Source organism: Streptomyces sp. NPDC012825 (assembly GCF_042900925.1).
Lineage (GTDB): Bacteria > Actinomycetota > Actinomycetes > Streptomycetales > Streptomycetaceae > Streptomyces.
In genome coordinates, this window is the sequence record NZ_JBIBBZ010000009.1 from 111305 (window position 1) to 167464 (window position 56160).

General features: G+C 72.5%; 51 protein-coding genes, 1 tRNA gene and 1 pseudogene (1 of these 53 running past the window's edge). 24 read left to right on the forward strand and 29 right to left on the reverse strand.

What is annotated here, in order from left to right; all coding sequences use genetic code 11:
- The 3 genes in view from moaC to galU are tightly spaced (at most 57 nt apart) and all read right to left on the reverse strand, a layout consistent with a single transcriptional unit that may run on beyond the window.
- On the reverse strand, positions 1-123 hold the beginning of the coding sequence (gene moaC, locus ACFY7E_RS20300; protein ID WP_383439863.1) for a cyclic pyranopterin monophosphate synthase MoaC. It extends 363 nt beyond the left edge of the window; only the first 123 of its 486 coding nucleotides appear in the window; its start codon is at positions 121-123; its stop codon lies off the left edge, out of view.
- Positions 124-180: 57 nt separating this feature from the next.
- Positions 181-1545, reverse strand: coding sequence for a gephyrin-like molybdotransferase Glp (gene glp / locus ACFY7E_RS20305; RefSeq protein WP_389486703.1), 1365 nt, complete (start codon positions 1543-1545; stop codon positions 181-183).
- A gap of 3 nt (positions 1546-1548) precedes the next feature.
- The gene (gene galU / locus ACFY7E_RS20310) at positions 1549-2460 is read right to left on the reverse strand and encodes a UTP--glucose-1-phosphate uridylyltransferase GalU (RefSeq protein WP_383439859.1); all 912 of its coding nucleotides are present in this window, start codon (positions 2458-2460) and stop codon (positions 1549-1551) included.
- Between the two features lie 115 nt (positions 2461-2575).
- Between galU and ACFY7E_RS20315 the strand changes: the two genes are divergently transcribed.
- Positions 2576-3187, forward strand: a complete 612-nt coding sequence (locus tag ACFY7E_RS20315) for a 5-formyltetrahydrofolate cyclo-ligase (RefSeq protein WP_389486705.1) — start codon at positions 2576-2578, stop codon at positions 3185-3187.
- Between the two features lie 37 nt (positions 3188-3224).
- On the opposite strand, the gene ACFY7E_RS20320 is transcribed toward ACFY7E_RS20315, so the two are convergent.
- Entirely contained in the window at positions 3225-6020 is a 2796-nt protein-coding gene (locus ACFY7E_RS20320) for a penicillin acylase family protein (protein ID WP_389486707.1), read from the reverse strand.
- A gap of 260 nt (positions 6021-6280) precedes the next feature.
- Between ACFY7E_RS20320 and ACFY7E_RS20325 the strand changes: the two genes are divergently transcribed.
- From ACFY7E_RS20325 to mscL, 5 genes are all read left to right on the forward strand, one after another.
- Entirely contained in the window at positions 6281-7813 is a 1533-nt protein-coding gene (locus ACFY7E_RS20325) for a potassium/proton antiporter (protein WP_389486709.1), read from the forward strand.
- Between the two features lie 425 nt (positions 7814-8238).
- Positions 8239-9465, forward strand: coding sequence for an MFS transporter (locus ACFY7E_RS20330; RefSeq protein WP_389486916.1), 1227 nt, complete (start codon positions 8239-8241; stop codon positions 9463-9465).
- A gap of 68 nt (positions 9466-9533) precedes the next feature.
- Complete coding sequence (locus ACFY7E_RS20335; protein WP_389486711.1) at positions 9534-9881, forward strand: FmdB family zinc ribbon protein; 348 nt, start codon at positions 9534-9536, stop codon at positions 9879-9881.
- A 316-nt stretch (positions 9882-10197) separates the two neighbouring features.
- Positions 10198-10755 carry a hypothetical protein gene (locus ACFY7E_RS20340; RefSeq protein WP_389486713.1) on the forward strand — a complete coding sequence of 186 codons (558 nt, stop codon included), beginning with the start codon at positions 10198-10200 and terminating at the stop codon, positions 10753-10755.
- A gap of 72 nt (positions 10756-10827) precedes the next feature.
- Positions 10828-11424 (forward strand): large conductance mechanosensitive channel protein MscL, encoded by a 597-nt coding sequence (gene mscL, locus ACFY7E_RS20345; protein WP_389486715.1) that lies wholly within the window; start codon positions 10828-10830, stop codon positions 11422-11424.
- A gap of 19 nt (positions 11425-11443) precedes the next feature.
- Here mscL and ACFY7E_RS20350 read toward each other — a convergent pair whose 3' ends face one another.
- From ACFY7E_RS20350 to ACFY7E_RS20375, 6 genes are all read right to left on the reverse strand, one after another.
- A complete protein-coding gene (locus ACFY7E_RS20350) occupies positions 11444-11665 on the reverse strand; it encodes a hypothetical protein (protein ID WP_389486717.1) in 222 nt (73 codons plus the stop codon).
- 147 nt (positions 11666-11812) lie between these two features.
- Positions 11813-12217 carry a hypothetical protein gene (locus tag ACFY7E_RS20355; RefSeq protein WP_389486719.1) on the reverse strand — a complete coding sequence of 135 codons (405 nt, stop codon included), beginning with the start codon at positions 12215-12217 and terminating at the stop codon, positions 11813-11815.
- The gene (locus ACFY7E_RS20360) at positions 12214-12927 is read right to left on the reverse strand and encodes a ubiquinol-cytochrome c reductase iron-sulfur subunit (RefSeq protein WP_389486721.1); all 714 of its coding nucleotides are present in this window, start codon (positions 12925-12927) and stop codon (positions 12214-12216) included. Before ACFY7E_RS20360 ends, ACFY7E_RS20355 begins: the two co-directional genes overlap by 4 nt.
- Positions 12924-13523: a 4Fe-4S dicluster domain-containing protein gene (locus tag ACFY7E_RS20365; protein WP_383318633.1), complete on the reverse strand. Its 600-nt coding sequence runs from the start codon at positions 13521-13523 to the stop codon at positions 12924-12926. The genes ACFY7E_RS20360 and ACFY7E_RS20365 overlap by 4 nt, the downstream gene beginning before the upstream one ends.
- 7 nt (positions 13524-13530) lie before the next feature.
- Positions 13531-15879, reverse strand: a complete 2349-nt coding sequence (locus tag ACFY7E_RS20370) for a molybdopterin oxidoreductase family protein (RefSeq protein ID WP_389486723.1) — start codon at positions 15877-15879, stop codon at positions 13531-13533.
- Complete coding sequence (locus ACFY7E_RS20375) at positions 15876-17015, reverse strand: MFS transporter (RefSeq protein WP_389486724.1); 1140 nt, start codon at positions 17013-17015, stop codon at positions 15876-15878. The genes ACFY7E_RS20370 and ACFY7E_RS20375 overlap by 4 nt, the downstream gene beginning before the upstream one ends.
- Before the next feature lie 338 nt (positions 17016-17353).
- Between ACFY7E_RS20375 and ACFY7E_RS20380 the strand changes: the two genes are divergently transcribed.
- The 3 genes from ACFY7E_RS20380 (at position 17354) to ACFY7E_RS20390 (ending at position 20654) form a co-directional block, all read left to right on the forward strand.
- Positions 17354-18529 carry a low temperature requirement protein A gene (locus tag ACFY7E_RS20380; RefSeq protein ID WP_389486726.1) on the forward strand — a complete coding sequence of 392 codons (1176 nt, stop codon included), beginning with the start codon at positions 17354-17356 and terminating at the stop codon, positions 18527-18529.
- Positions 18530-18562: 33 nt separating this feature from the next.
- Positions 18563-19720, forward strand: a complete 1158-nt coding sequence (locus tag ACFY7E_RS20385) for a P1 family peptidase (protein ID WP_389486728.1) — start codon at positions 18563-18565, stop codon at positions 19718-19720.
- A 139-nt stretch (positions 19721-19859) separates the two neighbouring features.
- Positions 19860-20654 carry a DUF6227 family protein gene (locus tag ACFY7E_RS20390; RefSeq protein ID WP_389486730.1) on the forward strand — a complete coding sequence of 265 codons (795 nt, stop codon included), beginning with the start codon at positions 19860-19862 and terminating at the stop codon, positions 20652-20654.
- Positions 20655-20739: 85 nt separating this feature from the next.
- Here ACFY7E_RS20390 and ACFY7E_RS20395 read toward each other — a convergent pair whose 3' ends face one another.
- Positions 20740-22326, reverse strand: a complete 1587-nt coding sequence (locus tag ACFY7E_RS20395) for an MFS transporter (protein WP_389486732.1) — start codon at positions 22324-22326, stop codon at positions 20740-20742.
- A 63-nt stretch (positions 22327-22389) separates the two neighbouring features.
- Between ACFY7E_RS20395 and ACFY7E_RS20400 the strand changes: the two genes are divergently transcribed.
- Positions 22390-23349 (forward strand): helix-turn-helix transcriptional regulator, encoded by a 960-nt coding sequence (locus ACFY7E_RS20400; protein WP_389486734.1) that lies wholly within the window; start codon positions 22390-22392, stop codon positions 23347-23349.
- 62 nt (positions 23350-23411) lie between these two features.
- Here ACFY7E_RS20400 and ACFY7E_RS20405 read toward each other — a convergent pair whose 3' ends face one another.
- Positions 23412-24437, reverse strand: coding sequence for an RNA polymerase sigma factor RpoD/SigA (locus ACFY7E_RS20405; RefSeq protein ID WP_389486736.1), 1026 nt, complete (start codon positions 24435-24437; stop codon positions 23412-23414).
- A 414-nt stretch (positions 24438-24851) separates the two neighbouring features.
- Here ACFY7E_RS20405 and ACFY7E_RS20410 point away from each other — a divergent pair, with 414 nt between their 5' ends.
- Positions 24852-25868, forward strand: coding sequence for a questin oxidase family protein (locus tag ACFY7E_RS20410; RefSeq protein ID WP_389486738.1), 1017 nt, complete (start codon positions 24852-24854; stop codon positions 25866-25868).
- Here the strand turns inward: ACFY7E_RS20410 and ACFY7E_RS20415 are convergent, their stop codons facing one another.
- Positions 25869-26657, reverse strand: a complete 789-nt coding sequence (locus ACFY7E_RS20415; protein WP_389486740.1) for a dioxygenase — start codon at positions 26655-26657, stop codon at positions 25869-25871.
- 106 nt (positions 26658-26763) lie between these two features.
- On the opposite strand from ACFY7E_RS20415, the gene ACFY7E_RS20420 reads away from it, so the two are divergent.
- Positions 26764-27270, forward strand: coding sequence for a MarR family winged helix-turn-helix transcriptional regulator (locus tag ACFY7E_RS20420; RefSeq protein WP_389486742.1), 507 nt, complete (start codon positions 26764-26766; stop codon positions 27268-27270).
- Between the two features lie 132 nt (positions 27271-27402).
- On the opposite strand, the gene ACFY7E_RS20425 is transcribed toward ACFY7E_RS20420, so the two are convergent.
- Both ACFY7E_RS20425 and ACFY7E_RS20430 read right to left on the reverse strand, forming a co-directional pair.
- The gene (locus ACFY7E_RS20425) at positions 27403-28941 is read right to left on the reverse strand and encodes an MFS transporter (protein ID WP_389486744.1); all 1539 of its coding nucleotides are present in this window, start codon (positions 28939-28941) and stop codon (positions 27403-27405) included.
- Between the two features lie 100 nt (positions 28942-29041).
- A complete protein-coding gene (locus ACFY7E_RS20430) occupies positions 29042-29704 on the reverse strand; it encodes a TetR/AcrR family transcriptional regulator (protein WP_389486746.1) in 663 nt (220 codons plus the stop codon).
- Between the two features lie 327 nt (positions 29705-30031).
- On the opposite strand from ACFY7E_RS20430, the gene ACFY7E_RS20435 reads away from it, so the two are divergent.
- Positions 30032-31303: a M6 family metalloprotease domain-containing protein gene (locus tag ACFY7E_RS20435; RefSeq protein WP_389486748.1), complete on the forward strand. Its 1272-nt coding sequence runs from the start codon at positions 30032-30034 to the stop codon at positions 31301-31303.
- Here the strand turns inward: ACFY7E_RS20435 and ACFY7E_RS20440 are convergent.
- A complete protein-coding gene (locus ACFY7E_RS20440) occupies positions 31290-32924 on the reverse strand; it encodes a class I adenylate-forming enzyme family protein (protein ID WP_389486750.1) in 1635 nt (544 codons plus the stop codon). The genes ACFY7E_RS20435 and ACFY7E_RS20440 overlap by 14 nt on opposite strands.
- Positions 32925-33148: 224 nt before the next feature.
- On the opposite strand from ACFY7E_RS20440, the gene ACFY7E_RS20445 reads away from it, so the two are divergent.
- Positions 33149-33224 (forward strand) — tRNA-Arg (locus ACFY7E_RS20445).
- Positions 33225-33715: 491 nt separating this feature from the next.
- Complete coding sequence (locus tag ACFY7E_RS20450; protein ID WP_389486752.1) at positions 33716-34315, forward strand: hypothetical protein; 600 nt, start codon at positions 33716-33718, stop codon at positions 34313-34315.
- A gap of 90 nt (positions 34316-34405) precedes the next feature.
- Here the strand turns inward: ACFY7E_RS20450 and ACFY7E_RS20455 are convergent, their stop codons facing one another.
- From ACFY7E_RS20455 to ACFY7E_RS20465, 3 genes are all read right to left on the reverse strand, one after another.
- Positions 34406-34597, reverse strand: a complete 192-nt coding sequence (locus ACFY7E_RS20455; RefSeq protein ID WP_389486754.1) for a hypothetical protein — start codon at positions 34595-34597, stop codon at positions 34406-34408.
- Entirely contained in the window at positions 34594-35634 is a 1041-nt protein-coding gene (locus ACFY7E_RS20460; RefSeq protein WP_389486756.1) for a hypothetical protein, read from the reverse strand. The genes ACFY7E_RS20455 and ACFY7E_RS20460 overlap by 4 nt, the downstream gene beginning before the upstream one ends.
- 168 nt (positions 35635-35802) lie before the next feature.
- Positions 35803-35967, reverse strand: a complete 165-nt coding sequence (locus ACFY7E_RS20465; protein WP_389486758.1) for a hypothetical protein — start codon at positions 35965-35967, stop codon at positions 35803-35805.
- A 366-nt stretch (positions 35968-36333) separates the two neighbouring features.
- Between ACFY7E_RS20465 and ACFY7E_RS20470 the strand changes: the two are divergent.
- Positions 36334-36819, forward strand: a pseudogene (locus ACFY7E_RS20470) (transposase); the annotation flags it as partial.
- A 22-nt stretch (positions 36820-36841) separates the two neighbouring features.
- On the opposite strand, the gene ACFY7E_RS20475 reads toward ACFY7E_RS20470, so the two are convergent.
- Complete coding sequence (locus ACFY7E_RS20475) at positions 36842-37021, reverse strand: hypothetical protein (protein WP_389486760.1); 180 nt, start codon at positions 37019-37021, stop codon at positions 36842-36844.
- A gap of 203 nt (positions 37022-37224) precedes the next feature.
- Here ACFY7E_RS20475 and ACFY7E_RS20480 point away from each other — a divergent pair, with 203 nt between their 5' ends.
- From ACFY7E_RS20480 to ACFY7E_RS20490, 3 genes are all read left to right on the forward strand, one after another.
- Positions 37225-37899: a hypothetical protein gene (locus ACFY7E_RS20480; RefSeq protein WP_389486762.1), complete on the forward strand. Its 675-nt coding sequence runs from the start codon at positions 37225-37227 to the stop codon at positions 37897-37899.
- A 189-nt stretch (positions 37900-38088) separates the two neighbouring features.
- Entirely contained in the window at positions 38089-38268 is a 180-nt protein-coding gene (locus tag ACFY7E_RS20485) for a hypothetical protein (protein ID WP_389486764.1), read from the forward strand.
- A gap of 157 nt (positions 38269-38425) precedes the next feature.
- The gene (locus ACFY7E_RS20490; protein ID WP_389486766.1) at positions 38426-38839 is read left to right on the forward strand and encodes a hypothetical protein; all 414 of its coding nucleotides are present in this window, start codon (positions 38426-38428) and stop codon (positions 38837-38839) included.
- 127 nt (positions 38840-38966) lie between these two features.
- Here ACFY7E_RS20490 and ACFY7E_RS20495 read toward each other — a convergent pair whose 3' ends face one another.
- The 6 genes from ACFY7E_RS20495 to ACFY7E_RS20520 form a co-directional block, all read right to left on the reverse strand.
- Positions 38967-39467: a DUF1269 domain-containing protein gene (locus ACFY7E_RS20495; RefSeq protein WP_389486768.1), complete on the reverse strand. Its 501-nt coding sequence runs from the start codon at positions 39465-39467 to the stop codon at positions 38967-38969.
- A gap of 34 nt (positions 39468-39501) precedes the next feature.
- The gene (locus ACFY7E_RS20500) at positions 39502-40149 is read right to left on the reverse strand and encodes a hypothetical protein (protein WP_389486770.1); all 648 of its coding nucleotides are present in this window, start codon (positions 40147-40149) and stop codon (positions 39502-39504) included.
- Positions 40150-40164: 15 nt separating this feature from the next.
- A complete protein-coding gene (locus ACFY7E_RS20505) occupies positions 40165-41259 on the reverse strand; it encodes a chemotaxis protein (protein ID WP_389486771.1) in 1095 nt (364 codons plus the stop codon).
- A 156-nt stretch (positions 41260-41415) separates the two neighbouring features.
- The gene (locus ACFY7E_RS20510; protein ID WP_389486772.1) at positions 41416-41943 is read right to left on the reverse strand and encodes a DUF1269 domain-containing protein; all 528 of its coding nucleotides are present in this window, start codon (positions 41941-41943) and stop codon (positions 41416-41418) included.
- A 132-nt stretch (positions 41944-42075) separates the two neighbouring features.
- Positions 42076-44019 (reverse strand): MFS transporter, encoded by a 1944-nt coding sequence (locus tag ACFY7E_RS20515; RefSeq protein ID WP_389486774.1) that lies wholly within the window; start codon positions 44017-44019, stop codon positions 42076-42078.
- A gap of 130 nt (positions 44020-44149) precedes the next feature.
- Entirely contained in the window at positions 44150-46501 is a 2352-nt protein-coding gene (locus ACFY7E_RS20520) for a D-alanyl-D-alanine carboxypeptidase family protein (RefSeq protein WP_389486776.1), read from the reverse strand.
- Positions 46502-46663: 162 nt separating this feature from the next.
- Here ACFY7E_RS20520 and ACFY7E_RS20525 point away from each other — a divergent pair, with 162 nt between their 5' ends.
- The 3 genes from ACFY7E_RS20525 (at position 46664) to ACFY7E_RS20535 (ending at position 48827) form a co-directional block, all read left to right on the forward strand.
- Complete coding sequence (locus tag ACFY7E_RS20525; RefSeq protein WP_389486777.1) at positions 46664-47362, forward strand: GPP34 family phosphoprotein; 699 nt, start codon at positions 46664-46666, stop codon at positions 47360-47362.
- Between the two features lie 213 nt (positions 47363-47575).
- Positions 47576-48436 (forward strand): helix-turn-helix domain-containing protein, encoded by an 861-nt coding sequence (locus ACFY7E_RS20530; RefSeq protein ID WP_389486778.1) that lies wholly within the window; start codon positions 47576-47578, stop codon positions 48434-48436.
- 190 nt (positions 48437-48626) lie between these two features.
- Positions 48627-48827 carry a DUF397 domain-containing protein gene (locus ACFY7E_RS20535; protein ID WP_383438903.1) on the forward strand — a complete coding sequence of 67 codons (201 nt, stop codon included), beginning with the start codon at positions 48627-48629 and terminating at the stop codon, positions 48825-48827.
- Positions 48828-48960: 133 nt separating this feature from the next.
- Here ACFY7E_RS20535 and ACFY7E_RS20540 read toward each other — a convergent pair whose 3' ends face one another.
- On the reverse strand, positions 48961-50079 hold the full coding sequence (locus ACFY7E_RS20540) for an ADP-ribosylglycohydrolase family protein (protein WP_389486779.1): 1119 nt from the start codon (positions 50077-50079) through the stop codon (positions 48961-48963).
- A gap of 144 nt (positions 50080-50223) precedes the next feature.
- Positions 50224-52809 carry a bifunctional FO biosynthesis protein CofGH gene (locus ACFY7E_RS20545; RefSeq protein ID WP_389486780.1) on the reverse strand — a complete coding sequence of 862 codons (2586 nt, stop codon included), beginning with the start codon at positions 52807-52809 and terminating at the stop codon, positions 50224-50226.
- A 166-nt stretch (positions 52810-52975) separates the two neighbouring features.
- On the opposite strand from ACFY7E_RS20545, the gene ACFY7E_RS20550 reads away from it, so the two are divergent.
- A complete protein-coding gene (locus ACFY7E_RS20550) occupies positions 52976-53734 on the forward strand; it encodes a GNAT family N-acetyltransferase (protein ID WP_389486782.1) in 759 nt (252 codons plus the stop codon).
- 111 nt (positions 53735-53845) lie between these two features.
- Complete coding sequence (locus tag ACFY7E_RS20555) at positions 53846-54313, forward strand: carboxymuconolactone decarboxylase family protein (protein WP_389486783.1); 468 nt, start codon at positions 53846-53848, stop codon at positions 54311-54313.
- 263 nt (positions 54314-54576) lie between these two features.
- On the opposite strand, the gene ACFY7E_RS20560 is transcribed toward ACFY7E_RS20555, so the two are convergent.
- Positions 54577-56142: an APC family permease gene (locus ACFY7E_RS20560; protein ID WP_389486785.1), complete on the reverse strand. Its 1566-nt coding sequence runs from the start codon at positions 56140-56142 to the stop codon at positions 54577-54579.
- Positions 56143-56160: the final 18 nt, after the last annotated feature.

Genomic DNA, 56160 nt, shown 5'->3' on the forward strand with positions numbered 1-56160 from the left:
CGGCGAGACGAGGACCCGTCCGCTGGCGCGCGCCGTGCGGGCCGTGACGTCCTTCGCGGAGACGTCGACCATGCGGGCCGCCCCCGCCTCGTCGATGTGGGTGAGACCTTGCTGCGTGCTCATCGCCGTGACACTCCCGGTCGCTGTGTGGGACGACACCGTACCCCCACCCTCGCCCCCTCAGCCGAGGAGGACCACTTCCAGCTCGGCGCCCGGGGCCACGCTCTCCGTCTCCTCCGGGACCACGAGCAGGCAGTCCGCGTGCGCGAGGGCCGCGATCAGGTGGGAGCCGGCACCGCCCACGGGAGTGACGGCGCCGGTCTCCCGGTCGTACACCCCGCGCAGGAACTGGCGGCGGCCCGCCGGGGACCTCAGGGGGGCGTCCGCGTCGAGGACCGCCCGCACCCGGGGGCGGTGCAGGTCCTCCACGCCCATCAGGGCGCGGATCGCGGGGCGGACGAACAGCTCGAAGGAGACGTACGAGGAGACCGGATTGCCCGGCAGGGCGAGCAGCGGGATCCGCTCGGCGCCGATCGCGCCGAAGCCCTGCGGCTTGCCCGGCTGCATGGCCAGCCTGCGGAAGTCGACCTCGCCGTCGGCGGTCAGCGCCTCCTTCACCACGTCGTACGCGCCGACGCTCACCCCGCCCGTGGTCACGATCAGGTCCGCCCGGATGAGCTGGTCCTCGATGGTGGAGCGCAGCGACTCGGCGTCGTCGGCGACGGCCCCCACCCGGTAGGCGAGGGCTCCGGCGTCCCGCGCGGCGGCGGCGAGCGCGAAGCTGTTGGAGTCGTGGATCTGCCCCGGGCCCAGCTGCTCGCCCGGCTGGACCAGCTCGCTGCCGGTGGAGAGGACGACGACCCGGGGGCGGGGCCGCACCCGGACCGTGCCGCGCCCGATCGCGGCGAGCAGCCCGATCTGCGGCGGCCCGAGGACCGTGCCGGCCGCCAGGGCGAGCTCGCCCGCGCGGACGTCGCTGCCCCGCGCGCGCACGTGGGCGCGGGCCTCGGCGGCGCGGTGCACCCGGACCTCGCCGGCCGCGCCCTCGGGGTCGGCGCTCGCGGCGCTCATGCCGGTGGCCGCTCCCCCGCCCGTACCGCCGTCGGTCCACTCGACGGGGACGACGGCCTCGGCGCCGGGCGGCAGCGGGGCGCCGGTCATGATCCGGGCGGCCTGGCCGGGGCCGACCTCGGGCAGGCCGTCCGCGCCGGCCGCGACGTCGCCGATCACCGTGAGGACGGCGGGGAACTCCTCGGTGGCCCCGGCGACGTCGGCGACCCGGACCGCGTACCCGTCCATGGAGCTGTTGTCGAAGGGGGGCAGCGCGACGGGCACCGTCACGTCCTCGACGAGGACGCAGCCCTGGGCGTCGAGGAGTTGCAGCTCGATGGGTTCGAGCGGGCTCACGGACGCGAGGACGTCGGCCAGGTGCTCGTCGACCGTCCACAGGTCGCGGGCCGGGCCCGCGCAGGGGTCGGGCGCGCCCTTCTCCCGGTCCGCGTCGTGGTCGTCGTGGGACGGCGACGGTGCCGTGCTGCTGCTCAAGGCCTACATCTCCTCGCTGACGTATCTCCGGAGCCAGGCCCGGAAGTCCGGTCCCAGATCTTCACGTTCGCACGCGAGTCTGACAATGGCACGCAGGTAGTCCCCGCGGTCGCCGGTGTCATAGCGGCGTCCCTTGAACACGACGCCGTGGACCGGGCCGCCGATCTTCTCGTCCGAGGCGAGCTTCTGCAGGGCGTCGGTGAGCTGGATCTCCCCGCCGCGGCCCGGCTCGGTCTCCCGCAGCGTGCCGAAGACGGCCGGGTCCAGGACGTAGCGGCCGATGATCGCGTAACTGCTGGGCGCCTCGCCCGGTTCGGGCTTCTCGACCAGGTCCGTCACCTTGACGACGTCCCCGTCGGCGGTGGCCTCGACCGCCGCGCAGCCGTACAGGTGGATCTGCGAGGGCTCGACCTCCATCAGGGCGATCACGCTGCCGCCCTCCCGCTCCTGGACCTCCACCATCCGCGCGAGGAGCGGGTCGCGCGGGTCGATCAGGTCGTCGCCGAGGAGCACCGCGAAGGGCTGGTCGCCGACGTGCGGCGCGGCGCACAGGACGGCGTGTCCGAGGCCGCGCGGGGCGCCCTGGCGCACGTAGTGCATGGTGGCCAGGTCGCTGGACTCCTGGACCCGGGAGAGGCGCTCGTCGTCGCCCTTCCGGCTCAGGGTCTCCTCCAGCTCGTAGTTCCGGTCGAAGTGGTCCTCCAGGGGACGCTTGTTCCGGCCGGTGATCATCAGGACGTCGGAGAGGCCGGCCGCGACGGCCTCCTCGACGACGTACTGGATGGCCGGCTTGTCGACGACCGGCAGCATCTCCTTCGGCGTCGCCTTGGTCGCCGGGAGGAAGCGGGTGCCGAGGCCGGCGGCCGGGATGACGGCCTTGCTGATCCGGCCGAGCCTGGGAGGGGACTGAGTCATACGGTGCACCTTAACGGCTCGGAAACCGCGTGGAATGAGAGGAAGATGTGGTTCGGATTAACTTCCTCCGCATAAAGGCAGTTACAAGAGTTTCGCGAATGCACAGGGGGCCCTCATGACGTCGGAGATGTCCGAAAAGACCGTGCTGCGCAGCCGACTTCTGGGCGCACGTGCCGCGCTGACACCCGAATTCCTCGTGGAATCGGCGGAGTCCTTCGCCCGGCAGGGGGCGGAGCTGGCCGAGCTGGCCGGGGCGTCCACCGTCGCCGCGTACGTGTCCGTGGGCCGCGAGCCGGGCACGCGCGCGTTGCTCGACGCGCTCCACGCGCGCGGGGTGCGGGTCCTGCTGCCGGTGCTGCTCCCGGACAACGACCTGGACTGGGCCGCGTACGAGGGCCCGGACCGGCTCGCGCGGGCGGGCCGGGGGCTGCTCGAACCGGTCGGGCCCCGGCTCGGCCCGGAGGCGGTGTGCGCGGCGGACGCCGTGCTGCTGCCGGGACTCGCGGTGGACGCGCGCGGGATGCGGCTCGGGCGGGGCGGCGGCTCGTACGACCGGGTCCTCGCCCGGCTCGTGCGGACCGGCCGTGACCCGGCCCTGGTGGTCCTCCTCTACGCGGACGAGGTGGTCGTGCGGGTCCCGGAGGAACCGCACGACCACCCCGTGCACGCGGTGGTGACCCCGGAGGCCGTGATCCGCTTCCGGGCGGCCCCCGCGCCCACGGCCTGAGGACCGGCGTGCCCCTGCGGTCCGGCGGCCCCCGCGCCTACGGCTTGAGGACCAGCGTGTCCTTCGTCGCCGCGTCGACCGCCGCCCCGCCGTAGGCCCAGTCGTACAGCCCGCCCTTCGCCCACGTGTCCGTCTGGTCGGTGTAGTGCGTGTGGAAGGCGTGGCCGGAGGCGCCGGTCAGGTTGACCCACCGGGACTTGTCCCAGTCGCCGACGTTGGCGACCATCCGCATCGACGGGACCCAGATGACCTCGTAGCCGCCGGCCGCGTTCCAGCCGGTGGCGTCGACGGCCGCCTCGCCGCCGCCCAGGTTCCACGGGCCGCGGTTGAGGAGCTGCTGCACGACGCCGGGGCCGGCGGTGCCGAGGGTCTGGTTCTTCAGGGTCAGCTGGTGCAGCCGGCCCCAGCTCCAGGTGGAGACGTCCTTGCCGAGCTTGGCGGTCAGCTCCCAGCGCGCGTCCTTCATGGCGCGGGCGAGCAGCTGGTCACGGGTCTCGGTGGCCTGGTCGGTGCGGGTGCCGGGGGTGGTCCACCACTCGCTCTTCTCCTGCTTGAGGAGCGGGCGGACGACCTCGTACCAGCGGTCGCCGCCGTCCGGCTGCGCCGAGTCGGGGTCGCGCTGGCCGCACTCGCGGACGAGCTTGTTCTGCTCGTCGACCGGGCCGGTGGCGTCGGCCGGGCGCACGTTGACGCAGTCGCCCTCGGCGCGCACCTCCTTGGGCAGCTTGTCGCCGAAGCCGAGCTTGAGGACGTTGCGCCAGACCGCGTTGAAGTAGGCGGCGGCGGCCGAGTCGGGCTCCTGGGTGTAGTCCCAGCCCTCCAGGAGCTTCTGCGCCTCGCGGACGTGCGGATCGGCGATGTCGATCTTGAGCAGGAGCGGGTTGAGCAGGGTCGCGATCTCGCTGCGGTTGTCCGTCTGCATGGTCTGCATGTCGTCCGGCGAGATCTTGCCGCCGTCCTTGATCTTCGACTCGATGAGGTCGTTGATCCGCTGGCTGCGCGAGCCGTAGCCCCAGTCCTCGGTGAGCAGCTCGGAGTACTTCTCCGGGTCGATCACGGCCTGGTTGGCGGTGACGATGTAGCCGCGCTCCGGGTTCAGCTCGTAGGGCAGCCGCTCGAAGGGGATGTAGCCCTTCCACTTGTACTTCGAGTCCCAGCCGGGCGCCGGGAGGGTTCCGTCGCCGGTGGCGCGCTGCGGGATCCTGCCCGGCGACTGGTAGCCGATGCTGCCCTCGGTGTCGGCGTAGATCAGGTTCTGGGAGGGGACCTCGAAGTCCTTGGCGGCGGCCCGGAAGGAGTCGAAGTCCTTGGCGCGGTCGAGGGCGAAGATCGCGTCCATCGACTTGCCCGGCTGGAGGGCGGTCCACTGGAGGGAGACGCCGTAGCCGGTGCCCCGGTCGGGGGCGGCGTTGCCGACGGGGGCCTTCTGGCCGACCGTCTCCAGCTCGGCGGAGCGGTCGGAGACCAGCGGACCGTGCTCGGTGGAGCGGACGGTGATCTTCCGGTCGGCGCCGCCGGCGACCTTGATGGTCTCCTCGCGGGTGGTGAAGGGCTTGACCTTGCCGTCGACCAGGTAGCCGTCGGGGCCGATCTTCTCCAGGTAGAGGTCGGTGACGTCGGCGCCGAGGTTGGTGAGGCCCCAGGCGATCCTGTCGTTGTGTCCGATGATCACACCGGGCATGCCGGAGAAGGTGTAGCCCGAGACGTCGTAGCGGCAGGTGGCCGAGACCGAGCGGCAGTGCAGGCCCATCTGGTACCAGAGGGACGGCAGCTGCGGCGCGAGGTGCGGGTCGTTGGCGAGCAGCGGCTTGCCGGAGGTCGTGTACTTCCCGGCGACGACCCAGGAGTTCGAGCCGATGCCGTTGCCGTTGGGGCCGAGCAGGGCCGGGACGTTGTCGAGGACCTCGGAGAGGGCGCCGAGCTGGGACGCCATGCCCTGGGCGGAGTCGCCGGATCCGGTGCCCGAGCCGGTGGAGCCCTCGGAGCCGGTGGAACCGCCGGAGCTTCCCGAGCCGTCGGAGCCGGTGCCCGAACCGTCGCCCTCGCCCTCGTCCCCGCCCTTGCCCTCGGGGTCGAACTTCCCGGTGGAGTCGTCCACCTTCCCGCCGTCCAGGATCGGCTGGTGGAGCGCGTACGGGTACTCCGGGTAGAGCTGCTCGATCTGCGCCGGGGTCAGCCGGCTGGTGAGCAGCGAGCGGTCGATCTCGTCCTGCATGTTGCCGCGCAGGTCCCAGGCCATGGCCTTCAGCCAGGCCACCGAGTCGACCGGGGTCCACGGCTCGATCGCGTAGTCGTTGGTGAGGGCCAGGGCCGCGTACTCGACGGAGACGTCACCCGGCTCCCGGTCCTTCAGGTAGGCGTTCACGCCCTCCGCGTACGCCTGGAGGTACTTCTTGGTCTCCGCCGACAGGACCTTGTCGTACTCCTCCTGCGCGACCCGGCGCCAGCCGAGCGTGCGCAGGAAGGAGTCCGTCTCGACCTGGCCCTCGCCGAACATCTCGGAGAGCCGGCCCGCGGTCACGTGCCGGCGGACGTCCATCTCGTAGAACCGGTCCTGCGCCTGGACGTAGCCCTGCGCGCGGAAGAGGTCCGTCTCGTTGTCGGCGTAGATCTGCGGGACCCCCTGGGCGTCCCGCTTCACCTCCACCTGACCCGAGAGGCTGTCGAGGCGGATCTCGCCGGTCGTCTGCGGGAACGAGCCCCGGACGGTGCTGACACCCCAGTAACCGCCGGCCCCGACGCCCGCGACCAGCACGAGGACCAGGAGGACGAGGAGCAGGCGGGCACGCCGCCCTTTCTTCTTGGCGGGGGGCGCGGACGTGTTGGAGGGCATCGCTGTCCTTCGAGGGGCAGGGTGGTCCTGGAGTACGGGAGCCACCTTAGGCGCAGCGTCCGGAGGGCTCGGACGCGGTGTCAGGAAGAGAACCGTACTGGTGAGCGGGTGAGCCACCGGGAAGGCGTCAAGAAAACGTTAAAGATTAGGTAAGGTAACGAAGTGTCGTCCGCTGGAGGAACGATCCAGCCGCATATGAGGGGAAGGACCGGCCACTGACTGTCCACCAGCTCAACGAACTCCTGCTCGTCAGCTCGCTCGTGCTGCTGATCGCCGTGGCGGCCGTACGGATCTCCTCCCGGAGCGGCCTCCCCAGCCTCCTGCTGTACCTGGGGATCGGCGTCGCCATCGGGCAGGACGGCATCGGCAACATCGCCTTCGACAACGCCGAACTGACGCAGGTCATCGGCTACGCGGCCCTCGTCGTGATCCTCGCCGAGGGCGGCCTCGGCACGAAGTGGAAGGAGGTCAGGCCCGCCCTCCCGGCCGCCGCCGTCCTCTCCACCGTCGGCGTCGCGGTCAGCGTCGGGGTCACCGCCGCCGGTGCGCACTACCTCGTCGGCCTGGAATGGCGGCAGGCCCTGATCATCGGCGCCGTCGTCTCCTCCACCGACGCCGCCGCGGTCTTCTCCGTGCTGCGCAAGGTGCCCCTGCCCTCGCGGGTCACCGGCGTCCTGGAGGCCGAGTCCGGCTTCAACGACGCCCCCGTCGTCATCCTCGTCGTCGCCTTCTCGACCGCCGGACCGATCGACCACTGGTACGTGCTCCTCGGCGAGATCGCCCTGGAACTGGCCATCGGCGCGGCCGTCGGCATCGCGGTCGGCTTCCTCGGCGCCTACGGGCTGCGGCACGTCGCCCTGCCCGCCTCCGGCCTCTACCCGATCGCCGTCATGGCCATCGCCGTCGTCGCGTACGCCGCCGGCGCCCTGGCCCACGGCTCCGGCTTCCTCGCCGTCTACCTGGCCTCGATGATCCTCGGCAACGCCAAGCTGCCGCACGCGCCCGCGAACCGCGGCTTCGCCGAGGGGCTCGGCTGGATCGCGCAGATCGGCATGTTCGTCCTGCTCGGCCTGCTCGTCACCCCGCACGACCTCGTCAACGACTTCTGGCCCGCCGTCGTCATCGGCCTGGTCCTGACCATGGTCGCGCGGCCCATGGAGATCCTGGTCAGCCTGTTGCCCTTCCGCATCCCCTGGCAGGAGCAGGCCCTCATGTCCTGGGCCGGCCTGCGCGGAGCCGTCCCCATCATCCTGGCCACCATCCCGATGGTGTCGAAGGTCGAGGGCAGCGAGCGGATCTTCAACATCGTCTTCGTCCTGGTCGTCGTCTACACCCTCATCCAGGGGCCGACGCTGCCCTGGCTGGCGAAGGCGCTCAAGCTGGGCGCCTCCACGGACGCCTCCGACCTCGGCGTCGAGTCCGCCCCCCTGGAGCGGCTGCGCGGCCACCTGCTCTCCGTCGCCATCCCGGACGGCTCCCGGATGCACGGCGTGGAGGTCGCCGAGCTGCGCCTCCCGGCCGGCGCCGCGGTCACCCTCGTCGTACGGGACGAGAAGAGCTTCGTACCGGGGCCCGCGACCGTCCTGCGGCACGGCGACGAACTCCTGGTCGTCGCCACCGACCCGGTGCGGGACGCCACCGAGCGGCGCCTGCGGGCGGTCGGCCAGGGCGGCAAGCTCGCCGGCTGGCTCGGCACGGGAGGCGGCTCGACGGCGCTCGGGCCGCCGACGGGCACGGAGACGCGGTTCCACCGGGCCGGAGCCGGCCACCGGCAGAAGAAGACCGCCGACTGAGACGTGGCGCACACACGATCCCCGTGATCGCAGGAATCGATTGAGGGGAGGGAGCGTTTCCCAGGCGGGAGGATGCTCCTTCCCTGTACCATGAAGGCACACCTGATCGAACCAACTCTGCCTGATGCAGAGCTGGCGCGACCGTATGGCGGCCGTGGCGCCCCTCCGCAGTGGGGCCGGCCCGGTATCTACCGCAGTTCCGCGCATGAGGACAGCTCTCGGCGACACCCGCACCACCGTGCACGGGGGCGCTACCAGGCGGCGGAAAGGCAAGGACCGTGGTGTCCACGGTCAACACGGGCACGGTCGACACGGACGAGATCCGCGCGAACGAGCGTCCCGGCACGGGCGAGCGACCCGAGGGGGGCGGGCGTCCCGGCACGGGCAAGCCGTCCGAGGGGGGCGGGCGTCCCGGTTACGGACAGCTGTTGCGCACTCCCGGCGCGCTGTCCTTCCTGCTCCCCGGGTTCGCCGCCCGGCAGCCCTTCGCGATGCTGACCATCGGCATCGTCCTGCTCGTCCAGCACACCACCGGCTCCTTCGGCAGCGCCGGCGCGGTCGCCGCCGCCACCGGCGTCTCCATGGCGCTCTTCGCGCCGCAGAGCGGCAAGCTCGCCGACCGCTTCGGCCAGCGTGCCGTCCTGGTCCCCGGCGTCCTCGTCCACACCGCGTCCGTCTCGCTGCTCGTGGCCCTCGCCCTGGCCGGCGCCCCGCTCTGGGCGCTGTTCCTGGCGGCCGTGCCCGCCGGCGCCTCCGTGCCGCAGGTCGGGCCGATGGTCCGGGCCCGCTGGGCGGCCAAGCTGGACCGGACGCCGCTGATGCCGACGGCCGCGGCCTTCGAGTCCGTCACCGACGAGTTCACCTTCGTCGTCGGACCCGTCCTCGCCACCGCCCTGTGCACCGGCGTCCACCCGGCCGCCGGTCTGATCGCCGAGGCCGGCCTCACCCTCGTCGGCGGCCTGTTCTTCGCCGCGCAGCGCGCCACCCAGCCCGCGTACGGCCTGACCGCCGCCCACGCCGCCGAGCCCCACCGCTCGGCGCTCTCCGTGCCCGGCGTCCGCGTCCTGATCGTCGCCTTCCTCGGCATCGGCTCCGTCTTCGGCGGCATGCAGGTCTCCCTCACCGCCTTCAGCGAGGAGATCGGCAACCCGGGCGTCAACGGCCTGCTGTACGGGGTCTTCGCCGCCGGCAACATGCTCGCGGGCATCGCCATGGGCGCCGTCGCCTGGAAGACCGGCCCCCTCCGCCGCCTGTTCCTGGGCTACGCGGGCCTCACCGTCGCCGCGTCCCTGCTGTGGTCCGCGCACTCGGTGCTGCTCCTCGGCGCCCTGGGCCTGGTCGTGGGCCTGTGCATCGCCCCCGCCCTGATCACCGGTTACACCCTCGTCGAGGCCCTGATCCCGGCCTCGGCCCGCACGGAGGCCTTCACCTGGCTCACCGGCGCGGTCGCGCTCGGCCAGGCGGCGGCCGTCACGGTCGCCGGCCGCCTCGCCGACGCGCACGGCGCGAGCACCGGATTCCTGGTGCCGATGGCGGGCACGGTCCTGGCCCTGACCACGCTGGTGCTGCTGCGATCGCGGCTGAAGCCCCGCGAGGCGGGCCGGGTCGCGGCGCGTGGTGTCGGTCACCGCGTGCCGGTGACGGTGGACTGAGACGGGGGAATGCGTCACTATGGATCGTCGTTAGCACTCGATGAGTGTGAGTGCCAGGAGGAAGTCAAGTGCCGACCTACCAGTACCAGTGCACCGAGTGCGGCGAAGGCCTCGAGGCGGTGCAGAAGTTCACCGATGACGCGCTGACCGAGTGCCCCAGCTGCAAGGGCCGCCTGAAGAAGGTGTTCTCGGCCGTCGGCATCGTCTTCAAGGGATCCGGCTTCTACCGGAACGACAGCCGCGGCTCGTCGTCCAGCAGCTCGCCGGCGTCGTCCGCGTCGAAGTCCTCGACGTCTTCGTCCTCGTCGGGTTCGTCGGACGCGAAGCCGACCGCCTCGGCCGCGTCGTCGTCCTCTTCGTCGTCTTCTTCCTCCTCCTCGGCGTCCTCGTCGAGCACCGGAAGCTCGGCCGCCTGACCTCTGTTCTTCTCCGAGGGCCCCGTCGCGTGCGACGGGGCCCTCGGGCATGTCCGGAGGCCTCAGGCGTGTCCGGGGGTCTCCGGCGTGTCCGAGTGCTTCGGGCGTGTCCGGGGGCCTCGGACGTGTCCGAGTGCTTCGGGCGTGTCCGGGGGCCTCGGACGTGTCCGGAGCCCTTGAGGGCAGGTCCCCCGGTCGGGTGAGGGAGTTTTCCACAGGCGCCGGGTGATCCCCAGGCCGGAGCGGGACGGGGACGGGACGGGAAGAGTGGGAGCCGCTTCCCTTCCTCCCCTCCCACCAGGACAGGCGGTCTCCCGTGACGACCACGAACGACCCGCTCCTCGCCTCCCTCGCTCCCGTCTCCCCCGCCTCCGTGCCGGCGCCGTGCGCGGTGCCGCCCTTCGAGCCCGTACGGGTACGGGGCGCCCGACCGCGACTGCGCGGGGTGCTGCGCCGGGGGCGGCGGGTGCCGCTGGTGCTCCTGGCGCTGATGGCGGCGGCGCTCGCCGTGGCGGGGGCGGTCTCGGGCGGCGGGCCTTCTCCGGGGGGTACGAAGGCCGCCACCGCTGCTCCCGCACGCCCCGCGCCGGCCGTCCCCCTGGTGTCCGCTCCGGTGCGGATCGCCGACGCCGCGACCGTGCGGCTGCTGCGGCCCGGGGACCGGGTCGACGTGATCGCCGCGCCCCACGGGTCCCCGGGCGGTGGGGGTGAGGCCCGGGTGGTCGCGTCGGGCGCCCGGGTCGCCGAGGTCCCGCGGGCGGACGGGGAGCACCCGGACGCGGGGGCGCTCGTCGTCCTCTCCGTGCCCCGGGCGACGGCCGCGGTCCTGGCGGGTGCCGGTGTCACGTCCCACCTGGCGGTGACGCTGTGTTGATTCGCACGCACAGGCTGTCAAGTAACCGTCCCGTGTGTACGGATTGGACGCCCTCGCGCCGTGCCCGGCGTAATGGCACGGCACGCAGCACGAGTGACGGAGACGAAAGGCACCTCGGTGGCGAAGAAGGAAACCGTGCTGGGAGGCTTCAAGGCCTTCCTGATGCGCGGCAATGTGATCGACCTGGCGGTGGCGGTCGTCATCGGCGCCGCGTTCACGAACATCGTGAACTCGGTGGTCAAGGGCATCATCAACCCGATCGTGGGCGCCTTCGGCACGAAGGACCTGGAGAGCTACTCGTCCTGCATCAAGGGCACCTGCGAAGTGGTGGACGGCGAGGTGCAGGGCATCCAGCTCCAGTGGGGCCTGGTCCTCAGCGCGGTGCTGAGCTTCCTGATCACCGCGGCCGTCGTCTACTTCCTGATGGTCCTGCCGATGGCGAAGATCCTCGCGAAGCGCGCCGCGCACGACAGGGCGAAGGAGGGCGTCCAGGAGACGATGGAGGTCAGCGAGCTGGAGGTGCTCAAGGAGATCCGCGACCACCTGGTCGCCCAGCGCGGCCCCTCGGCGGGGACGGGCACGGGAACGGGTCCTGTTTCGGGTCCCGGATCCGGTCCGGGCTCCGGTCCGGGTTCCGGCGGTGGCACGGGGGCACACCCCACCTCCTGACCGGCGTCGTACGCCGGGTTCAGAGGTGGTGCGGCGGCTTCTCGTCGAGGAAGCGCGCGAGGTCGGCGGCGCTGTCGCCACCGGTAGGAGGCCGCTCGCCCCACCCGCGGTCCGTGTCGTCCGCGGACCGGCGGTCCAGCGGATCGTCGAAGACGATGACCGGCCGGGGCCTGCCTTCGGGGCGGGCGGGCGTGCCGGGTCGCTCCGTGTCTCGCGGGCCGTGGGCGGGGGCGGTGCTCATCCCCTCAGGGTACGCCCGCCGCCCCGCTCCGCGCCTGCCCGTTCCGCGCCCGTCCGCCGCGCGGGCTCCTGATCAGCGGATTCCCGCGCAGTGGACTTACGCACAGTGGACTCACGCGCAGTGGACTCACGCGCGGCGGATTCCCGCTCAGCGGTCCTTCGGGTCGAGCAGCCAGAGGCCGAGCACCACGAGGAACGACAGGACGAGGAAGCCCGCACCCCACCAGGCGGTGCCGGTGTCGCCGGACATCCACTCGTCCACCACGATCGTCAGGCCCCAGAGCTGGCCGACGACGACCGAGAGCGCGAGGACGAGACGGGCGGTCAGCTTCGAGGAGCGCTCGGGCTCCTGCTCCGTGCCGGCGCCCGGTCCCGGCCCGGTGTGCCGGATCCGGGGGTCGCCGTAGCCGCTGGTGGGCCGGACCTGCGGGTAGCGCTCGTGCAGGGGGCGGTTCAGGCGCGGCTGGACACTGCCCGGGGTGTACCCGGGGGGCCGGGGCGGCTCCGCCGGTCCCGGGGCCTCCGGGTCGCGGGGGAAGGCGCTCTCGCTCATGTCCGCTCGCTCCGCTCGCTCCGCTCCGGCACCCGCGCGCCCGTCCCCGTACCCACACCTGCGCCCGTACCCGTACCCCCGCTCTCGGCGGTGGCTCCGGGGCAGCCCAGGCGGGTGGCGAGGTCCGGGCGGTCCGGGCCGAGTTCGCGGCAGAGGCCCTCGCGGGCGCTCTCGCCCGAGCGGGCGGTGCCGACCGCCCAGACGCTGCCGTCGGTCTCCTCGACGAGGAGCACCTTGGGGAGTCCCCGGGGTGGCGGGCCGGCCGTGACCTCTCCCGTGCGCGCGTCGAAGACGCCCTCGTGGCAGGGGCAGTACAGCTCGCCCTCGCTCCCCCGGTCCTTGCGCCAGAGGACGGCGCAGGCGAGGTGGGTGCAGACGGCGGAGTAGCCGGCGAGGGTGCCGTCCTCCAGGCGGACGGCGACCGCGCGGTCGTCGGCGCCGGGGTAGCGGAAGGCGAGGGAGCCGCCGGGCGGGATCCGGTCGGCGATCCTCTTCGGTTCGGGGGCGCCTTCGCTGTCGCCGTGCCGGTGCAGGATGCCGGCGGCGACGCCGATGCCGCCGACGGCGAGGCCGCCGGAGACGGTGGTGACGATCCGCAGGTAGTCGCGCCGGCTGGTGAGGGAGTCGGCGGCGATCCGGTCGTGGAGCGCTTCCTGGGCGGCGTCGGTGCGGGGGCCCGGGGCGGGTGGCTGGGGGTCGGTGACGCTCAACGGACGTCCCTTCCGTTGATCTCCACGACGGGGAGCCCGCCGGGCACCGGCCACTGGACCTTGTCGGCGGGGACGACCATCGCGACCCCGGTGGAGACGGTGGTGGTGCCGAAGGTGAAGGAGTCGGCCACCTGGACGCCGGGGCGTTCGGCCCGCAGTTCGTCGAGGGTGCCGTAGAAGAGGGCGCCGGTGGGGCAGACGGTGGCGCACATGGGGGCGAGGCCGTAGGCGGTGCGGTCGTAGCAGAGGTTGCACTTCAGCTGGAGCTTGGCCTGGAGGTCGATCTTGGGCACGCCGAAGGGGCAGGCGTTGACGCAGTTGGCGCAGCCGATGCAGCGGGTGGTGTCGGCCTGCTGCACGACGCCGTCGGGGGTGACGAGGATCGCGTCGGCGGGGCAGACCTCGGCGCAGGGGGCGACGGGGTCCTCGCAGTGCATGCAGACGGTGGGGAGGGAGGCGACGGAGTGGCCCTCGTCGGGGTAGTCGAGGTGGATCATCGACTTGCCGCGGTGGGAGTCGCATTCACGGCAGGCGGAGACGCAGGCCTGGCAGCCGATGCAGCGGCCGGGGTCGATGAAGATCGTGCGGCCCATCATGTGCGGGTCAGCTCCTCTCGGCGGTGCCGCGGCCCTGGGGGGAGGTGGGGGGCAGCGGGTCGGTGCGGGAGACCTGGGCCTCGGGGTAGGCCGGCCGGCCGGGGGGCGTGGGCGGGGCGGGGACCTCGTCGACGCGTTCGGCGGCCTCGACGCGGGCGGCGCACACCTTGTACTCGGGGATCTTGGAGCGCGGGTCGAGGGCGTCGATCGTGAGGGCGTTGGCCGCGGTGGGGACGGGCCAGTGGTAGGGCACGAAGACGGTGTCGGGGCGGATGGCGTCGGTGACGAGGGCGGGGAAGACCTCGCTGCCGCGGCGGGTGACGACGCGGACGGGGTCGCCGTTGCGGAAGCCGTGGGAGGGGTGGACCTCGACCCAGGGCCGGGGGGTCTGCTCGACGAGTCCGGCGAGGCGGCGGGTCTGGTTGCCGGAGAGGAAGTGGGCGACGGTGCGGCCGGTGGTGAGCGAGAGGGGGAACTCCTCGCTGTACGGGTCCATGGGCGGGTGCCACTCGACGGCCTGGAGGTGGATCATGCCGTCGGGGTGGTAGGAGCGGCCGTCCTCGAAGAGGCGGGGGGTGCCGGGATGGTCGGTGGTGGGGCAGGGCCAGGCGATGCCGCCGGTCTCCTCCAGGCGCTCGTACGTGATGCCGTAGTAGTCGTTGACGGTTCCGGCGGAGGCGACGCGGAGCTCCTCGAAGACGGAGCGGGAGTCGGGGAAGTCGAACTTGTCGCCGGCGCCGAGGCGGCGGGCGAGTTCGCACATGACCCAGGTGTCGGTGCGGACGCCGGCGGGGGGTTCCTGGGCCTTGTTGTGCTTGACGACGCGGGCCTCGGCGTTGGCCATGACGCCCTCGTCCTCGGCCCAGACGGTGACGGGGAGGACGACGTGGGCGTTGGCGGCGGTCTCGGAGAGGAAGAAGTCGAACTGGGCGTGGAACTGGAGGGTGTCGTAGCCGTTCTTGACGGTGGCGTAGTTCGGGAGGGAGACGAAGGGGTTGTTGCAGACGCCGATGAGGCCGCGGATCTCCTCGCGCTGCATCTGCCAGACCATCTCCATCATGGAGGTTCCGGCGGAGGGGAGTTCGGTCTCGTCGATGCCCCAGATCTCGCAGATCTGGCGGCGGTGCTCGGGGTTGGTGATGGAGCGCCCGCCGGGCAGGAGGTCGGACTTCTGGCCGTGCTCGCGGCCGCCCTGGCCGTTGCCCTGGCCGGTGATGGTGCCGTATCCGGCGCCGGGCTTTCCGATGTTGCCGGTGGCGACGCAGAGGTTGATGACGGTGAGGCAGTTCTCGACGCCCTGGGAGTGGTGTTCGATGCCCCGGGCGTGCCAGGCCATGGCCCGGCCGGCGCCGGCGAACATGCGCGCCACCTGGACGATCTGCTCCTCGGGGACGCCGCAGATCCGCGCGGCGCGGGACGGCGGGTAGTCGGCGACGGTCCGCTTCACCTCGTCCCAGCCGGTGGCGTGGGCGGCGAGGTGGGCCTCGTCGGTGAGGCCCTCGGCGACGACGACGTTCAGGACGGCGTTGAAGAAGGCGGCGTCGGTGCCGGGCTTGAGGGCGACGTGGACGTCGGCGGTGCGGGCGATCGCGGTCTCGCGGGGGTCGATCACGATCAGGGTGGCGCCCCGGTCGCGGGCTCCCCACACGTACTGGGTCATGACGGGGAAGCACTCGCCGACGTTGGAGCCGGCGATGAGGAGGCAGTCGGTGAGGAGGATGTCGGAGAAGGGGTTGCCGGCGCGGTCGATGCCGAAGGCGAGCTTGTTGGCCCCGGCGGCGGAGACCATGCAGAGGCGTCCGTTGTAGTCGACGTGCTTGGTCTTGAGGGCGACCCGGGCGAACTTGCCGACGAGGTAGGTCTTCTCGGAGAAGAGGCTGGCGCCGCCGAGGAGGCCGAAGGCGTCGTCGCCGTACTCGGCCTGGATGCGGCGGATCTCGGCGACGGTGTGGTCGAGGGCCTCGTCCCAGCTCACCTCGCGGAACTCCTCGTCGCGGTTGCGGCGCATGAGGGGCGCGGTGAGCCGGTCGGGGTGGTTGACCTGCTGGTAGGCGTTGATGCCCTTGGGGCAGAGCCGCATCCGGTTGATGTCGTGGTTGCGGGGTTCGACGCCGAAGACCCTGCCGTGGTGGTCGACGCGCAGGTACATGCCGCACTGCACGCCGCAGAAGCAGCAGTGGGTGGGGACGAGGGTCTCCGCGTTCTGGTCGGCGTGCCAGCGGTCGGCGGGGATGCCCCCGGCGTCGCGGAAGGCGCGGGAGCCGGGCGGGGCGAGCGAGGGGTCGAGCGACGGGGGCCGCCGGGGCGCGGCACCGGGAAGGGCGCCGGGGGCGGCCGCGGGGTCGGTGGCGCTCACTTGAAGCCCTTCTTCACGTGGTCGAGGTAGGCGGTGCCGCGCAGGACGCGCTTGCAGCGGGGGCAGTACTCGGTCCAGTCGTCGAAGCCGAGGTCGAGGTCGCGCATGGTGCCCCGGAGGTTCTCCACGTACGGGGCGGTGTCGATGGGCTGTCCGCAGCGGCGGCAGGCGAAGACCTCGCCCCCCTCGTCCTCGCGGCGGGAGGTGTACTTGAAGAGCTGCATGCCGACGGCGGCGGGCCGCTGCACGATGTGGAAGAACTTCCCGAAGGGGATGTAGATCAGGGTGAAGACGACGGACACCATGTGGAGGACGGCGAGGAACTGGTAGCCGCCGCCGTGCAGGAAGATCGACGAGAAGGTCAGCAGCAGCCCGGTCACGGAGATGACGATCAGGGCGAGCAGGGGCACCAGGTCGTAGGCGAAGCGCTGGCCGGTGACGGCGCCCCGGTCCTTCATGCGGCGCCAGAGGAAGTAGCCGGCGCCGGGGATGACGAGGACGGCGGCGATGTCGAGACCGTGGAACATGAGCCAGCCGACGATGTTCAGGGAGTCGAAGCCGAGGATCTCGAAGCCCCAGATCCGCATCTCGTAGCCGGGTCCCGAGCCGGTGGAGGAGGTGAAGGTGAACCAGCCCCAGGTGAGCGGGAAGGTGATCGCGGCGGCGAGCAGGCAGCCCCAGAAGACGAGCTGGTGGGCGGCCCAGCGGGCGTGGGAGCGGGCGCCGAGGAACTTCTGGAAGCCGAGGTAGGTGGCGATCATCCTCGGCAGGGCGGTGGGCGCGGCGCGGAAGTTCGCGACGGAGAAGAAGGAGCCCCAGCCCTTGCGGAAGAGTCGGCGGGCGCCGGGGGCGGAGATCCAGACGGTGTAGCGGTAGGCGACGCCGAAGGCGAGGAAGACGGTGGCGACGGCGTAGGGCAGGAGCGCCGAGTCGAAGTCGCGGAGCAGGCGACTGCCGAGGACGATCGCGACGACGAGCAGGGCGGAGACGACCGCGCCGACCAGGGAGGCGCAGCGGCGTACGGCACCGGGGCTCTGCGGCGGGGGGCCGGCCGCGGCCGGGTCGGCGGCGCCGGGGGCGGGGGCGGGCCCGCCCGGCGGAGGGGTCGGCTCGGCGGTCTGCGGTGGCTCGGTCACGCGGCCACGGTAAGGCCGAATGGTCCGTTTCACCCCTTTTGGTGGGGCGGTGCGGTGCGGACGTCGCTCGGACGGCGTTCAGGCGGCGGGGACGGGGGACCGCCGGGGCGGGACGGGGACCGGGAGCTGGGTCACCGGGCCGAGGGCAGGAGGCCGGGTCCCGGATGACCGGACCAGGGACAGGAGGCCAGGCCCCGGGTCGTCGAGCCGGGAACAAGAGGCCAGGCCCCGGGCCACCGGGCCGGGAACAGGACGCCAGGCCCCGGGACCGCCGGGCCCCGGTCGTCGTCACGCGTGGCTCGTGGCCGAAAGGGACCGGTCCCTGGTGTGCTGTGCTCATGACCAGACCCTTCCTGCCGCTCACGTCCCGCTCCCGCAAGGAGTCCCACCGGGCCGCCACGCCCCTGGAGCTCTTCTTCGACCTGTGTTTCGTCGTCGCCGTCGCCCAGGCCGGCGCCGAGCTCGTCCACGCGGTCGCCGAGGGGCACGCCGGCACGGGCATCGCGAACTACGCGATGGTCTTCTTCGCGATCTGGTGGGCCTGGATGAACTTCACCTGGTTCGCCTCCGCGTACGACAACGACGACGTCCTCTACCGGGTCGTCACCCTCGTGCAGATCGCCGGCGTCCTGATCCTCGCCGCCGGCGTCTCGCGGGCCTTCGAGGAGCACGACTTCCTCGTCGTCTACCTCGGCTACGTCGTGATGCGGCTCGCCCTCGTCTTCCAGTGGCTGCGCGCCGCCCGCCACGCGACCGACCCGGCCGAGCGGACGATGTGCCGCCGGTACGCGGGCGGGGTCCTCCTCTGCCAGGTCGGCTGGCTCGGCCTGGTCCTCGCGCCCGAGCCCGCCCGCCCGTGGGTCTTCCTCGTCATGGCGCTGGCCGAACTGGCCGTGCCGCTGTACGCGGAGCGGGCCGTCACCAGCGCCTGGCACGCGCACCACATCGCCGAGCGGTACGGCCTGTTCACCCTCATCGTCCTCGGCGAGACCGTCGCCGCCGCGACCGTCGCCGTGAAGTCCGGCATCGTCGAGAACGACGCCCTGGACGAGCTGCTGCCGATCGCCGCCGGCGGTCTGCTCCTCGTCTTCGCCGCCTGGTGGGTCTACTTCGTCGTGCCCGCCCACGACCGGCTGACCTCCGGCCGCCAGGCCTTCCTGTGGGGGTACGGGCACTACGTGATCCTCATGTCGGCCGCCGCCATCGGGGCGGGCCTGGAGATCGCCGTCGAGCAGGCCGTGGGCGAGGCCCACCTCTCCACGCTCGCCGCCTCCGCCGCCGTGACGATCCCGTCGGCCCTCTTCCTGCTCCTCGTGTGGCTGCTGCACGCCCGCTACTTCAAGGTCGGCACCGCCCAGCAGCTCGTCCTGCCGGTCGCGGCGCTCGCGATCCTGATGTGCTCCTTCGCGGGCCGCTGGGCCGTCCTCGCGGCCGGTCTCGTCGCGGCGGCGGCCGTCACGACCGGCGTCACCCTGACCGCCCGGAACCCGGCGACGCGGGGCGCCGGGGCCTGACCTCCGCGCCGGGCCGCGTGGTAGGCAGGGCGCATGACGGAGCCCGGGAAGACGGCGGACGGCCAGGACGGAATCACCGACGCACAGGACGGGACCACCGACGCACAGGACGGGACCACCGACGCACGGGACGGGACCACCGACGCACGGGACGGGATCACCGATGTGGGCGGGCTGCGCGTGGGCCACGCGCGCGTGGCCGGGCCGGGGGCGCTGAGCGGCACCACGGTGGTGCTCGCCCCGGAGGGCGGCGCGGTCGCCGCCGTGGACGTACGGGGCGGGGGGCCTGGCACGCGGGAGACGGACGCCCTGGACCCGAGGAACGTGGTGGAGCGGATCGACGCGGTCGTCCTGACCGGCGGCAGCGCGTACGGCCTCGACTCCGCCTCGGGCGTGACGGTCTGGCTGGCGGAGCGGCACCGGGGCGTCCGGGTCGGCCCCGACCCGTCCCACGTGGTGCCGGTGGTGCCCGCCGCGTGCGTCTTCGACCTGGGCCGGGGCGGCGACTTCACCGCCCGGCCGGACGCGGCGACGGGGCGGGCGGCGGTGGAGGCGGCCCACGCGGGCGGCGACCACGCGCGCGTGGGGACGGGCGCGGTCGGCGCGGGCACGGGGGCCGTGGTCGGCGGCCTGCGGGGCGGCGTCGGGACGGCGAGCGCGGTCCTGGCGTCGGGGATCACGGTCGGGGCACTGGTGGTGGTGAACGCGGTGGGTTCGGCCGTGGACCCGACGACGGGCGTCCCGTACGGCGCCTACTTCGAGGACGGCCGGCCCGCCTTCCCCGACCCCGAGGTCCACGGGGCGGCGCTGCGGCGGCTCGCGGAGGCGCGGGCGACGGCCGCCCCACCCCCGCTGAACACCACGCTCGCCGTGGTCGCGACGGACGCGGCGCTGACCCGCGCACAGGCGCGGAAGGTGGCGGGCACGGCGCACGACGGCATCGCGCGCGCCGTGCGGCCGGTGCACCTGATGAACGACGGGGACACGGTCTTCGCCCTCGCCACCGGGGCCCGGGAGCTGCCGGAGGGTCCGCTCGCCCTGAACGAGGTCCTGGCGGCGGGCGCGGACCTGGTGACCCGGGCGATCGTCCGCGCGCTGCTCGCGGCCCCCGGCGGACTGCGCGGCCCCGGCGGGGACTTCCCCTCGTACCGCGAGCTGTACGGGTCGCAGGCGGACCCGTACTCCCGGTAAGAGGAGGGGAGTTGGGGGGAAACGGTGGGAACTTCCGCCGTGGACCCTTCGTTTTGCCGGAACATTGGACACGATGTCAGACCCAGGGACTACGTTAAGCAAGCATCAAGTGACATGCGGCGACGGCCTGGAGATCCCCTTGAACGATCCGCAGGATCACCCCGATCCGTACGAGACGACCGAGGCGCACGTCGAACGGCTCCTCGGCCGGGCGCTCAACTCCTTCGACCTGCCCGACTCGACCGTCGAGCGCCTCTCCACGGCGCTCGCGCACTCCAGCGCGCTGCACTCCTCGCACCACAGCGCGTCGCTGCACCGCACGACCCACCGCCACACCTATCTGCTCGCCGACGGCAGCGCCCTCAGCCTGTGGGAGCTGGTGCACGACGCCGGCCGGGGCGGCGCCGAGCGGCACGAGCTGTACGCGGAGGAGGCGGAGGCCCGGCTCGCCGCCTCCCGCCTGTCCTCCGGGCCGTCGACGGGCCGGACCGCCGGGCAGTCCGGACACTCCGGGCACGCCGAGGGGCGCGTCCTCGACGAGGACGACGACTTCGAGCTGCTGAGCGCCCTGCTCGCCCGCCCGATACCCGTCCAGCCCCGGATGTACGTGCCGGACAACTCCGCCGACCACGCGCGCCGCGTCCTGCGCCGCGCGGAGAACGCGGACCGGCCGGGCGGGGCGACGGCCCGCCGCCTCCGGCTCGCCTTCGCGCACCACATCACGCAGGCCTTCGGCCGCCACTGCCCCGTGGGAGGCGGCCGGGACGCCGGTTTCACCCTCTACGAGCACCAGTTCCTGCTGCTCGACGGCAGCGAGGTCAGCCTCTGGGAGGTGGAGCACACGGCGACCCCCGACGGGCGCCACATGTGCGAGGTGTACGAGGACGAGGACACGGCCCGCAGGGCGATGGACGCCCGCGCCCGGGTGCGCTGACCCCCGGCCCGTACGACCGGGCGCGCGGAAGGGCCCCCGCCCCGGAAGACCGTTCCGGAGCGAGGGCCCTTCTCCGGGGCCGTGCTCAGTGCGTGAGCGCCGGCTCCTTCTCGACGCCGGGCGCCGGGGCGGGCTCGTCGCCGCCGCCCTCCAGGTGCTGCTTCGGCTTCGCGGGCAGCGCGAACATCACCAGGAAGATCACGGCGAGCACGCCCGCCACCCAGCCCATGGCGTTCTGGAAGGCGTCCGTGAAGGCCGCGCCCGTCTCCGCCGGGGCCTTGGCGAGGCGCTCGTCGTCGATGACGCCGAAGAAGACCACCGACACCAGGCCGAGGCCGAGCGCGTTGCCCATCTGGGTGGTCGTGTTGATCAGGCCCGAGGCCGAACCGGCGTGCTCGCGCGGCACCTCGGAGAGGACCGCGTCCGTCAGCGGCGCCACGATCAGGCCCATGCCGAGACCCATGACGACCAGCGGCGGGATCATCTGCCAGGACGCGATCCCCGTCCCGTACCGGCCCGCCTCGAAGAGGTAGAGCAGGACGCCCGCCGTCATCGTCAGGGCCCCCGCCTGGAGCACCTTGCGGCCGAAGCGCGGCACCAGCTTCTGCACCGAGAGGCCGGCGGCCACCGAGACCGCGATCGAGAACGGCACGCCGGTGAGGCCCGCCCGCAGCGCGCTCCAGCCGAGCCCGATCTGCATGTAGAGCGTCCAGACCAGGAAGAAGATGCCCATCACGACGCCGAAGGTGAGCTGGACCGCGATGCCGGCCGCGAAGCTCTTCACCTTGAACAGGGACAGCTCGACGAGCGGCGAACCGTCCTTGCGCGTCTTGTACTTCTCGTACGCGACGAGGGCGCCGAAGACGGGCAGGCTGCCGGCCATCATCAGGTGGCCCCACAGCGGCCAGTCCAGTTCGCGGCCGCGCGTCAGCGGGTAGATCAGCATGAGGAGCGCGGCCGTCACCAGGAGCACGCCGACCAGGTCGAGCCGGAGCGCCTTCGGCGCCTTGGACTCGGTGATGAACTTCCGGCCCAGGAGCAGGCCCGCGACGCCGACCGGCAGGTTGATGAGGAAGATCGGGCGCCACTCCAGGCCCGCGATGTTCCACTGCGTGAGCAGGGCGCCGAGCAGCGGCCCGGAGACCGCGCCCAGGCCGACGATCGCGCCGAAGAGACCGAACACCTTGCCGCGCTCGTGGGCGGGGAAGGTGGCGTGGACGATCGACAGGACCTGCGGCACCATCATCGCGGCCGCCGCGCCCTGGAGGAGGCGGGAGCCGACCAGCATCTCCTGGTTGGCGGCGAGGCCGCAGAGCGCCGAGGCGAGCGTGAAGCCGGCGGTGCCGAGGAGGAAGAGGCGCTTGCGGCCGTAGATGTCGCCGAGCCGCCCGCCGGTGATCAGCCCGGCGGCGAACGCGAGCGCGTACCCGGCGGTGATCCACTGGATGGCCCCGAAGGAGGCGCCGAGGTCCCGCTCGATGCTGGGGATCGCGATGTTGACGATCGTGGCGTCGACCAGGTCCATGAAGGCGGCGGTCATGACGATGGCGAGGGCGATCCAGCGCCGCTTGTCGCCGGGGTCGGTACCGGGGTCGGAGACGGGACCGGTGGCGGGGCGGGCGCCGGGCCCGGCCGGGTTCGCCGCGTCCGTGACGGCGTCGTGTGAACTCATACGAAGAAAGATAGGAGTCATCTAGGTCAGGTGGTGTCCTAGATCGGCCGCATCCTGGACGGCATGACGGACACCCCGGCACGACTCCTGAATCTGCTCTCGCTCCTCCAGACCCCGCGCGAGTGGCCCGGAAGCGAACTCGCCGAGCGCCTCTCGGTCTCCCCGCGCACCATCCGCCGTGACATCGACCGGCTCCGTGACCTCGGCTATCCGGTCGAGGCGACCCTGGGCGCGGAGGGCGGCTACCGCCTCGTCGCCGGTACGGCCCTGCCGCCGCTGCTCCTCGACGACGAGGAGGCCGTCGCCATCGCGGTCGGCCTGCGCGCCGGGGCCGGGCACGCCATCGAGGGCGTCGAGGAGGCGTCCGTACGGGCCCTGGCGAAGCTGGAGCAGGTGCTTCCCGCCCGGCTGCGGCACCGGGTCTCCACCCTCCAGAACGCGACGATCCCGCTGACCAGGGGCGACGGCGCCACGGTCGCGCCCGCCACCCTGACCGCGCTCGCGGGCGCGGTCACCGGGCGGGAGAAGCTGCGCTTCGGCTACCGGGCGGGCGACGGCGCCGAGACGAAGCGCCTGGTCGAGCCCTGCCGGCTGGTCTCCACCGGGTACCGCTGGTACCTCGTCGCGTACGACCTGGGGCGCGAGGACTGGCGCACCTTCCGGGTCGACCGGGTCAGCGACCCGCTGGCCACCGGGGCCCGCTTCACCCCGCGCGAGCTGCCGGCGGGCGACGCGGCGCAGATGCTCACCCGCTCGATGGCCCGGTCGCAGCCGGAGCTGGACCTGGACGTCTCCTTCGAGGCCCCGGCCGACTTCGTGACGGCCCGGCTCCCGTCCCACCTGGTCCCGGCCGCGACGGGCCCCGCCGCCTGCCGCCTGCGCGCCCGCGCCGCCGACTCGGTCGAGTGGCTGGCGCTCCGCCTGGCCCTGGTCGACGCCCCCTTCACCGTCCACGGCCCGGAACCCCTGCGGGCGTACGTGGAGGACCTGGCGGGACGCCTGGCGGCGTCGGTGCGGGGATAGACACGGCGGCCGGGGCCCGGGGACGCAACCGTCCCCGGGCCCCGGCCGATCGCGGAAAAGCTCTAGGCCACCGCGTCGAAGCCCGTGTCGCGGGCCATCTTCTTCAGCTCCAGGAGCGCGTGCTTCTCGATCTGGCGGATCCGCTCGCGGGTCAGGCCGTGCTCCTTGCCGACCTCCGTCAGCGTCCGCTCGCGCCCGTCCTCGATGCCGTACCGCATGCGGATGATCGAGGCCGTGCGGTGGTCCAGCTTGTCGATGAGGTCGTCCAGCTCCTCGCTGCGCAGCAGCGTGAGCACCGACTGCTCGGGCGAGATCGCGGAGGTGTCCTCCAACAGGTCGCCGAACTGGGTCTCGCCCTCGTCGTCCACCGACATGTTCAGCGAGACGGGGTCGCGCGCCCAGTCCATGACGTCCACGACCCGCTCGGGCGTGGAGCCCAGCTCGGTGGCGATCTCCGCGGGCTCGGGCTCGCGCCCGTGCTCCCGGTTGAACTCGCGCTGCACGCGCCGGATCCGGCCGAGCTCCTCCACCAGGTGGACGGGGAGCCGGATGGTGCGGGACTGGTCGGCGATGGAGCGGGTGATGGCCTGCCGGATCCACCACGTGGCGTACGTGGAGAACTTGAAGCCCTTCGCGTAGTCGAACTTCTCGACCGCGCGCACCAGGCCCGCGTTCCCCTCCTGGATCAGGTCGAGCAGGGGGAGCCCGCTGCGCGGGTAGCGCCGGGCGACGGCCACCACGAGCCGCAGGTTGGACTTGATGAAGAGGTCCTTGGCACGCTCGCCCTCGGCGACCAGCGCTTCGAGCTCCTCGCGGGACGCGCCGCCCGCCTCGGTCTCCCCCGCCGCGGTAGCGGTTGATGTCACAGCGCCGTCGAGGATCTGCCGGGCGTAGACCCCGGCCTCGATCGTCTGGGAGAGCTCGACCTCCTTGGCGGCGTCGAGCAGGGGCGTGCGCGCGATCTCGTCGAGGTACATGCCGACCAGGTCGCGGTCGGCGATCTCCCCGCCCACGGCGCGAACGCTGCTCGCCCGCTGTGCCCCGCTGCGGGCGGAGGTCTGACGGCGGGCGACGGCACGGGTTGCCATGCGTGCTCCCTTGCTGAGTAGGTCACGACACCCTTTCGGGTGCCCTGCATCCGACGGAAACAACGACTGGAATCAGGACAGAATTCCCACCCGGCACATGGATTTTCGCGATCATGCAGTATCCTGCGCGGCTTCCGCCCCTGCGGACATGCCGTGGAGACCTGCGGAGGCGCAGGTCAGGCCGGACGCGGGGGGTGGAGCGGCGCCTCTCGCGGGGCCCTCGACCGCACTGTCGGTGAGACCGCGATCACATGCGGCGCCACCCCTTCAGACGCGGGGCGGGGGCGGGTGGTTGCCCGGCCGGGAAGCGGGGCCCGGGCGCGGCGCGCCGGACGGGACCTAGGTCTCCGGAGCCCCCCGACCTAGGCCCCGCGCCCGTTCCGCCGTCCTCCTCCCCCGCCCTACCGTCGGTCCATGACCGACACCACCGGCACCCTGGACGAGGCCCTCGAACGGCTCCACGCCTCCGGGCCCGAGCGCGACGGCCGGCTCAGCAACCACGCCCCGATGGCCGTCGAGGCGCTGGTCCGCCACGGGCAGGCCGCCGCCGTGCACCGCTGGCTGGATCACTACGCGGACAAGCTGGAGGAGCCGCCGCCCCCGTACGCCCCCGTCACGGCGGACGGCTGGCGCGAGGCGCTCGGCGACCCGGCCCGGAGCACCGACTGGACCCGGTTCTTCGCCCGGGAGCTCGCGGAGCACCCCTGGCGGGCGGTCCTGGCCGAGTGGTGGGCCCGACTGCTCCCCGGGATCGCGGCCGGGGCGACGCACCCGGTGATCCGCACGGGCCACGCCGTACGGACCCTGCTGGCGTCCCCCGAAGGCGCGACGGCCCCACGCCTGGCCGAGCTGGCGCACGCCCTCGGCTACTGGGCGGCCCGCCACCAGCCGCTCCCGCCGCTCGCCCCGCTGGCCGCCGCGCCGACGGCGGCGGCCGCGCTCGACGCCGTACCGCCGGTCCCGGAGCAGGACGGTGGGATCCGGCACCGGCTCGCGCAGCTCACGGCCTTCCCCGTGTGGGGCGACGCGCCGGACCCGGACACGGCGAAGGCGCGGCTCACGGAGCTGGTGGCGGCGGCGGCGCACCGGTACGCGACCCACGGCTACGGCGAACCGGTGATGCTGGTGCACGCGGCGACCGCGCCGAACGCGGTCCTGCGCGCCCTGCCCGCGCTCCCCCGCGCGCTGTGGGCGCCGAGCCTGTCGGCGGCCTGGGCGGCGTCGGCCGCGGTGACCGCCGCGTACACCCCGGTGGAGGCCGCCCCGTACGAGGCGACCTCCCTGACCCCCGAGGAGGTCTTCGCGCGGGCGGCGGCGCACGGCGACGACCACACGATCAAGTTCACGGACACGGCGCTCGACGTGGGCGGTCCGCTCGCGCTCGCGGCCGCCGTCCGCTCGGTCGAGCTGAACGCGCCCGCGTTCCGCTGACTAGCCGAACTGCACGGACCGCTTGGCCAGGCCCATCCAGAAGCCGTCGATGACCGACCGCTCCGTGTCCAGGTCCCCGGCCGCGTCCGCCGCGCCCAGGGTGACGAAGAGGGGGGCGAAGTGTTCGGTACGGGGATGGGCGAGGCGCCCGGCGGGCGACGCGTGCGCGAAGTCGAGCAGGGCGTCGACGTCCCGCGCGGCGAGGGCCTCGTGGCCCCAGGCGTCGAACTCGGCGGACCAGCCGGGCACGCCGCCCCCGGGGTGCCGGAGCGCGGCCAGGTTGTGGGTGAAGAAGCCGCTGCCGACGATCAGGACGCCCTCGTCGCGCAGCGGGGCGAGCCGGCGCCCGACGTCCATGAGGCGGCGCGGGTCGAGGGTGGGCAGGGAGATCTGGAGCACGGGGACGTCGGCGTCCGGGAACATCTCGACGAGCGGCACGTACGCGCCGTGGTCGAGCCCCCGGTCCGGGATGTCCTGCACGGGCGTGCCGGGGGCGCGGAGCAGCTTGCGGACGCTCTCGGCGAGCGCGGGCGCGCCGGGGGCCGCGTACGCGACCCGGTAGTAGTGCTCGGGAAAGCCCCAGAAGTCGTGCACGAGGGGGACGGTCTCGGTGGCGCCGAGGGCGAGCGGGGCCTCCTCCCAGTGGGCGGAGACCATGAGGATCGCCCTCGGGCGCGGGAGGCCGGCGGACCAGGCGGCCAGCTCGCCGGGCCAGACGGGGTCGTCGGCGAGCGGCGGGGCCCCGTGGGACAGGTAGAGGGCGGGCATCCGTGCCTGCACGGGGTCCATGGCGGCCACCTCCGGCTTCCTTCGCGAACCAATGTTCTTGAAACTTCAAGCTCACTGGACAGCAGCATAGGCCGAATTAGTTCAACATTCAAGAACGAGTCGTACGATGGGAACCATGGGAGACATGACCGAACCGCGCTGGCTCACCGACGGGGAACACCACGTCTGGCGCGCCTACCTCCACGCCACCACGCTCCTGGAGGACCATCTCGACCGCCAGTTGCAGCGCGACGCCGGGATGCCGCACCTCTACTACGGTCTGCTCGTCCAGCTCTCCCAGGCGCCCCGGCGCCGCATGCGGATGACCGAACTCGCCAAGGACGTCAAGATCACCCGCTCCCGGCTCTCCCACGCCGTGGCCCGCCTGGAGAAGAACGGCTGGGTGCGGCGCGAGAACTGCGCCTCCGACCGGCGCGGCCAGTTCGCCCGGCTCACGGACGAGGGCATGGAGGTCCTCCGGCGGAACGCGCCCGGCCACGTGGCGGCCGTGCGCCAGGCCCTGTTCGACCGGCTCTCGGCGGAGCAGGTGAAGCAGCTCGGCGAGATCATGCGGGTGATGGCCGAGGGCCTCGAACCGACGGACCCGGACGCGGACCTGCCCTGGCTCCGCTGAGACCGACCGATCCGGACGCGGACCTGCCCCGGCTCCGCCGAGACCGACCGACCCGGATGCGGACCTGCCCCGGCTCCGCCGAGTACGCACGTACACGCGGGGCCGGGGCAGTGACGCGGGGGTTTCCGGCGGTCAGTGGGCGACGACCGGGATCCTCACCTCGTCGTCCACGTCCGTGCCGGACCCGGCGACCACGCCGCTCCCCGGCTTCCCGGTGTTGATGAACGCGAAGGCGATCGCGGCCGAGACGGCCAGGATGCCGACCGCCCACCAGATGGCCGCCGCGTACCCCTCGACCATGCCCTGGAGCTGGAGCAGCTTCCGGGCGGCCGGGGTGGTGGCGCCGGCCGCGTGGCCGGTCAGGTAGGCGGTGGTGGCCGAGGCCGCGATCGTGTTCAGGAGGGCGGTGCCGATGGCGCCGCCGACCTGCTGCGAGGTGTTGACCATCGCGGAGGCCACACCGGCGTCGCGCGGGTCCACGCCGTGCGTCGCGAGCGACATCGCCGGCATGAACGCGGTGCCCATGCCCAGGCCGAGCAGCAGCTGCGCGGGCAGGATCAGACCGGCGTACGAGGTGCCGATCTCCAGCTGCGTCAGGAGCAGCATGCCGACGGCGGCGGTCAGGAAGCCCGGGGCCATCAGCAGGCGCGGCGGGACGCGGGTCATCAGGCGCGCGCCGATCTGGGTCGAGCCCGTGATCATCCCCACGATCATCGGGAGGAACGCGAAGCCCGTCCTGACCGGCGAGTACCCCTTCACGACCTGGAGGTAGTACGTCAGGAAGAGGAACAGGCCGAACATCGCGATGACGGCGAGGCCGAGCGACAGGTAGACGCCGCCGCGGTTGCGGTCGGCCAGGACGCGCAGCGGGAGCAGCGGGGACTTCACGCGCGCCTCGGTGGCCACGAAGGCCAGGAGCAGCACGGCGGAGCCGACGAAGAGGCCGATCGTGCCGGCGTCGCTCCAGCCCTCGGACTCGGCGCGGGTGAAGCCGTACACGAGGGCGACCAGGCCCAGGGTGGACAGGATGACGCCGGGGACGTCGAGCGGGGAGCGGTTGCGGCCGTCCGCCGGCTCGCGGACGACGAGGTACGCGCCGACGGCGGCGACCACGGCGAACGGGATGTTGACGAAGAAGGTCCAGCGCCAGTTCAGGTACTCGGTGAGGAAGCCGCCGAGGATCAGGCCCACGGCGCCGCCGCCACCGGCGATCGCGCCGTAGATGCCGAAGGCCTTGGCGCGCTCCTTGGCGTCGGTGAAGGTCACGGCGAGCAGCGAGAGCGCGGCGGGCGCGAGGAGCGCGCCGAAGGCGCCCTGGAGCGCGCGGGCGCCGAGCATCATGGCCTCGCCGGTCGCGGCCCCGCCGAGCGCGGAGGCGGCGGCGAAGCCGGCCAGGCCGACGATGAAGGTGCGCTTGCGGCCCCACAGGTCGGCGATGCGGCCGCCGAAGAGGAGCAGTCCGCCGAAGGCGAGGGCGTAGGCGGTGATGACCCACTGCCGGTTGCCGTCCGAGATCCCGAGGTCCTGCTGGGCGGAGGGCAGGGCGATGTTCACGATCGTCGCGTCGAGGACGACCATCAGCTGGGCGAGGGCGATGAAGACGAGGGCCTTCCAGCGCCCGGGGTCGGGCACGAGCGCGGCGCGCGCGGGGTTGTCGGCGATTTTCGGCATGGGTGGAGCCACCTCTTGGTGCGTACTGACGGAAAAGGGACGTAAGTCTGTGCGGGCGCCCGGGCAGGAGGGCGGCCCGTGACGGGGGCCTACGGAAGGGTCACGACGGGCAGGAGTCGCGTCTCAGGTCCTCCAGGGTGACGGCCGCCCCGGGCAGCTCGGAGCGGGCGGGCGCCTCCAGGCCGTCGAGGAACAGCTGCAGGTGGCGGCGCACGAAGGGGGTGAAGGCGGCGCAGGCGGTGCCCGGCAGCGGGCGGGTGAGCTGGGAGACCGCCACCATCAGGTCGCCGACGCCGACGTCGGCGCGGAGCCGGCCGGCCCGCTGCGCCCGGTCGACGAGGTCCTGGACGACCTCTTCGAGCCGGCCGCGCTCGGCCACCAGGTCGGGGTGGTCCTGGTCGAAGCCGCCGTCGAGCATCGGGCAGAGGGCGCCGACGCGCTCGTCGGCGGCGCCGTGGACGAAGCGCCGGAGGGCGGCGAAGGTGTCGTCCTCCTCGGCGGCGGCCCGCTCGGCGAGCTCGGTGACGCGGGCCAGGAGCGAGAGGACGACCTCGCGGACGAGGTCGTCGCGTTCGGGGAAGTTCCGGTAGAGCGTGGCGTTCCCGACGCCGGCGCGGCGGGCGATCTCGTCGTACGGCACCTGGGCGCCGAACTCGACGAACATCTCGCGGGCCGCCGTCACGATCCGCTCGCGGTTGCGCAGGGCGTCGGCCCGCGGCCGGGGTGCGCGGCGGGCGGGCGCGGCGCCGGTGTCACTGGTCACGTCACGTCCTCCTCGGAACTACGGGATCACGGGGTCATGGGATCCACGGGGCCCGTCGGGCTACGACGGGTTCCGCTGGTCGAGCCCATCCGGGGAAAGGTTCCCCACTTCTCTCGACACAGGCGTAAACGGGGACACGCTCCCCGGTTATTTCCGGCCAGTTCTGTGACCCCGGTCACATACGCCTCGTTTCACGGAATACCCACGATCGGGCCACCCGGCGCGCGCGCCCGGACCGTCCGTCCCAGGCTGATCGCACAGCGCGGATCCCGCCCGCACGCGGAGACGGATCCGTCCGCCGACCTGCCCCCACCGGAGAGGCGACGCATGCAGCACCCCCGCCGACGGATACGCAGACCCGTCGCCCTGGCGGCGACCACGACGCTCTCCCTGACCCTGCTCGCCTCCGCCAGCACCACCCTCCCCGAGCCCGTACGGGCCTCGGCGGGGCCGGTGGCCGCCGCGTCGAGCAGCGCGCAGCTGGCGCCGTGCCGCATCGCCACGACGCTGGGCGTGCAGATGTCGGAGGGACTGCCCACCGCCCCGGGGTACGTGCGCTCCACGGGTCTCGTCAGGGCCCTCAACCTGATGGTCGACTTCCCGGACGCCGTCGGTGACGGCACGGCGATGAGCCGCTTCCGCGAGTTCTTCCCGCAGACGGCCGACTGGTTCCGCGTCAGCTCGTACGGCCGCCTGCACTACCGGGCCGAGGCCCCGATACCCGACTGGCTGCGGATGCCCCGGGCGTTCTCCGCGTACGGGATCGAGCGCGGCTCCCCGTACGAGCCGGGCTACCGCTCCCTGGTCGAGGACATCGTGAAGGCGGCCGACGAGCGCGTGGACTTCAGTGCGTACGACCTGGTCAACGTCCTGGTGACGCCGAACGCCGGGCCCTCGGCCCTCGACACCGTCCTGTCCGTGACCTTCTCCGGCAACGACGACGCCCCGTACGCCGACGGCGTGCCGCTCGCCAACACGTCCTTCGTCTACAGCCGCCAGGACGACGGCTCCGGCAGCTTCGCGGAGACCGGCTACCGGGTCCTGCCGCACGAGAACGGGCACGTCTTCGGCCTGCCCGACCTCTACACCGCCGACGGCGGCGGCTCCGTCGGGCACTGGGACATCATGTCCGAGGACTGGGGGGCCAACAACGACCTGCTCGCCTGGCACAAGTGGAAGCTGGGCTGGCTCGACAACGAGCAGGTGAGCTGCGCCTCGGCCACCGGCACCACCGAGTACGCCCTCACCCCGCTCGCCGACCCCGGCGGTCACAAACTCGCCTTCGTCCCCCTCTCCGGCACCTCCGGGTACGCGATCGAGGTCCGCGGCCCGGGCGGCAACGACGAGGCCGTGTGCGACACGGGCGTCCTCGTCTACCGGGTCGAGTCCGACGTCGACACCGGCCACGGCCCGGTGACCGTCGCCGACAGCGAGCGGGCGAGCGGCGGCTGCACGCGCCGCGCCAACGTCCACGCGGAGCTGTCGGACGCGCCGTACGGTCCGGGCGAGAGCTTCACGGACCGTGCGAACGGCATCCGGATCACGGTCCTGGGCGAGGAGGCGGACGGCACGTACCGCATCCGCGTCACCCGGAACTGACCGCCTCCCTGCCTTCGAACAGCCCCCGCAGCTCCCGCTTGAGGATCTTCCCGGTCGCGTTCCGGGGCAGCTCCTCCTCCCGTACGAGGACGCGGGCGGGCACCTTGAAGGCGGCGAGGCGCCCGCCGGCGTGGGCCCGCAGCGCCTCCGCGTCCGGTGCGGCCCCGGGACGCAGCCGCACGACGGCCACGACCTCCTCGCCGAGGAGCGGGTGGGGGACGCCGAGGACGGCGGCGTCGAGGACGTCCGGGTGCGCGTGCAGGGCGGCCTCGACCTCGACGCAGTACACGTTCTCGCCGCCTCGGATCACCATGTCGGTGAGCCGGTCGACGACGGCGACCCGCCCGTCCGCGTCGATCCGGGCGAGGTCCCCGGTCCGGAACCAGCCGTCGTCGGTGAAGGCGGCCCGGGTGGCGGCCTCGTCCCCCCAGTACCCCCGGACCAGGGACTGCCCGCGCAGCCACAGCTCCCCCGTGCCGTCCGCGTCGGGCCGGTCGATCCGCACCTCGGTGACGGGCGAGGGCCGGCCGGCGGCGCCGGGGTGGGCGCGGTACTCGGCGCCGAAGTGCGCCAGGACCCCGCCGCAGGTCTCGGTGAGCCCGTAGCCGTTGCGGGGCTCGACGCGCTCCCCGTACGCCTCCGCGAGCCCGGCGACGATCCCGGGCGGGGCGGGGGCGCCGCCGGTGCTGAGCAGGGTGAGGCTCTCCAGCGGGTCGCCGTCGCTCCGGGCGCGGTCGAGGAGCTGGAGCGCGGTGGTGGGCACCCCGGCGTAGTGGGTGACGCGGTGCTCCCGGATCAGCCGGAGTGCCTCCCCGGCGTCCCACCTCCGCATCGTCACGAGGGTCCCGCCGGCCGCCATGACGCCGTAGAACGAGGTGAAGGCGGCGACGTGGAAGAAGGGGAACGTGGTCAGGGACACGGGCGCGGGCCCGGTGCCGGGCACGTCCCCGCGCGCGAGGGCCGCGGCGGCGGCGAAGTACCGGGGGTTCATGGCGGCCCCGGCCTGCGCGAGGTGGGTGGCGACGGCACCCTTGGGGCGGCCGGTGGTGCCGGAGGTGTAGACGATCGTGGAGTCGTGCTCGGGAAGCACGTCGACGGGGGGCGGCCCGAGGTACGGATCGCGGTCGGGCACGTGGGCGTCGAACCCCTCCTCGCCGGCCCCGCGGAAGACGATCCCGGGCACCCGCCGCTCACGGGCCCACGCCCGCACCCGTCCGACCCGCTCCCCGTCGACGAGCAGCACGCGGGGCGCGCAGTCGTCGAGCGCGTACGCGAACTCGGCCTCGGTCCACCAGGCGTTGAGGGGTACGGCGACGAGCCCGGCGAGCTGGGCGGCCCAGAAGGCGACCTGCCACTCGGGCAGGTTCCGCATGGCGACGACGACCCGGTCCCCGGGCACGAGCCCGTACTCCCCGAGCAACCGCCGGGCGAGCCCGCAGGCCTCGTCGAAGAACTCCCGATACCCCGTCCGCACTCCCTCGTGCACGAGGAACGTCCGCTCCCCGTACCCCCAGGTCACCTCCACGAACTCCCGCAGGGTCCGGGGCCCGCTCGCGTACACCCCGCCCTCGACGGCGAAGGGCGCCCCGTCGGCCGTCAGCCTCTCGACCCCACCACCCACCGGCCCACCTCCCACACACTCACCCCGCCGAACGGCCGACGCTAGGCGCCCCCGCTCCGGGAGGTCAACCGGGAACGACACCCCGGGGCCCCCCGTCCCACCCCACGGACCCGACCTCCCACCCACACCCACCCGAAGGGGTGCGACCTCCACAAGCCCCATCCGCTACGCTGTCAGCGGTCGGTCGACCTCCGGGCCCAGCCCGGAAGACACGACGACTCCCCGCCTTCGTAGCTCAGGGGATAGAGCACCGCTCTCCTAAAGCGGGTGTCGCAGGTTCGAATCCTGCCGGGGGCACCATGCGGTACCGCTCCGACCTGGGGTTCATCCCCAGGGAGGGGTTCATTCGGCCTCGGACTCGTCGTCCGGGGCTGTTCGCCTGAACGGTGCGGGAGCGGACGACGAGTTGTTCTTCCGAACATCGCCCGCCGGATCAGCACCGTCCGGCACGGACCCTTCCGCCCGGTCTCGCTCGGGCGCCAGTGCGGGAGCGATGTTCCCGAAGGTCGTGCGGGCGCGGTACGAGCCGGGCTGCGGCCTCGGCGATCGCCAGGCCCGTCTCGGTAAACAGACTCGTGTACATGTCGGCCGTGATGGTGATCAAGGAGTGGCCGAGCACCTTGGACAAGCGGCGAATCCGTTGAGAGCCCAGACAGCTCCCAGCGAACGTCCGACGGGTCCGAGCCACCTCGGTCAGGCCCGTGATAAGTCTTCCTCCGGCGAGCCCGCCGCTGTTGTCAGTGCCTGCTGTCAGGCTCAGCGTCGCCCTGCATCGCCGTGTGGAGGACAACATGAGTGCCGATCTCGGTCCGCTGGTCATCACGCGCCGCAGTGGCGCAGAGCCCATACGGGCCAGCGGTGAAACGGTGGGAAGGCTGGGTGACTTTTGGAGCTGGGCGTGTTCTGACCTGGCCAACAACACCATGCGGGGTGTTCTGGCTGAGTACCTCGTGGCCACAGCGCTCGACGCCACCACTGGCACCCGCGCCGAATGGGACACCGTGGATATCCGTACGCCCGAAAAGTGGCGCGTCGAGGTGAAGTCAGCGGCGTACCTGCAGTCATGGGCGCAGTCACAGCCGTCGGAGATCTCGTTCTCCATCAGGCCGGCCTCCGGCTGGGACGCCCAGACCGGCACAGCCTCTGCCGACGTACTGCGGCGCTCAGACGTGTACGTCTTCTGCCTGCTGCACCACCGGGACAAGCAGACCCTCGAACCCCTGAACCTCGACCAGTGGACCTTTTACGTTCTGGCCACTCAGGTCCTGGACGAACAGTGCCCGACCCAGAAAACCATCAGGCTCTCCAGCCTCCAGCGCCTCAGCCCGCTGAAGACCGACTTCACCGGTCTGCCGAAGGCAGTCGCCACGTGCGCCGAAGGCACGCAATAGCCCCAGGGCACGGGCTCCGTCCGCGCGATGAGCCTTGTCGACGGCGTTCTTCAGATGGGCATCGACAAGGCCACCTCGGCTCGCCGGCGATCAGTCGCCTCCGTCGCGCGGCAGGTCCTGTCGGCTCGGCGGCCTGTCCTCTGCCCGCAGGCTCTGCCGAATTTCACGCCAGGCGTGGATGACCTCTGCTGTCTTCGCCAAGACATCGCGGGCCTGCGACAGCAACAGGCTCAAGGCACCCGACAGAGCCAGGATCAGCAGGGCAAGGCTGTCCCAGTTCATCGGGCTCCGCCCTTCCGGACGGCCGGGCCACTGGCCTGGGCGGTTCGGCGGGGCAGCACTCTGTCGAGCCAGTCTCGATTGGCGTTGAGGTCTTCCAGCCTCCGCCGAACATCGTCGCCGTAGACAGTGTCCCCCCACCTGAAGCGGATCTGCATCACCCCTCGCACGCCGGGGCTCTGGTGCTCCAGGTAGAACGTGCACTGATAGCCGCGTGCCGTCCCCTGCAGACTGCAGTCGCAGTAGCGGCGCCTGATCCTCAGTGGCAGACCCCAGATATCGTCCATAAGGCGGTCGAGAAACGCGTCGTGTTCGAGGGATGCGTCGCGATGCGTATCCAGCTCGAAGATCCACTCGTCCCCGGTGATCCAGGCGCGAGTCGAGTAAGCGGTGCTGAAGTTCTGAAAGATCGCGATGCGGCGAAGGAGTTCTGAGCCGAGCCACGCCAGATCCCGATCCGTTTGCGTGAGTGAGGCGAACTGATGCTCGTCCTCCAGCTCGTAGGGCGACGGCCCGGTTACACCCCACAAGGGCACGAGACCGCCCTCTTCCAGGTCGCGCCTTCGTTGTGCGAGCAAGGGACGCCAGCGGGTACCCGGGGCTCCCCTCAGGACCAATCGACTTTCGGTGCCGACCAATTCGAGATGAAGATCCGCGTTGCGTACTGCAACGACACGCAGCCGCATCACACCACTGACCTGGACGCCGGGTTCTGCAGACGGAAGCAGATGCGCCAGCGCATAGTCGGCCATCGGGAACTTCCGGCCGGGGCGGGACCCACTGTGACTGTCGAGGACCACCACGGATTGTCCAGGCGTCAGACGCATGCCGGCGATTCCGACCGGATGTGCCCACCACTCCCCTCCGCGGCCAAGTTCCTTCATCACCTGAGCTTCGAGGAGTGCTTGTCCGCCGCGAGCGTCCGGAAGCAATGGAGCATGGCGATGGGCTCGAAGGGCTTCCGACGCGTATTGGAACGGCTCCCCGGAGTAGCAGCTTCGGGTGCGGGCAAGGCGGGTGAGGCGACCACCGGCGGCCATGGTGCGATCCGTCCTCGAGCGCTGCCGCCCCTGAACACTCGAAAACTGATCGGTACGCCCGAGTTTGGGCGCGCAAGAGCAGGTTTCAACCACGACAGGTGCAGCGCTGGCTTCTTCGTCCCTCTGTTGGCACTGCGGGCGGGGCAGCGCAGTGCCGGAACAGGCCGCCTATCCGGCCCGTCCGGCGATGCTGCCGTAAATCTCTGTACGTCGCAACCTGCTCGACGGGCTCGGGAAGGTGATGACGACCAGTTCCTCGAAGATGGCCCACGGGAGCCGGGCGGAGGCGGCGCACTGGCCGCTGACGAGCTTGCCGAGCAGTGCCGGTGACACGCCGCGGGGCCTCGCAACGGCGCTATGCGCTCCATGACCTCCATACGTCGACACGTTCGGAACCCCAGCGGAAAGTAGCTGTCATCGGGGTTACTACTGGGGGTCGCCCGGCCGTGCCGGGCTGCCATCCGCTCCAATGACAGGTGTTGCTACGAGCGAGCCCGCGGCGGCAAGCCTCAGCTGTTCGGTGTATGGCCGAGCTCCCGGCAACTGGACTCCCGACCGGCCTGACGTGCGTGCGCGATGCGTGAGCAGCCGGTCCATGTGGCTGATCTCCTCACACTGCATGTCTTGGACGACGTGCGTGCAGATGTCCGTGGTGATGCTGATCTGACTGTGTCCGAGGATCTCCATCACAACGCGGGGCAGAACCCCGACCGTGAACCGCGTCCGCGCCGCCGCGCGGCCTGCACCCGCCCGCCCGGGGTCCGGCACCTGGTTGCCGTCTACGACCTGCGCAAGGACCAGCTCTACGGGCACATCGAGAAGACAAAGAACAGGTCGAAGTTCCTGGAGTTCTGTCGCTACCTGCGCTCGCCCCATCCGGTCAGCACGCGCATCGCGATCATCTGCGACGACTGCTCACCCCATCCGACGACCAAATGATGCCAGCGGGTCGGGACCCGGGCCGCGGCGAACAACGTCGAGATCGCCTACACCCCCACCAACAGCTCATGGCTCGACCGGATCGAGGCCCGGTTCACCGCCCTGCGCTACTTCACCCTCGACGGGACCGACCACCCCAGCCACAAGGCCCAGGACGGCATGATCCGCCTCTACATCATCTGGCGGAACAAGCACGCCGCCGACAAGCGCCTCAGAGCCCTGGTGAGCAGGGTGAACGCAGCCTGACCGATCACGGCGACGACGGCCGTCACCACAGGTGCAGGAAGCTCCGGGCGTCGTCGTAGCCGTCGACGGCCCGACCGTCCACGTCCGTCGGGTCGGCCTCGGCCCGCGTCGCCGGCGACTGCGCCGGCGCGAGGGCTTCATCGCTGAGTCGCCCGAAGCGTCGAGCGGTGTGTCCGAGGCACAGGCCGGCCAGTCCGAGCAATTCGTCGCGATCCGGACAGTGTCAACGCGCGTCGGGCGGAGGAACCGGTACGGGTTTCGGCAGTGGCGGACGTGCCGAGGTCGTGGCGCGTGATGTCCACGGCCTCGGTGGTCGCCGGGAGGAAAGTCGGAGGTTTCGGTGACCGGGACGGTCTGCCGCGCCTGAGGGTTGAAGACCGATTCAATCCGACTCAGGAGCACCCGATGCCTGAAGAGATGCGCGGCGCGAGCTCGGCATCCCTCGAACCGCCGGTGCGGACGACGTCCGAAGGCGATGAGCTCACCGCGTCCGGGGACGAGACCTCGGCCGACGCGCCGCGTGAACACTCGGACGAGACGCGCGAGCAGTTGGCACGTGCCGTCGAGCAGTCCGGCATGCACATCGCGCGCATGGCGAAGAAGGCCGGCCGGCCGATGGCCGAGGACATGTGGCAGCAGATCCTCGTCGGCCTCGAGCGCAGGTTGCTGAGGCGCGGCCCGGTCGAGGAACTCGACCCCTATCTCAACAGCTGCGTGACCAAGGCGCTGAGCAGGTTACGGACCACGATCGAGGTTCTGGTGGGCGACGAGACGCTCGACGCGCTGCGTCAGCGGCAGCACGGCGACGAGCAGCTCGACAGCGTGCTGCTGCACAACACCGAGCTGTTCGAAGCCGCGCGCGGGGTCATCGAATCCGGTGTCCTCACCCCTCAGGAGGCCCAGGTCTACGTTCTGGCCCAGGTCCTGGGCGAGGACAACGCCGTCGTGGCCGAGTGGGTCGACCCGCCGACCACCGTCAAGGCGGTCGCGCAGGCGAAGTACAGGGCGGTGCGAAAGGTGAACAAGGCCTACCGGCAGGGCAGGTTCCGGCACCTCGGTTACGAACCTCCGCACGCCTGAGGGAGGGCTGGAGCACCCCGCTCCCGTACGGCCCGGCGACTCCGGTCCGTTCGGGGGCGGGGGGAACCAGCACCCCCGTCCGAGAAGCGGGTCCCGCGTCCCACCGGCAGGTGCGCGGGACCCGTCCCGGCTCGGCCCCGCGGTTTCCCGACCCGGAGGTTGAGCGGAAACGGCATAGGAGCGCAAAGGATGCTAACCACAGTAATCAACTCGATCGCGACACTCGGGGCCGCGTGGAGCGGCTTCGTGTCATGGTGGTTCGGGCTCGTCACACCGAAGTGCGCCGTCACCCTGCCCCGGCTCGTCCTCGCCCCCGACAGCGAGGAGACGGTTCGTACGAACCTGCCCCGGCAGGTGGTGCGGCTGTAAGGAACCACCTGCGCGGCAACGCTCGCGGCGCGTCACACGGGGAGACCCGCCGCGACGAAGGAAGGGCCTCCGGTGATCGGGGGCCCTTCCTCGTGCTGAAAGGAGGTACCGAGGCCGGCGAGCCTGCACCATCGGCACCGAGGAAACGATGAACGGCTTGATCGCGGAACTTCTCGCTCAGGGCGCGTCCTGGTACGTCGTCCTTCCCCTGCTGCTGCTCATGTCACTGATCGTGCTCATCCGCACCTTGGCCGCCGGCATCGCCGTCGTGCTCAAGGCCGTGCATCCCGGCGACTCCGCGGATGCCGTCCGGATGCAGGCCGACCGCATACGGCACCGGCAGTTCAAGGCCCGACGCCGTGACGGGAATCGACGCGCCAGGGTCGCCCGCCGGGCCTGCGTCCGAGCAGGCGTCCGCGCGTGGTTCCACAGGCGCCGCAATGCCCGCGTGATCGGCGGACCGGTTCCGGAGATCGTCCTGCCCGGGCTCGTCCTCCCCCTGGGGGATCTCCCACCTCGTTCCAGGAGCCGGGCCGCGTTCCCCCGGTGCGGCGAGAGGCACAGGGCCTGAACGCCGGACGCCCCGCAGTGGCTCCGGCGCGGCCGGTCGGCACGGGCCACCGGCCGGGCAGGACGCCGACCGGCGATCGCGGAAGGCCCGGCCGCCCACGTGCCGGAGGCCCGTGGGCGGCGTCGTGTCAGGCCGCCCCGGTGGATCCCGTCAGCTGCTCCGCGAGTTCCCGTTCGCTCTCCTCCGGGAGGGAGGTCTTGAGGACGGTGCCGCCGAAGGGTTCCACGGCCGTGGCGAAACGGTCTTCGGTGATCTTGGTGGCCATGACGACGAGCGCTGCCGAGCCGGGGGCGAGGAGGTCGCTCACCTTCTGGCGGAAGCCCCGGTCGACGCCCATCTGGTTCAGCTTGCCGATGAGGCCGCCGAGGGCCGCGCCGACCACTCCGATGCCGGGGGTCAGGACGATCATGCCGAGGACCAGGCCCCAGAGTGCTCCGGCCGTGGCCGAGAGGGCGATCTCCTCCGTCTTCGCGGGGGTGTCCACATGGGTCTCGCCGTCCTCGTCGACCCGGACGACCGCCAGGCCCTTCAGTTCGACGACATGGTCGTCGCGCAGCTTCTGGACCGTCTTGAACGCCTTGCGGGCCACGGCGTGGTCGTCGTAGCCGATGACGATGAGTTCGGACATGGGGGTCTCCTCTGTGGAGGGGTGCGACAGCGGTTCAGTACCTCTGCGCCTTGGTCAGCCTCGCCGTCAGCACCGGTTCGGCCGGCTGCCGGCTGACGACCAGGGGCTGTTTCCGGTCGCCCGGTGCCAGCTCCTCGGCGCCCGCGTACCGGGTCTCGACGACCTTGCCCGACGGGTCCAGGAAGTCGACCTGGGCCGCGTACGAGGCCTTCTCGTCCGTCTTGTTGGTGATGGTGACGACCACGGCGAGCAGGCCGTTCGCGTCGGCTCTCGGCTTGCCCGTCAGCGCGATCTCGCCCAGGGCGTTCCCCCGGCCCTCCACGCCCTTCAGGGCGTCCTGGGCCTGCTTGCGGGAACGTTCCGTCTCGGCGCCGATCGACGCCGCGCGCTCCGACTCCCGCGCGGAGGCCGAGGCCGCCGCGGACGACGCCGACTCGCGCGCGGCGGAGGCCGCCGAGGACGCCGCCGAGGCGAGGCCGGAGGGGGCCCCGCCGGAGAAGGAGGCGGTGTCGGGCGGCGTGGGGGCGCCGCTGAACGTCGGGGCGCCGCCCTCGTCGCCCCCCGAGTCGCAGGAGACCAGGCCGGCCGCGCCGAGCGCGGTGACGACGACGGCGACGGCGGCGCCCGCCGCCCGGGTGCGGAGCCGTTTTCCGGCGGTGGTGCGGGAGGGGGTGGTGTTCATGAGGGTCTCCGGGAGTCAGTAGCGCAGTACGGCGGCGATGCGGGCGACGTCGGACAGGGAGTCGTCCCGGACGAACCGCACCTCGGCACCGGTCTCCAGGGCCTGTTCGACGATCTCGTCCACGATGTCGTCGCGGGCGTCCAGGTCGGAGGCCTCCGCCGGTTCGAGGTGGTCCCCGTGGTCCCGTACGGCCGCCCGGTAGTGCTCCTCGACCGCGAGCAGGTGGATCCGGCCCTCCCGCGCCGCCCGCCACACCTCGTCGAGGCCGCCGGCGTACTCCCGCCGGCCCCGGGCCGCGTCCAGTTCGGCCAGGACGGTGGTCGTCAGGGCCGCCTCGTGGGCCTCCGTCAGGGGCTCGAGCGCCTTCCGCACGGCCTCGGCCGGCCCGTGCCCCAGGCCGCCCTGGTGGACCGGGACCGTCCCCTGCGGCAGGGACCCGGTCTCCTCCAGGAGCGAGACGGCGGGCGCCTCGCCGAGCACGTACAGCGGACGCGGCTCGGACGCGAGGACGGTCCGCAGCGCCTGGTGCGCGTCCCGGAGGAAGGTGCGGGTGTCCTCGTCCTGGAACGTGCTCGGCACCTCCCCGACCCGCTCCTCCCGCTCCACGTCCTGGGGCTCCAGGCTCCGCGTGAACGGGAAGCCGTCCCCCGTGTGCTCGACGGTCCGCTCCGGACCGCCGCTCCACAGCGAGACCCGGTCGGCGGCCACGGTCAGCGCCCAGTACGGGCGTTCGGCCGCCTGCGCGGCGACGAGGTTGCGGGTGAGGAAGGTGTCCGCGAGGACCACCCGCTCCGGCACCTCCCGGGCCACCGTCCACACCTGGTGCTCGCCGGGCGCCACGAAGACCACCAGGCCGTCCTCCGCGTGCACGAGGTCGATCTCGGCGGCGGCCCGCTCCAGCTGGTCGAGCACGTCCGCGCGCCGCTCCCGCGTCACTCCCGGGTCCTCGTCCAGGGCCTTCTCGGCCCGCGCGAGGAGGTTGCGCAGCCGTACGGGGTCCTGGGCGCTGTCCGGCTCGCGGCGGTGGGTCGGCATCACGAGCGACACGGCGGGGTACGGGCGGGGCCGGCGCAGCTCGGCGAGCGCGTCGGCACTGAGCGCGGGGTGCATGGGAGGCCTTTCGGGTGGGGGAGGGAGGGGGCGGGGCCGCGTGCGTGCGGCGGTACGGGCTCCCGCGCGCGTACGGGGCGGACTCCCGTGCACGCACGGGCGGGTCCCGGGTCCCGGGTCCCGGCCCGCGGGGCCGTGGTGGCGGAGGCGGGGGGCCTAGGGAGTCGTGGCGGAGACGTGGACCGGGCCCGGGGCGTCCGGGCGGCCCGTGAGCCGTTCGGTCAGTTCCCGTTCGTCCTCGTCGCTGAGCGAGGTCTTCAGGACCGTGCCGCCGTGCGGCCGCATCGCCGCCGTGAACTTGTCGTCCGTGAGCTTCGACGCCATGAGCACGACCGCCGCCGAGCCCGGCTTCAGCAGGTCGCCCACCTGCTCGCGGAAGCGGTCGTCGACGCCCGACTTGGCGAGTCCGCCGACCAGGCCGCCCAGGGCCGCGCCCGTCACGAGGCCGACGCCGGGCAGCAGGAACAGGATCCCGAAGATCGCTCCCCACAGGGCGCCCGTGGCGGCGGTGGCGGCGACGACCCGGGCGGAGGTGTCGACGTGGGTGCGCCCTTCGGCGTCGACCGAGACCGTCGCGAGCCCGTTCAGGCGCACGACGTGGTCCCGTTGCAGGTCCTGCACCGTGCCGAGGGCCCGCTCGGCCTCGGCGGGGTCGTCGTAGCCGATGACGATGAGCTCGGACATCCCTGTCCACCTCCAGAAGGCGCCGTGCGGGGCACCACGGTCCACGCACCGACATCCTTGTCCGGAATGTCCGTTTTCGCGACTCGGTGGAGGCGCACGGGGACCCTGCGGAGGTCTCCTAAGGGCGGCGGCTCAGCGCAGTTCCTCCGGGCAGGCCGTGCCCCGGGAGAGCTTGTACGGGGAGCCGAGGCGGTAGACGCCCGCCTTCGGCGCGAGGAGCTCCGTCCACTCGTCGCCCTCCGCGTCCGCCTCCGTCCGGAACAGGCAGCCCTCCTCGTTGGCGAAGACCTTGGGAAGCTCGGTCTCCGACTCCTCGCGGGCCAGCTTCGACTCCTCGGTCTCCTGCGGCGGCTCGATCTTGCCGCCGTGCTCGTCCATGAGGGCGAGCCACGGCGAGTACGGCACGCGGATGAGGACCCGGCCGGGGCTGTCGACCCGGATGACGACCTCGTTCGCCGCCACGCTCTCGACCCGGGCGGGCGGCTCCGCCAGCGGGGTCGGGTCCGCGACCTCGTACAGGCGCCAGTTCGCGTCCGACCAGACCTGCTTCAGGTACGGCAGTCCCTCGTCGACCAGCTCCGCCTCCCGCTCGGCGCCCGAGTCGGGGGCGCCGGTCGGCAGGACCACGAAGTGGACGGCCCAGCGGTCGAGCCAGTCCTGGTAGTTCACGGCGTTGAGGGTGTCGTCGTAGAAGAGCGGGTTGCGCTCCATGTCGGCCTGCCGGTTCCAGCCCCGCGCCAGGTTGATGTACGGGCTGAGCGCGGAGGACTCGCGGTGGCTGGAGGCCGGCACGACCTCGACCCGCGCCTTGCCCGCGCCCCGCACCTGGAGCTGGTGGACCAGCGGGGCCAGCTCGCGCGCCCAGGAGGCGTCCGGGGCGGTGCGGATGACGTCGTCGACGCCCTTGAAGCCGATCCAGAAGTTCAGGCCCGCGAAGGCGAGCAGCAGCGCGTACCAGCGGCGCGAGCGCGGCGCGGTGTACGGCAGGGCGGCGAGCAGCACGACCCCGGCGAAGAGCATCGGCAGCCGGGAGATGTTCGAGCCGATCTGGGAGTCGATCGCCCAGGTGAGGAAGGTGCCCACCACGTACACGGCGGCGGCGACGCGGACCGTCCGCCAGTCCTTCGGCACGAGGAGGACGATCAGGGCCCCGAAGACCATCGGCAGCGCGGCCGAGCCGAAGGCCATCGGCTGCGTGCCCGAGAAGGGGAAGAGCCAGGAGGAGAGGGCGACCACGACCACGGGGGCGAGGCCGAGGGCGTACGCGCCGGGGCGCCGCTTGTTGAGGAAGAGCGCCGCCGCCGCCACCCCGAGGAAGAGGCCGGCGACCGGGCTGCACGCGGTCGCGAGCCCGGCGAGCGGGGCGGCGACCACCGCTTTGGCCCAGCGCTTGCGGCGCCAGCGGTGCGGCCAGCAGAAGACGGCGGCGACCGCGCCGACCGCGAACATCATGCCGAGGCCGAAGGTCACCCGGCCGGACAGGGCGTTGCAGAGGAAGGCGAAGACGCCCGCGACCGCGCAGGCCATCGAATTGCGGACGGCCCGCACCCGCACCAGGATCAGCGCGGTCAGCGCGGCCGACAGGGTCCCCGCGACCATCATCGTGGTGCGGACGCCGAGCACCGACATCAGGTACGGCGAGACGACGCTGTACGAGACCGGGTGCATCCCGCCGTACCAGGCGAGGTTGTACGCGGAGTCCGGGTGCCGTCCGACGAACTCGGCCCACGCGTCCTGCGCGGCCAGGTCCCCGCCGCTGTTGGCGAAGAGGAAGAACCAGAGGACGTGGGTGAGGGCGGCGAGTCCCGTGGCCACCAGGACGGTGTGGCGGCGCTTGCGCCGCCGGGCCGGAGCGATCGTCTCCGGGGCGGGCCGCTGCGCCGGAAGCGGTATTCGCGAGAGCGAAGGGACCGCGGGGGCGGCGACGGTTCCGGTGAGGGTGCCGGGGACGGCGGCGCCCCCGGACGCGAGGGGGGTGCCGTCGGACGGATCGGACGGGACCGACCGGTCCGAGGGGCCCGAGGGATCCGGGGGGAGGTCCGCGCGGTCGGCGCGTGTCGGCTCGGCGGTGGTCACTGCGGCCCTTTCCCGTACGTCCCGTCTCACTCCGCGCGGAGGTCCACGCGCGCTTCTCGTCCCCCGGAAACGCTAACAGCAGGACGCCCCGGAGAACCGGGGCGTCCTGCCGGTCGGTCGACCCGCCCGGTCAGCCCACGCGGGTGAGCTTCTTGTCGAAGCCCGGCTCCGCCAGGTCGGCCTGGAGGGCCACCGGGGAGCTGACCCTGCCCGCGCCCGTGCCGATCGAGACCTGGCCGACGACGTCGCCCGCCCTGCCGCTGTGCGGGACGCTCTTCCCGCCGTCGGTGAGGTCCAGCGTCACCTTCAGGCCCGGCCAGCCGACCGCCTTGAGCTCCTTGGTGGCGACGACCGGGGTCTTTCCGCCGAGTCCGTCGTCGACGTAGCCGAGGACCTGGCCCTTGCGGACCACGGCCGCCGAGGTGACGTCCTCCTGCGCCTGCTTGATCAGCTCGTAGCTGTAGTCGATGGAGAGCTTGAGCTTGTCGTCGAGGATCCGGGCGTTCTTGGCCCCCATCACGATGCCGAGGATGCGGCGGTTCTGGCCGTCGACGATCGTGTTCGCCGACCAGAGCAGGTTGCCGCCGGCCGGGGTGGAGGAGCCGGTCTTGATGCCGCTGACGCCGGGCTTCAGCAGGATGCTGTTGTTGTTGTAGATCGTCCCGGGGATGCCGTCGATGGTGACCTCCGGCAGGTTCACGATGTCGCGGAACACCTCGTACTGCATGACCGCCTTCGCCAGCTTGAGCTGGTCCTTCGGGGTCGAGACCGTGCTGTCCAGCAGGCCGGACGGGTCCGTGTACGTGGACTGGGTCATGCCCAGCTCCTTGGCGGCGGCGTTCATCTTCTCGACGAACGCGGCCTCGGAACCGGCGTCCCAGCGGGCGAGCAGCCGGGCCACGTTGTTGGCGGAGGGGATCATCAGGAGCTGGAGCAGCTCCTTCTGCGAGAAGGTCTGGCCCTCCTGGACGGGCGCCTTCGACTCGTGCGCCGCCTTCCCCTGGTCGGCGGCCTTCTTGTCGATCGCGATCTCGGGACCGTTCTGCTTCCCCTTGAGGGGGTGGTCGCGGAGGATCACGTACGCCGTCATCGTCTTGGTGACGGACGCGATCGGAGCCGGCTTCTGCGGCCCGTACGCGCCCATGGAGCCGACGCCCTCGACCTCGACGGCGCCCTGGCCCTCGCCGGGCCACGGCATCTTCAGCTCGCCGCCCTCGAAGGTGAAGGTCGGTGCGGCGGAGAGCTTCAGGGCGGGCGCGGGCAGCGGGCGGACCATCTGCGCGATCGCGAAGACGATCAGGAGGAGCAGGACCAGGGGGGTCCAGATCCGGACCCGGCGGAGGGTCGTCCGCAGCGGGCTCGGCGGCGGGGGCGGGGTGTTCGTCAGCTCCGCGAGCAGGTCGAGCGGGGGGAGCGGGGGCAGCGGCTGCTGCCGGGTCCGCTCCGGCTCGGTGAGCGCCGCCGGCACGGGGGCGTCGGAGGCCTTGGCTTCCTTGGATTCCCTGGGGGCGGTCTCGGCCTCCGGTGCCTTCCGCTCGGCCGGGATGTCGGGCCGCAGCGGCAGGAAGGTGCTGGTGCGCTCGCTGTCGCTGTCGGTGTCCGTGCCTGCGGCCGTGCCCGTACCCGTGCCCACGGAACCGGCCGGAAGCTTCAGGGCGGTCGTCGGCTGGTCCACGGGCGGACGGACCATCTTGAACATGGCCGTCGGCTGGTCGACGGGCTTCTCGTCGTCGACGTCCTGAGAGTCCTCGGCGTCGTCGGCGTCTTCGGAGACCTCGGCGTCTTCCGCGTCGTCGGCCTCCTCGGCGGGCTCCGGGGCCTTCGTCGCCCCGGGCCTCGCGTCGGCGTCCGGCTTCCGGGCGGCGAACCAGGAGTCGGCGGACGCCTTGTCCTCGGCGGGGGCCTCGTCGTCGGAGTCGGCACCGTCGGAGTCGGTGTCGGCGTCCACGGGCGCGGCAGCCGTCCCGTCCTCGTCCGTCTCCGCCCCGTCCACGGCCTCGGCGGGCTCCGGGGTCTCCTCGGACGCGGTGGGCTCCCCGGCGGGCTTCACCGGGTCCTCGGGCTCGTCCGTGGTGGCGACCCACGCCGCCACGGCCGCCTTGAGCCGCTCGCTCTCCGGCTCCGGCGCCTCCTCCGACGACTCCGGCGACTCCGAGTCCGCCTCGGAGTCCGAGTCCGGCTCCTCCGGCTCGGCGTCCCCCTTCGGGGCGTCGTCGCCGGACGTACGCGGCGTCAGGTTCTTGAACACGGCGGTCGGCCGGTCCACCCGCACCGGGGAGTCCGGAGCCTCGGACGAGGACGCCGAGGCCTCCGCCGAGGACGACGCGATCGACTCGGCCGACGAAGGCTCTGACTCCCGGAGCGCGGAAAGCCGGGGATCCCGGCCGCCGCCGCCCGAGGCCGCCGCCGTCTCCCGCGACGACCCCTGCTGCTCCGCCCTGTCGGGGGACTCGCCCGCCACCGTGCCTCCTCCATGCGTCATGCGTACGTCCGAACCGTCTACCAGTGTCCTGTGTGAACCCCTTGGCCCCCGTGCTAGACGAGAACGACATACCTACCGGTTCCCGGATGAACCACCCGGGTGCTCTCGACAGATGAATGTGAGAGGGGTCACCCTGTCATTCATCCACGCGGGGAGGCATGGATGGGCAGGAGCCGCAGAACCATTCCGGAGGAGCTTCTGCTGCTCGCTCTGGACCCGACCACGGGTACCACAGCGCAGCCGCAGTCGCTCGACCTCGGCCTGGCCGGAGCACAGCTAGTGGAGCTGGCGCTGGCAGGCCGGATAGCCCCTGACGGGGATCGTATCGCCGTGGTGATGCCACGGCCGACCGGAGATCCGACACTGGACTCCGCGCTGGAACTGCTGCGCAGGCGCGGCAGCCCGGTTCGGGCCGTCCACTGGATAGGCGGGCCCCGACTGGGGCTCCGTCAGACGTATCTCTCGCATCTGGAGCGATGCGGCATGGTGCATGCCGTGGAGGGCCAGATGTGCGGGGTGTTGCCGACGACTCGCTACCAGGCGACGGACACGGCGATCAGTCGGGAGATCCGTTCCCGGCTGGACAGTGCGATCCGCACCGGCGTACCGCCGGACCCGCGGACCGCGGCGCTTGCCGCGCTGGCCCATGCGGTCGGTCTCGGGAAGCACCTCTACCCCGGCAACGAAGGACGGTCGTCGCGGTCCCGGCTGCGCGACCTGATCCGGCACGACCCGATGGGCGGTCTCGTGGCGCACGCCGTGATGGACGTCCAGAACGGCGCGGGGGCGCAACCGCGCCGAAGCGCCCAGGGCGTTCCGGCGCAGCCACGCGGCGGCATGGCCCGCGCGGCGGCGCACTGAGCACCACGGCGCACGAAGCACCACCGAGCACCACGGCACCGAGGCGCCGCACGAACCATCACGGGAGCCGCACAGCAGTGCGGGGCGGTCTGGACGACCGCCCCGCACATGTGCGTTGTCCCCGTTTCCCAGCGCACGCACGGCCTTTGGTGGCAGTCTGCCAAGCGGTAGGTACGCAGAGCTACGCAGCAGACAGCCGGAGGTGCAGTTTCCGTGGCGTCCAACGTCAACCCCACCGTCAGGCGACGCCGATTGGGCCAGGAGCTGCGCAAGCTCCGGGAGGCGAAGAACATGACGGCCGAGCAGGTCGCCGAGCGCCTGCTCGTCTCCCAGTCCAAGATCAGCCGCCTGGAGAACGGCCGTCGTTCCATCAGCCAGCGTGACGTCCGCGACCTGTGCGGCGTGTACGAGGTCGAGGACGAGCGCATGGTCGAGTCCCTCATGCAGATGGCCAAGGACTCGCGCCAGCAGGGCTGGTGGCACGCCTTCGGCGACATCCCGTACAGCGTCTACATCGGTCTGGAGACGGACGCGGAGAGCCTGCGGATGTACGAGCCGCAGATCATCCCCGGACTGCTCCAGACCCACGAGTACGCCGAGGCCGTGATCGCCGGCGCGCTGCCGGAGTCGACGCCCGCGGACATCGAGAAGCGGGTCCAGGTCCGCACCCGCCGCCAGGAGCGGATCCGGGACGAGGAGCGTCCGCTGCGTCTCTGGGCCGTCATCGACGAGGGCGCGCTGCACCGGATCGTCGGCAGCAGGCAGTTGATGGTGCAGCAGCTGGAGCACCTGCTCGAACAGTCGCAGCTGCCGCACGTCACCGTGCAGGTGATGCCGTTCGACATGGGCGCGCACCCGGGGATCAGCGGGCAGTACTCGATCCTGGAGTTCCCGGACACCTCGGACTCCAGCGTCGTCTACATCGAGGGCGTCACGAGCGACCTGTACCTGGAGAAGACCCAGGACGTCGGCAAGTACAGCGTCATGTACGAGCACCTCAGGGCGCAGGCGCTGAACGTCGACCAGACCAGGGAGTTCATCTCGAAGATGGCCAAGAAGCACGCCCAGGGCTGAGGCCCGGACCGGGTGGGCAGGCACGGTACACCCGGTCATCGCTCCCACGGAAGCCCGGTTGGAATATGCCACTCGGACGTGTGAACGCCGGTCACGTCGCCCGGGACCGGCGAGTAGCGTCGATCACGTCGTCAAGAACGTTGGCGCGACACATCCCTGGCAGAGACTGGCAGAACCGGAGCTGAGCAGCATGGCGATTATTCAGGGTGGTACGGACACCTGGACGAAGTCCTCCTACTCGGGTGGGAACGGGGCCTGCGTCGAGGTGAAGTCCCCCGTCGCGGCCGCGATCGCGGTGCGGGACTCGAAGGCCCCCGAGGGCCCGTCCCTCGCGTTCGGACCGGGTTCCTGGAACGCCTTCGTCGGCGAGGTGAGCACCGGGGCCCTCTAGTCCCCCGGGGCCGTCCGGCCCCCGGTGCCCGTGCGCGGTCACCAGTGGTACGCAGTGCGAAAGAGCCCTCTCGTCCGGTCCGCCGTCCTGGCCGAGGGGGCTCGGTCCTTTTCCGGAACGGCCCGCCCGCGCGTCAGCCCCTCGGGTAGCGCGCCAGCCAGCCCGGCGCGGACTCCTCGGGGGTGTGCAGGGCGGCGCCCTGGGTCATCTCCATCGAGAAGTCGTCCGCCAGCTCCAGGACCGTCCCGCGGCCCTCCAGATCAGCCAGCCAGGCCGGCGGGAGGGCCGTCTCGCCGTGCAGGGCGCCGAGTAGGGCCCCGGTGAGCGCGCCGGTCACCGACGAGGGCCCGTCGTGGTTCACGGCGAGCCGCAGCCCGTGCCGTACGTCCTCGCCGACCAAGGCGCAGTAGACGGCCGCCGCGAGCTGCCCCTCGGCCCGGTCCCCGTCCGCCCCGAGGGCGGTCACCCGCTCCGCGTCCGGGACTCCCTCCCGTACGGCTCCGAGGGCACGGCCGAGCGCCTCGGTGACCGGCTCGTGGCCGGGGCGCGTCGCGAGCTGCTCCAGGGCTCCGGCCACCGCCGCCTCCACGGAGCCGCCGCGGGCCAGGCCGTGGACGGTGACGGCGAGGGCGCCCGCCGCGAGGAGGGCGGCCGGGGCGCCGTGCGTCTGGGCGGCGCACTCCACGGCGAGCCGGCAGACGAGCTGCGGCTCCCAGCCGACGAGCAGTCCGAAGGGGGCCGAGCGGGCGAGGGCGCCGGAGTCGCCGGCCTCCGGGTTCTTGGGCTTGCCGGGGGTGCCGAGGCGTTCGTCGCCGAGGCCGGTGAGGCAGGCGCGGGGCGGGTTGCGGCGGGCGTAGAGCCACTCCTCGTTGGCGAGCCAGCCGTTGTCCTTGCGGCGCTCGTCGGGTCCCCAGTCGCGCTGGGTGGCGGCCCAGCGCAGCTGGGCCCGGTGGACGTCGGTGGGCGGGTGCCAGGCGCCGGTGTCGCGGCGGACCTGGGCGCGGATCAGGCCGTCGACGGTGAAGAGGGCCGTCTGGGTGGCGGCGGTGACGGCGCCCCGGCGGCCGAAGGCGGGGACGGGGTCGGTGAGTCCGTCAGGTCCGTGGGCCTCGCGCAGTTCCGCGAGGGAGGATCCGTCGGCGCCCGCCCCCAGCGCGTCGCCGAGCGCCCCGCCGAGCAGACAGCCCCGTACCCGGGCCCGGAAGTCCTGCTGCTCGGCACGGCCCCACACGGCCGCGGCTGTGGTGGTCACGACCTGCCCTCCCCCGGTCGGCGGTTCGCTGTCGGTTCCCTGGCCGCACTGTAATGGACCGGATACGGGCCTTCGCGGGCCCGGAACGTTATGTGTTCCGACGTCCCCGGGGCCCGTTCCGACCACAGTCCGGGGGATGCGTCCTCACTCCGCCGGGAGCACGGGGAGGAGTTCCGGCAGGTGCCCGTCGGAGGCCTCGGCCGTGCGCCGCCGCTCCTCCGGCACCTCCCCGTAGAGGGTCGTGCGGGGCTTCGCCGGGCGGCCCGCCGCCTCCGCGATGGCCTCCAGGTCCCCGATGGAGCGGTACGAGCCGTAACTCGATCCCGCCATGCGGGAGATGGTCTCCTCCATGAGGGTGCCGCCCAGGTCGTTGGCGCCCGAGCGGAGCATCTCGGCGGCGCCCTCCGCGCCCAGCTTCACCCAGCTGGTCTGGATGTTGGGGATGTGGGGGTGGAGGAGGAGGCGGGCCATGGCGGTGACCGCGCGGTTGTCGCGGACGGTGGGACCGGGGCGGGCGATGCCGGCGAGATAGACGGGGGCGTTGGTGTGGATGAAGGGGAGCGTCACGAACTCGGTGAAGCCGCCCGTCTCCTGCTGGATGCCGGCCAGGGTGCGGAGGTGGCCGAGCCAGTGCCGGGGCTGGTCCACGTGTCCGTACATCATCGTGGAGGAGGAGCGCAGGCCCAGTTCGTGGGCGGTGGTGATCACCTCGATCCAGGTGGCGGTGGGCAGCTTGCCCTTGGTGAGGATCCAGCGGACCTCGTCGTCGAGGATCTCGGCGGCCGTGCCGGGGATCGAGTCGAGCCCGGCCTCCTTCGCGGCCGTCAGCCACTCGCGGATCGAGAGGCCCGTGCGGGAGGCGCCGTTGACGACCTCCATCGGGGAGAAGGCGTGCACGTGGATGCCGGGGACGCGTTCCTTCACAGCGCGGGCGACGTCGAAGTAGGCGGTGCCGGGCAGGTCGGGGTGGATGCCGCCCTGCATGCAGACCTCCACCGCGCCGACCTCCCAGGCCTGTTCGGCACGGTCGGCGACCTGGTCGAGGGAGAGGGTGTACGCGTCGGCGTCGGTGCGGCGCTGGGCGAAGGCGCAGAAGCGGCAGCCGGTGTAGCAGACGTTGGTGAAGTTGATGTTCCGGGTGACGACGTACGTGACGTCGTCGCCGGCCACCGACTTCCTGAGGTCGTCGGCGATCCGGGTCAGGGCGTCCAGGGCGGGGCCGTCGGCGTGGAGGAGGGCCAGGGCCTGCGGGTCGGTGAGCCGGGTGGGGTCGTCGGCGGCGACGGCGAGCGCCTCGCGGACGTCGGTGTCGATGCGCTGCGGGACCATCCCGGGGGCGGCGGCCTCGCGCAGCGCCTCCCAGTCGCCGTACACCTCGTCGAAGTCCTCGCGCCGGTCGCCGGTGCGGCCCTCGGTGTCGACGGTGCGGTGCAGGTCGGTGCGGCCGGTGGCGGTGAAGGCCTCGTCGGGCTCCTGCCAGGGCAGGCCGCGCACGGGTGCGTCGGGGTTCGCCAGGCCCGTCTCCGGGTCGGCGAGGGCGCGGACGTGCGGGAGGAGCCGGGGGTCGAGCCAGGGTTCTCCCCGGGTGACGAACTCGGGGTAGACGCAGAGGCGTTCGCGCAGCTCGAAGCCGGCGGCGGCGGACCGGGCGGCCAGTTCCTCGATCTTCGGCCAGGGCCGCTCGGGGTTGACGTGGTCGATGGTGAGCGGCGAGACCCCGCCCCAGTCGTCGACGCCGGCCGCGATGAGCCGCTCGTACTCGGCGTCGACCAGGTTCGGCGGGGCCTGGAGGCAGGCGGAGGGGCCCATGATCAGGCGGGCGACGGCCACGGTGGCGACCAGGTCGTCCAGCTCGGCGTCCGGCATCCCGCGCATCGCCGTGTCCGGCTTGGCGCGGAAGTTCTGGATGATCAGCTCCTGGATCGAGTGGTGGGCGCGCGCGATCCGGCGCAGCGCGAACAGCGACTCGGCCCGCTCCTCCGGGGTCTCCCCGATGCCGAGCAGCAGCCCCGAGGTGAAGGGCACGGAGGAGCGGCCTGCGTCCTCCAGGACCCTGAGCCGCACGGCCGGTTCCTTGTCGGGGGACCCGTGGTGGGGGCCGCCGGGCTCGGACCACAGCCGGGTCGCGGTCGTCTCCAGCATCATCCCCATCGAGGGCGCGACGGGCTTGAGCCGCTGGAAGTCGGTCCAGGACAGGACCCCGGGGTTGAGGTGCGGGAGCAGCCCGGTCTCCTCCAGGATGCGGATCGCCATGGCCCGCACGTACGCGATCGTGTCGTCGTAGCCGTGCGCGTCGAGCCACTCGCGCGCCTCCGGCCAGCGGTCCTCGGGCTTGTCCCCGAGCGTGATCAGGGCTTCCTTGCAGCCGAGCGCGGCGCCGCGCCGGGCGATGTCGAGGACCTCGTCGGGCGACATGAACATCCCGTGCCCGTCCCGGCGCAGCTTGCCGGGGACGGTGACGAAGGTGCAGTAGTGGCACTTGTCGCGGCAGAGGCGGGTGAGCGGAACGAACACGCTCTTGGAGTACGTGATGACCCCCGGCCGCCCGGCCGCCTCCAGACCGGCGTCCCGCACGCGCCCGGCGGACGCCACCAGATCCGTCAGATCGTCCCCGCGCGCCCGCAGCAGCACGGCGGCCTCGGTGACGTCGAGCGCGACCCCGTCCCTGGCCCGCCTCAGGGCCCGGCGCATGGCGTTCTCGGTCGGACGTGCTGCCTGGTGATCCGTCATGCCCCGAGCATACGAGCGGGTACGGGGAGGGGACCGGGACCCCGCACCCGGCCCGCCCGCGTCCGGCCCTTCCGCGCCCGGCTCCCCCTGTACCCGGCCCGCCCGCATCCGGCCCTTCCGCGCCCGGCCCTCCCGCGTCCGGCTCCCCTCCCCCTACCGTGGCCCGGTGCTGAAGCGAATCGAGACGTACTACGACACCGTCCCCCGGTCCTCCGCCCGCGCCGAGGAGTTCGGGCCGCTGACCCTGTTCGTACGGGAGGGGGAGGGCTGGCCCTTCTACGCGCGGCCCGCGCCCGGGCACGAGGGGGAGGTCCCGGTCGCGGCCGTGGAGCGGGTGCGGGCCCGGCAGCGGGAGTTGGGGGCGCCCGAGGCCTTCGAGTGGGTCGCGGAGACGGCTCCGGGGCTGCGGGCGGCCGTGGAGGCGAGCGGGCTCGCCGTGCACGAGCACCCGCTGATGGTCCTGGAGGGCCCGGGGCTCGCCGTGCCGGAGCCCGGGGGCGCCACCGTACGGATGGTGGACGCGGGCGACCCGGGTCTGGAGAGCGCCGTCGCCGCCCCGTACGCCGCCTTCGGCTTCCCGCCGGAGCCCGGCGTCGCCGGGCGGACCGCCGAGCGGATCACGGCCGGCCTGACCCGGCTGGCGGCGGCCTTCGACGACACGGAGGGCGGTACGAGAAGGAGTGTCGCCCTCGCGGCCGGGCAGTACCAGCCCGTGGGGGACGTCGCCGAGGTCGTCGGCGTGGGCACCGTCCCGGCGGCCCGGCGCCGGGGGCTCGGCCTCGCGGTCACGGCCGCCCTGGTCGCGGACGCCCGGGCCCGGGGCGCGGAGCTGGTGTTCCTGTCGGCCTCGGACGCGGACGTGGCCCGGCTCTACGGCCGGCTCGGCTTCCGCACGGTCGCGACCGCCCTCATCGCGGAGGCGTAGGGACCGGGAAGAAATTTCGGGGAGGGTGCCGCCGTCGTGTCACATCCCCGGCCTCCGTTCCGTCATCGCGGTGACAGCACGTCCCGAACGAGACGCCGAGGAGCGATCACCATGGCGCACACCCCCGAGGCCCGCATGACCAACCCCGCCTACGTCCTGCCCGACGCGGGCGCCGCGATCCAGGGCCTCGTGAAGGCCGCCCGCCAGGGCGGGGTCTCCGAGGAGATCCTGGAGCTCGTGCACCTGCGGGCCAGCCAGATCAACGGCTGCGGCTTCTGCGTGGACTACGGCGTGAAGAACGCCCGGAAGGAGGGCGTGAGCGACGACAAGCTGTTCGCGGTCGCCGCGTGGCGCGAGTCCCCGCACTTCTCGGACGAGGAGCGGGCGGCGCTCTCGCTCGCCGAGCACGCGACCCGCATCGCCGACAGCACAGACGCCGTGCCGGACCCGGTGTGGGACGCGGCGGCCGACCACTTCGACGAGAAGCAGCTCGCCTCGATCGTGCTGATGATCGGCCTGACGAACTTCTTCAACCGGCTGAACGTCACCGTCCGGCAGCCGGCGGGCGTGGCCCTCTGACCGCACGGGGCCCGGTGGTACGGGGCCCGGTGGTACGGGGTTCGACCGCACCAGGTCGTCCCGCATCACCTCGGCCCGCAGCTCGGCGACGGACTCGACGTCCGTCGCCCGGCCGGGGCGCAGCGTCCGGTCGGTCGTCTCCCCCGCGGTTCTCATGGGCGCATCCTGGGCGGGGCCGCGACCGGCGCCCCGGACGGACGAAGGCGGCGGGACCCCCCACGGGCCCGCCGCCTTCGCGTCTCTCGTGACTCAGGAGCGTCCGGTCAGTCCGCCACCACCAGGGACGGAGTCTCCTTGGTCAGGACCTCGCCGCGGAAGAAGGCCGGGCTGCGGCGCTGCATGACCAGCATGATCACCACGCCGAGGAGCAGCAGACCGACGCCGATCACGAAGACCGAGCCCATGCCGAGGACGGCGGAGCCGGAGCCGTACGCCGGGTCCCACATGTCGTACAGGGTCTTGCCGAAGACGGCGGTGAGCATGAGGCCGCCGAGCAGCGGCATCAGGCCCTTGAAGGCGAAGTCGCGGAAGGAGCGGAACAGCTCCTTGCGGAAGTAGCGGACGCAGGCGAAGGCCGTGAGCGCGTAGTAGAAGCAGATCATCAGGCCGAGGGCGTAGATGGTGTCGACCAGGACGTGCTCGCTGACCAGGGTCATCACGGTGTAGAAGACCCCGGTGGCGACGCCCGCCACGACGGTGGCCCGGCCGGGGGTCTTGAAGACCGGGTGGACCTCGGTGAAGGACTTCGGCAGCGCCTCGTACGTGGCCATCGCGAGGACCGTGCGGGCGACCGGGATGAAGGTCGTCTGGAGGCTCGCGGCGGCGGAGGCCAGGACCGCGACGAAGAGCAGGATGCCGAGCGTGGGGCCCATGACGGGGCCGGCGAGGGCGGCGAAGACGTTGTCGGAGGTCTCCGGGTTGGCGAGGCCGAGGCCCTTCTCGCCGGAGCCGACGACCATCTGCGCGGCGATGCCGGTGGCCAGGTAGGAGCCGACCAGGACGACCATCGCGATGAGGGCGGCGCGGCCGGGGGTCTTCTCGCTGCCGGTGGTCTCCTCGTTGGTCGCCATGCAGGCGTCCCAGCCCCAGTACATGAAGATCGAGAGCGAGAGTCCGGCCGTGAAGGCGGCGAAGGACTGCACCGCGAAGGGGTTCATCCAGGACCAGGAGAAGTCGACCGAGGTCTCGAAGGAGCCGGCCTTCGAGAGGGCCATGCCGACGAAGACGGCGAGGACGACGAGCTGGAGGCCGACGAGGGTGTACTGGACGCCCTTGGTGGCGGTCATGCCGCGGTAGCTGATGGCGGTGGCGGCGGCGATGAGCGTGAGGCAGGTGACGATGTGGACGGCCTTGTTGCCGTCCAGGGCGGCGACGGACTCGCTGCCGGTGATCTCGCCCGCGAGGAGCCAGAAGTAGGAGGTCGCGACGCCGGCCAGGTTGGAGAGCACGATGATCGTCGCGATCACGAGGCCCCAGCCGCACATCCAGCCGATCTTGGGCCCGAAGGCCTTCACGGTCCAGGTGAAGGAGGTGCCGCAGTCCGGCATGGCCTTGTTGAGCTCCCGGTACGCGAAGGCGACGAGGAGCATCGGGAGGAAGCCCGCGAGGAAGACGGCGGGCATCTGGAGTCCGACCTCGCCGGCGGTGGAGCCGAGCGTGGAGGTCAGACAGTAGACGGGGGCGACGGTGGAGACGCCGATGACGGCGCTGCCGAGGAGGCCGACGGAATTGCCGCCGAGGCCTTTGGTGCGCACGCCGTGCGTGTCGCCCGGGGCGTCGACGCCCCTTACCGTGTCTCCGGCCAGCGGCCGTGCTTCCACCTGAGTCATGAACAGGACGTTAAATGC

What these genes read in the sequence shown, in the direction of transcription:
- ACFY7E_RS20365 (WP_383318633.1), bottom strand. Translation starts at nt 13,523, where the DNA reads ATGATGGGCCGCACGATCTTCATCGACCCCGGCCGCTGCATCGGCTGC.
- ACFY7E_RS20455 (WP_389486754.1), bottom strand. Translation starts at nt 34,597, where the DNA reads ATGAACTGGGACAGCCTTGCCCTGCTGATCCTGGCTCTGTCGGGTGCC.
- ACFY7E_RS20385 (WP_389486728.1), top strand. Translation starts at nt 18,563, where the DNA reads ATGACGGAGCCCGGGAAGACGGCGGACGGCCAGGACGGAATCACCGAC.
- ACFY7E_RS20510 (WP_389486772.1), bottom strand. Translation starts at nt 41,943, where the DNA reads ATGTCCGAGCTCATCGTCATCGGCTACGACGACCCCGCCGAGGCCGAG.
- ACFY7E_RS20380 (WP_389486726.1), top strand. Translation starts at nt 17,354, where the DNA reads ATGACCAGACCCTTCCTGCCGCTCACGTCCCGCTCCCGCAAGGAGTCC.
- ACFY7E_RS20545 (WP_389486780.1), bottom strand. Translation starts at nt 52,809, where the DNA reads ATGACGGATCACCAGGCAGCACGTCCGACCGAGAACGCCATGCGCCGG.
- ACFY7E_RS20505 (WP_389486771.1), bottom strand. Translation starts at nt 41,259, where the DNA reads ATGCACCCCGCGCTCAGTGCCGACGCGCTCGCCGAGCTGCGCCGGCCC.
- ACFY7E_RS20410 (WP_389486738.1), top strand. Translation starts at nt 24,852, where the DNA reads ATGACCGACACCACCGGCACCCTGGACGAGGCCCTCGAACGGCTCCAC.
- ACFY7E_RS20350 (WP_389486717.1), bottom strand. Translation starts at nt 11,665, where the DNA reads ATGAGCACCGCCCCCGCCCACGGCCCGCGAGACACGGAGCGACCCGGC.
- ACFY7E_RS20435 (WP_389486748.1), top strand. Translation starts at nt 30,032, where the DNA reads ATGCAGCACCCCCGCCGACGGATACGCAGACCCGTCGCCCTGGCGGCG.
- ACFY7E_RS20560 (WP_389486785.1), bottom strand. Translation starts at nt 56,142, where the DNA reads ATGACTCAGGTGGAAGCACGGCCGCTGGCCGGAGACACGGTAAGGGGC.
- ACFY7E_RS20315 (WP_389486705.1), top strand. Translation starts at nt 2,576, where the DNA reads ATGACGTCGGAGATGTCCGAAAAGACCGTGCTGCGCAGCCGACTTCTG.
- ACFY7E_RS20500 (WP_389486770.1), bottom strand. Translation starts at nt 40,149, where the DNA reads ATGAACACCACCCCCTCCCGCACCACCGCCGGAAAACGGCTCCGCACC.
- ACFY7E_RS20460 (WP_389486756.1), bottom strand. Translation starts at nt 35,634, where the DNA reads ATGGCCGCCGGTGGTCGCCTCACCCGCCTTGCCCGCACCCGAAGCTGC.
- galU (WP_383439859.1), bottom strand. Translation starts at nt 2,460, where the DNA reads ATGACTCAGTCCCCTCCCAGGCTCGGCCGGATCAGCAAGGCCGTCATC.
- ACFY7E_RS20405 (WP_389486736.1), bottom strand. Translation starts at nt 24,437, where the DNA reads ATGGCAACCCGTGCCGTCGCCCGCCGTCAGACCTCCGCCCGCAGCGGG.
- ACFY7E_RS20415 (WP_389486740.1), bottom strand. Translation starts at nt 26,657, where the DNA reads ATGGACCCCGTGCAGGCACGGATGCCCGCCCTCTACCTGTCCCACGGG.
- ACFY7E_RS20395 (WP_389486732.1), bottom strand. Translation starts at nt 22,326, where the DNA reads ATGAGTTCACACGACGCCGTCACGGACGCGGCGAACCCGGCCGGGCCC.
- mscL (WP_389486715.1), top strand. Translation starts at nt 10,828, where the DNA reads ATGGCACGGCACGCAGCACGAGTGACGGAGACGAAAGGCACCTCGGTG.
- ACFY7E_RS20400 (WP_389486734.1), top strand. Translation starts at nt 22,390, where the DNA reads ATGACGGACACCCCGGCACGACTCCTGAATCTGCTCTCGCTCCTCCAG.
- ACFY7E_RS20480 (WP_389486762.1), top strand. Translation starts at nt 37,225, where the DNA reads ATGCCTGAAGAGATGCGCGGCGCGAGCTCGGCATCCCTCGAACCGCCG.
- ACFY7E_RS20450 (WP_389486752.1), top strand. Translation starts at nt 33,716, where the DNA reads ATGAGTGCCGATCTCGGTCCGCTGGTCATCACGCGCCGCAGTGGCGCA.
- ACFY7E_RS20425 (WP_389486744.1), bottom strand. Translation starts at nt 28,941, where the DNA reads ATGCCGAAAATCGCCGACAACCCCGCGCGCGCCGCGCTCGTGCCCGAC.
- ACFY7E_RS20535 (WP_383438903.1), top strand. Translation starts at nt 48,627, where the DNA reads ATGGCGATTATTCAGGGTGGTACGGACACCTGGACGAAGTCCTCCTAC.
- ACFY7E_RS20485 (WP_389486764.1), top strand. Translation starts at nt 38,089, where the DNA reads ATGCTAACCACAGTAATCAACTCGATCGCGACACTCGGGGCCGCGTGG.
- ACFY7E_RS20495 (WP_389486768.1), bottom strand. Translation starts at nt 39,467, where the DNA reads ATGTCCGAACTCATCGTCATCGGCTACGACGACCACGCCGTGGCCCGC.
- ACFY7E_RS20525 (WP_389486777.1), top strand. Translation starts at nt 46,664, where the DNA reads ATGGGCAGGAGCCGCAGAACCATTCCGGAGGAGCTTCTGCTGCTCGCT.
- ACFY7E_RS20320 (WP_389486707.1), bottom strand. Translation starts at nt 6,020, where the DNA reads ATGCCCTCCAACACGTCCGCGCCCCCCGCCAAGAAGAAAGGGCGGCGT.
- ACFY7E_RS20420 (WP_389486742.1), top strand. Translation starts at nt 26,764, where the DNA reads ATGGGAACCATGGGAGACATGACCGAACCGCGCTGGCTCACCGACGGG.
- ACFY7E_RS20355 (WP_389486719.1), bottom strand. Translation starts at nt 12,217, where the DNA reads ATGAGCGAGAGCGCCTTCCCCCGCGACCCGGAGGCCCCGGGACCGGCG.
- ACFY7E_RS20520 (WP_389486776.1), bottom strand. Translation starts at nt 46,501, where the DNA reads ATGACGCATGGAGGAGGCACGGTGGCGGGCGAGTCCCCCGACAGGGCG.
- ACFY7E_RS20555 (WP_389486783.1), top strand. Translation starts at nt 53,846, where the DNA reads ATGGCGCACACCCCCGAGGCCCGCATGACCAACCCCGCCTACGTCCTG.